At 67.7% G+C, this 57,671-nt stretch carries 49 protein-coding genes and 1 tRNA gene (2 of these 50 cut by a window edge); 27 read left to right on the forward strand and 23 right to left on the reverse strand.

Translation table 11 applies throughout. The features are described 5' to 3' along the window. The 5 genes from EAO78_RS04790 to msrA form a co-directional block, all read right to left on the reverse strand. On the reverse strand, positions 1-821 hold the 5' portion of the coding sequence (locus EAO78_RS04790) for a DUF106 domain-containing protein (RefSeq protein ID WP_122104715.1). 94 nt of this gene lie to the left of the window's left edge; 821 of the gene's 915 nt are visible here — the first part of the coding sequence; it begins with the start codon at positions 819-821; its stop codon lies off the left edge, out of view. Between the two features lie 76 nt (positions 822-897). After that, complete coding sequence (locus tag EAO78_RS04795; protein WP_122104716.1) at positions 898-1,521, reverse strand: adenylate kinase; 624 nt, start codon at positions 1,519-1,521, stop codon at positions 898-900. Positions 1,522-1,684: 163 nt separating this feature from the next. Then, positions 1,685-2,527, reverse strand: coding sequence for an endonuclease V (locus tag EAO78_RS04800; protein WP_122104717.1), 843 nt, complete (start codon positions 2,525-2,527; stop codon positions 1,685-1,687). Beyond that, a complete protein-coding gene (locus EAO78_RS04805) occupies positions 2,528-3,481 on the reverse strand; it encodes a rhomboid family intramembrane serine protease (protein ID WP_122104718.1) in 954 nt (317 codons plus the stop codon). Between the two features lie 78 nt (positions 3,482-3,559). Then, positions 3,560-4,096, reverse strand: coding sequence for a peptide-methionine (S)-S-oxide reductase MsrA (gene msrA, locus EAO78_RS04810; RefSeq protein ID WP_122104719.1), 537 nt, complete (start codon positions 4,094-4,096; stop codon positions 3,560-3,562). Positions 4,097-4,209: 113 nt separating this feature from the next. Here msrA and ribH point away from each other — a divergent pair, with 113 nt between their 5' ends. The 6 genes from ribH (at position 4,210) to EAO78_RS04840 (ending at position 8,679) form a co-directional block, all read left to right on the forward strand. Continuing rightward, on the forward strand, positions 4,210-4,614 hold the full coding sequence (ribH, locus tag EAO78_RS04815) for a 6,7-dimethyl-8-ribityllumazine synthase (protein ID WP_122104720.1): 405 nt from the start codon (positions 4,210-4,212) through the stop codon (positions 4,612-4,614). A gap of 74 nt (positions 4,615-4,688) precedes the next feature. Then, positions 4,689-5,843: a pyridoxal phosphate-dependent aminotransferase gene (locus EAO78_RS04820; protein ID WP_122104721.1), complete on the forward strand. Its 1,155-nt coding sequence runs from the start codon at positions 4,689-4,691 to the stop codon at positions 5,841-5,843. A gap of 108 nt (positions 5,844-5,951) precedes the next feature. Next, on the forward strand, positions 5,952-6,431 hold the full coding sequence (locus EAO78_RS04825; protein WP_122104722.1) for a universal stress protein: 480 nt from the start codon (positions 5,952-5,954) through the stop codon (positions 6,429-6,431). Between the two features lie 122 nt (positions 6,432-6,553). Continuing rightward, positions 6,554-6,865: an Asp-tRNA(Asn)/Glu-tRNA(Gln) amidotransferase subunit GatC gene (gene gatC, locus EAO78_RS04830; RefSeq protein WP_122104723.1), complete on the forward strand. Its 312-nt coding sequence runs from the start codon at positions 6,554-6,556 to the stop codon at positions 6,863-6,865. Next, positions 6,866-8,176, forward strand: coding sequence for an Asp-tRNA(Asn)/Glu-tRNA(Gln) amidotransferase subunit GatA (gatA, locus tag EAO78_RS04835; RefSeq protein ID WP_122104724.1), 1,311 nt, complete (start codon positions 6,866-6,868; stop codon positions 8,174-8,176). After that, positions 8,173-8,679, forward strand: coding sequence for a DUF5797 family protein (locus EAO78_RS04840; RefSeq protein ID WP_122104725.1), 507 nt, complete (start codon positions 8,173-8,175; stop codon positions 8,677-8,679). The genes gatA and EAO78_RS04840 overlap by 4 nt, the downstream gene beginning before the upstream one ends. Before the next feature lie 35 nt (positions 8,680-8,714). On the opposite strand, the gene EAO78_RS04845 is transcribed toward EAO78_RS04840, so the two are convergent. The 3 genes from EAO78_RS04845 to EAO78_RS04855 are packed head-to-tail and all read right to left on the reverse strand — an operon-like array spanning position 8,715 to position 11,669. Continuing rightward, on the reverse strand, positions 8,715-9,719 hold the full coding sequence (locus tag EAO78_RS04845; RefSeq protein WP_122104726.1) for a metal ABC transporter permease: 1,005 nt from the start codon (positions 9,717-9,719) through the stop codon (positions 8,715-8,717). Next, the gene (locus EAO78_RS04850) at positions 9,716-10,597 is read right to left on the reverse strand and encodes a metal ABC transporter ATP-binding protein (RefSeq protein WP_122104727.1); all 882 of its coding nucleotides are present in this window, start codon (positions 10,595-10,597) and stop codon (positions 9,716-9,718) included. The genes EAO78_RS04845 and EAO78_RS04850 overlap by 4 nt, the downstream gene beginning before the upstream one ends. A gap of 4 nt (positions 10,598-10,601) precedes the next feature. Then, entirely contained in the window at positions 10,602-11,669 is a 1,068-nt protein-coding gene (locus tag EAO78_RS04855; protein ID WP_122104728.1) for a metal ABC transporter substrate-binding protein, read from the reverse strand. Between the two features lie 168 nt (positions 11,670-11,837). On the opposite strand from EAO78_RS04855, the gene EAO78_RS04860 reads away from it, so the two are divergent. The 6 genes from EAO78_RS04860 to EAO78_RS04885 all read left to right on the forward strand — a co-directional run bounded on the left by EAO78_RS04860 (position 11,838) and on the right by EAO78_RS04885 (position 18,088). Beyond that, on the forward strand, positions 11,838-12,083 hold the full coding sequence (locus tag EAO78_RS04860) for a YhbY family RNA-binding protein (RefSeq protein ID WP_122104729.1): 246 nt from the start codon (positions 11,838-11,840) through the stop codon (positions 12,081-12,083). After that, complete coding sequence (locus tag EAO78_RS04865) at positions 12,083-12,991, forward strand: mechanosensitive ion channel family protein (protein WP_122104730.1); 909 nt, start codon at positions 12,083-12,085, stop codon at positions 12,989-12,991. The genes EAO78_RS04860 and EAO78_RS04865 overlap by 1 nt, the downstream gene beginning before the upstream one ends. A gap of 71 nt (positions 12,992-13,062) precedes the next feature. Continuing rightward, a complete protein-coding gene (trkA, locus tag EAO78_RS04870) occupies positions 13,063-14,400 on the forward strand; it encodes a Trk system potassium transporter TrkA (protein WP_122104831.1) in 1,338 nt (445 codons plus the stop codon). Between the two features lies 1 nt (position 14,401). Beyond that, complete coding sequence (locus EAO78_RS04875) at positions 14,402-15,910, forward strand: TrkH family potassium uptake protein (protein WP_122104731.1); 1,509 nt, start codon at positions 14,402-14,404, stop codon at positions 15,908-15,910. Between the two features lie 121 nt (positions 15,911-16,031). Then, positions 16,032-17,564, forward strand: coding sequence for a TrkH family potassium uptake protein (locus EAO78_RS04880; RefSeq protein WP_122104732.1), 1,533 nt, complete (start codon positions 16,032-16,034; stop codon positions 17,562-17,564). Positions 17,565-17,647: 83 nt separating this feature from the next. Next, positions 17,648-18,088: a universal stress protein gene (locus EAO78_RS04885; protein ID WP_122104733.1), complete on the forward strand. Its 441-nt coding sequence runs from the start codon at positions 17,648-17,650 to the stop codon at positions 18,086-18,088. A gap of 69 nt (positions 18,089-18,157) precedes the next feature. On the opposite strand, the gene EAO78_RS04890 is transcribed toward EAO78_RS04885, so the two are convergent. Continuing rightward, positions 18,158-19,792, reverse strand: coding sequence for a potassium channel family protein (locus tag EAO78_RS04890; protein WP_122104734.1), 1,635 nt, complete (start codon positions 19,790-19,792; stop codon positions 18,158-18,160). Positions 19,793-19,868: 76 nt separating this feature from the next. Further along, positions 19,869-20,102, reverse strand: coding sequence for a hypothetical protein (locus tag EAO78_RS04895; protein WP_122104735.1), 234 nt, complete (start codon positions 20,100-20,102; stop codon positions 19,869-19,871). 119 nt (positions 20,103-20,221) lie between these two features. Between EAO78_RS04895 and EAO78_RS04900 the strand changes: the two genes are divergently transcribed. After that, a complete protein-coding gene (locus EAO78_RS04900; RefSeq protein ID WP_122104736.1) occupies positions 20,222-20,983 on the forward strand; it encodes a 4-phosphopantoate--beta-alanine ligase in 762 nt (253 codons plus the stop codon). 15 nt (positions 20,984-20,998) lie between these two features. Here EAO78_RS04900 and EAO78_RS04905 read toward each other — a convergent pair whose 3' ends face one another. Continuing rightward, positions 20,999-22,015, reverse strand: a complete 1,017-nt coding sequence (locus tag EAO78_RS04905; protein ID WP_122104737.1) for a hypothetical protein — start codon at positions 22,013-22,015, stop codon at positions 20,999-21,001. 163 nt (positions 22,016-22,178) lie between these two features. Between EAO78_RS04905 and EAO78_RS04910 the strand changes: the two genes are divergently transcribed. Both EAO78_RS04910 and EAO78_RS04915 read left to right on the forward strand, forming a co-directional pair. Further along, positions 22,179-22,628, forward strand: coding sequence for an Lrp/AsnC family transcriptional regulator (locus EAO78_RS04910; protein ID WP_122104738.1), 450 nt, complete (start codon positions 22,179-22,181; stop codon positions 22,626-22,628). A 123-nt stretch (positions 22,629-22,751) separates the two neighbouring features. Continuing rightward, positions 22,752-23,909, forward strand: coding sequence for a DUF63 family protein (locus tag EAO78_RS04915; protein ID WP_122104739.1), 1,158 nt, complete (start codon positions 22,752-22,754; stop codon positions 23,907-23,909). A gap of 31 nt (positions 23,910-23,940) precedes the next feature. Here the strand turns inward: EAO78_RS04915 and EAO78_RS04920 are convergent, their stop codons facing one another. Next, positions 23,941-24,813 carry an aldo/keto reductase gene (locus EAO78_RS04920; RefSeq protein ID WP_122104740.1) on the reverse strand — a complete coding sequence of 291 codons (873 nt, stop codon included), beginning with the start codon at positions 24,811-24,813 and terminating at the stop codon, positions 23,941-23,943. 101 nt (positions 24,814-24,914) lie between these two features. Between EAO78_RS04920 and EAO78_RS04925 the strand changes: the two genes are divergently transcribed. The 3 genes from EAO78_RS04925 to EAO78_RS04935 all read left to right on the forward strand — a co-directional run bounded on the left by EAO78_RS04925 (position 24,915) and on the right by EAO78_RS04935 (position 27,814). After that, positions 24,915-26,054 (forward strand): C45 family autoproteolytic acyltransferase/hydolase, encoded by a 1,140-nt coding sequence (locus tag EAO78_RS04925; RefSeq protein WP_122104741.1) that lies wholly within the window; start codon positions 24,915-24,917, stop codon positions 26,052-26,054. Between the two features lie 75 nt (positions 26,055-26,129). Then, entirely contained in the window at positions 26,130-26,510 is a 381-nt protein-coding gene (locus tag EAO78_RS04930; RefSeq protein WP_122104742.1) for a RidA family protein, read from the forward strand. 380 nt (positions 26,511-26,890) lie between these two features. Continuing rightward, positions 26,891-27,814, forward strand: coding sequence for an aldo/keto reductase (locus EAO78_RS04935; RefSeq protein WP_122104743.1), 924 nt, complete (start codon positions 26,891-26,893; stop codon positions 27,812-27,814). A 33-nt stretch (positions 27,815-27,847) separates the two neighbouring features. Here the strand turns inward: EAO78_RS04935 and EAO78_RS04940 are convergent, their stop codons facing one another. The 4 genes from EAO78_RS04940 to EAO78_RS04955 all read right to left on the reverse strand — a co-directional run bounded on the left by EAO78_RS04940 (position 27,848) and on the right by EAO78_RS04955 (position 29,197). Further along, positions 27,848-28,234, reverse strand: coding sequence for a type II toxin-antitoxin system VapC family toxin (locus EAO78_RS04940; RefSeq protein WP_122104744.1), 387 nt, complete (start codon positions 28,232-28,234; stop codon positions 27,848-27,850). After that, positions 28,231-28,506: an AbrB/MazE/SpoVT family DNA-binding domain-containing protein gene (locus EAO78_RS04945; RefSeq protein ID WP_122104745.1), complete on the reverse strand. Its 276-nt coding sequence runs from the start codon at positions 28,504-28,506 to the stop codon at positions 28,231-28,233. The genes EAO78_RS04940 and EAO78_RS04945 overlap by 4 nt, the downstream gene beginning before the upstream one ends. Before the next feature lie 102 nt (positions 28,507-28,608). Then, positions 28,609-28,941: a hypothetical protein gene (locus tag EAO78_RS04950; RefSeq protein WP_122104746.1), complete on the reverse strand. Its 333-nt coding sequence runs from the start codon at positions 28,939-28,941 to the stop codon at positions 28,609-28,611. Positions 28,942-29,123: 182 nt separating this feature from the next. Further along, a tRNA-Lys gene (locus EAO78_RS04955) sits at positions 29,124-29,197 on the reverse strand. Between the two features lie 156 nt (positions 29,198-29,353). Between EAO78_RS04955 and EAO78_RS04960 the strand changes: the two genes are divergently transcribed. From EAO78_RS04960 to EAO78_RS04975, 4 genes are all read left to right on the forward strand, one after another. Continuing rightward, positions 29,354-29,542, forward strand: coding sequence for a hypothetical protein (locus tag EAO78_RS04960; protein WP_203227828.1), 189 nt, complete (start codon positions 29,354-29,356; stop codon positions 29,540-29,542). A 68-nt stretch (positions 29,543-29,610) separates the two neighbouring features. Continuing rightward, positions 29,611-31,074 (forward strand): DHH family phosphoesterase, encoded by a 1,464-nt coding sequence (locus EAO78_RS04965; RefSeq protein ID WP_122104747.1) that lies wholly within the window; start codon positions 29,611-29,613, stop codon positions 31,072-31,074. Positions 31,075-31,159: 85 nt separating this feature from the next. After that, positions 31,160-32,599 (forward strand): FAD-dependent oxidoreductase, encoded by a 1,440-nt coding sequence (locus EAO78_RS04970; RefSeq protein WP_122104748.1) that lies wholly within the window; start codon positions 31,160-31,162, stop codon positions 32,597-32,599. 124 nt (positions 32,600-32,723) lie between these two features. After that, on the forward strand, positions 32,724-34,010 hold the full coding sequence (locus tag EAO78_RS04975) for an amidohydrolase (protein WP_122104749.1): 1,287 nt from the start codon (positions 32,724-32,726) through the stop codon (positions 34,008-34,010). A gap of 6 nt (positions 34,011-34,016) precedes the next feature. On the opposite strand, the gene EAO78_RS04980 is transcribed toward EAO78_RS04975, so the two are convergent. After that, positions 34,017-35,378, reverse strand: coding sequence for an aminotransferase class III-fold pyridoxal phosphate-dependent enzyme (locus EAO78_RS04980; protein ID WP_122104750.1), 1,362 nt, complete (start codon positions 35,376-35,378; stop codon positions 34,017-34,019). Between the two features lie 180 nt (positions 35,379-35,558). Further along, entirely contained in the window at positions 35,559-37,256 is a 1,698-nt protein-coding gene (locus EAO78_RS04985) for a BCCT family transporter (protein ID WP_122104751.1), read from the reverse strand. Between the two features lie 387 nt (positions 37,257-37,643). On the opposite strand from EAO78_RS04985, the gene EAO78_RS04990 reads away from it, so the two are divergent. Beyond that, complete coding sequence (locus EAO78_RS04990) at positions 37,644-38,831, forward strand: arginase family protein (RefSeq protein ID WP_203227829.1); 1,188 nt, start codon at positions 37,644-37,646, stop codon at positions 38,829-38,831. Between the two features lie 79 nt (positions 38,832-38,910). On the opposite strand, the gene EAO78_RS04995 is transcribed toward EAO78_RS04990, so the two are convergent. Next, the gene (locus EAO78_RS04995) at positions 38,911-39,792 is read right to left on the reverse strand and encodes a serine hydrolase (RefSeq protein WP_122104752.1); all 882 of its coding nucleotides are present in this window, start codon (positions 39,790-39,792) and stop codon (positions 38,911-38,913) included. Between the two features lie 95 nt (positions 39,793-39,887). Then, positions 39,888-40,445 (reverse strand): metallophosphoesterase, encoded by a 558-nt coding sequence (locus tag EAO78_RS05000; protein ID WP_122104753.1) that lies wholly within the window; start codon positions 40,443-40,445, stop codon positions 39,888-39,890. A 465-nt stretch (positions 40,446-40,910) separates the two neighbouring features. Between EAO78_RS05000 and EAO78_RS05005 the strand changes: the two genes are divergently transcribed. The 3 genes from EAO78_RS05005 to EAO78_RS05015 all read left to right on the forward strand — a co-directional run bounded on the left by EAO78_RS05005 (position 40,911) and on the right by EAO78_RS05015 (position 53,460). Continuing rightward, on the forward strand, positions 40,911-48,716 hold the full coding sequence (locus EAO78_RS05005; protein ID WP_122104754.1) for a malectin domain-containing carbohydrate-binding protein: 7,806 nt from the start codon (positions 40,911-40,913) through the stop codon (positions 48,714-48,716). Positions 48,717-49,049: 333 nt separating this feature from the next. Beyond that, entirely contained in the window at positions 49,050-51,080 is a 2,031-nt protein-coding gene (locus tag EAO78_RS05010) for a PKD domain-containing protein (RefSeq protein ID WP_122104755.1), read from the forward strand. Position 51,081: 1 nt separating this feature from the next. Then, positions 51,082-53,460 carry a hypothetical protein gene (locus tag EAO78_RS05015; RefSeq protein WP_122104756.1) on the forward strand — a complete coding sequence of 793 codons (2,379 nt, stop codon included), beginning with the start codon at positions 51,082-51,084 and terminating at the stop codon, positions 53,458-53,460. A gap of 235 nt (positions 53,461-53,695) precedes the next feature. Here EAO78_RS05015 and gcvPB read toward each other — a convergent pair whose 3' ends face one another. The 3 genes from gcvPB to gcvH all read right to left on the reverse strand — a co-directional run bounded on the left by gcvPB (position 53,696) and on the right by gcvH (position 56,961). After that, on the reverse strand, positions 53,696-55,126 hold the full coding sequence (gcvPB, locus tag EAO78_RS05020; RefSeq protein WP_122104757.1) for an aminomethyl-transferring glycine dehydrogenase subunit GcvPB: 1,431 nt from the start codon (positions 55,124-55,126) through the stop codon (positions 53,696-53,698). A 1-nt stretch (position 55,127) separates the two neighbouring features. Further along, a complete protein-coding gene (gene gcvPA, locus EAO78_RS05025; protein ID WP_122104758.1) occupies positions 55,128-56,447 on the reverse strand; it encodes an aminomethyl-transferring glycine dehydrogenase subunit GcvPA in 1,320 nt (439 codons plus the stop codon). Between the two features lie 130 nt (positions 56,448-56,577). Continuing rightward, entirely contained in the window at positions 56,578-56,961 is a 384-nt protein-coding gene (gene gcvH, locus EAO78_RS05030) for a glycine cleavage system protein GcvH (RefSeq protein WP_122104759.1), read from the reverse strand. 289 nt (positions 56,962-57,250) lie between these two features. Here gcvH and tmk point away from each other — a divergent pair, with 289 nt between their 5' ends. Continuing rightward, positions 57,251-57,671: the 5' portion of a dTMP kinase gene (gene tmk, locus EAO78_RS05035; RefSeq protein WP_122104760.1), read on the forward strand. The gene runs 179 nt beyond the window's last position; only the first 421 of its 600 coding nucleotides appear in the window; its start codon is at positions 57,251-57,253; its stop codon lies beyond the right edge, outside the window.

Raw genomic sequence — 57,671 nt, forward strand, 5'->3', positions numbered from 1 at the left:
TGGATGGGGCCGACGAGTCCGGCGTCCCAGGTGACCGTGCCCGCGAGCGGGACGACGAGCTCCTGGGCGGCGATCGCCGGATACGCGGCGTTGGACCCGCGATAGCCGATGACCCAGAACATCCAGAGGAACGCCGGAATGGTCAGGAACATGATCCACACCATCGGGCGGAACTGTTCTTTGAACATCCCGAGCTGGTCGCCCATCGCGTCCATCTGCTCCTGTTGGATCGCGTCGAGCGCCTCCTGGTCGTCCCGCTCTTTGGCGTCCTTTCGGCGCTCCTGGATCTCCTTCATGCGGTCCTGGTACTGGCTCATCTTCTCCATGTCCATCAGTCCCGCGCGCAACAGCGTGGAGTAGAGGCCGGTCCCCAACGCGATCACCATGATGATGACGTAGAATGGGACGATCTCGAGGAGCGGACCCAACACCAGGTCGATCGCGCCGGCGATGACGTTTCGAACCGGCGGGACCGCGTATCCGACGAACGCGCCGACCGTCGCCAGCGCCGCAAGCTTGTCCCACTTCGTCCACGAGGTGGTCTCCGGGGTTTCGGTGTCGCCGCCGCCACCGCTCCCGTCGTCGTCGTCGGTCAATCCGGCCTCGATCGCCTCGCGGTCGGCGAGCGCGAATCCGGTCTCGCCGTCGACGAGGACCTCCTTCTCGATGAGCCGTCCCCACTGTCCGCTGGTGATCTCGTCGCGGACCTCGACCCACTGGACCTCGCCGTCGGTGGCGTGATCCAGGACGGTTTCGATCGCGTCCCGCATCTCGCCGTCCTCCGAGACGAGCGAGCGGACGCGCCGTTCGACCTTACTCATTATCGAGCGGTTAGCGGTCGACGGTTAAGAACCTTGTAGGATCGTCGCCGCGAGACGGTCGCGACGACGGGACCGATCACGCCTCGACGACGTCTCTGATCCGATCGAAGACCCGATCCGGGGTCGCCTCGCCGTCGACCTCCTCGAGGACGCCCTCCTCGCGGAAGTGCTCGATCACGGGCTCCGTGTTCTCCTCGAACACCTCGAGCCGTTCGCGCGCGGTCTCCTCCGTGTCGTCCTCGCGCTGGACCAGTTCGCCGCCGCACTCGTCACAGACGCCGGCCTCCTCGGGCGGCTGGAAGTCGACGTGGTAGTTCGCGCCGCACTCATCACAGACGCGTCGACCGGTGAGCCGGTCGACGAGCACCTCGTGGTCGACCTCGAGGAGGACCACGGCGTCGAGGTCGGTGATCTCCGAGAGGTACTCCGCCTGATCGAGGTTCCGCGGGTAGCCGTCGAGCACGAAGCCGTCGGCGTTCTCCAGGGCCGTCTTCACGATCTCGTTGACGACCGGGTCGGGGACGAGATCGCCGGCCTCCATGAACGAGCGAGGCGTCCCGTACTCCGTCTCCATGTCCTTGTTCGCGCGGAGCGCGTCGCCGGTGGTGACGTGCTCGATCCCGTACTCGTCGGCGAGTTTCGCGCTCTGTGTCCCCTTGCCGGCGCCCGGCGCGCCCAAAAGCAGGATACGGTGGCTCATACCGGAGCGGTCATTCCGCGCACGTAAAGCCTTGAAGATCCGAATCGGCGGAAGACTCGGATCGACGTTGCGGATCGCGGTGATCCGCGTCGTGGCCGCCCCACGACGCGCCACCGACGGCGACGCTACCGGGCCACGATCGGTCGTGGACGGGTCCGACCGATCAGTCGTTCTCCCCGAGTCGGCGTTTCACCCGGTCCGCGTGCGCGTCCGCGAGTCGAGTCGGCTCCGGAAGCTTGTAGCCGGCACAAAGCGCGGCGACGAGGTCGACGGTCGTCCCCGCGGACACGCGGTGGCCCGGGCTCACGTACAGCGGATTCACGCGACGGCTGTTCGGGTACTGTCGCGACTGGTAGGCGTGACCGATGACGGTCCCCGGTTCGGCGGTGGTCACCGAGTCGGCGGCGCGGATCGGGGTTCGCCATCCCTCGGGTCGCTTCTCCACCGGCTCGTCCGGCTCGCCACACAGGAGGCTCTTCGCGACGCCGACGCTCGGCAGGTCACGGATCACGCCGACGTGGGTCGCGAGCCCGGCCTGCCGGTAGTGGATCCGACCGGACCCGTCACAGACGAGCAGGTCGGGAGTCACGGAGAGGTTCGCGAGCGCGGCGAGCATCGGCTCCCCCTCACGGAAGGCCAGGAGCCCCGGAACGTACGGGATCGAGAGCGGCGTGACCGCGTGCGCGTACTCGACCACCGTCCCGTCGCGGATCGCGACCGCGGCCGACACCGCCTCGTCGCGTTCGGATCGGAACGCCTGGTCGATCCCTACGACGACCGGCGCGTCGGGGTCGGCGGACGAGGCAGCAGCAGTTTCGTCCGCCGCGGGCGGCAGTCCCTCCGAGAGGTCGGCGGCCTCGTCGATCGCGACGTCGTCGGGAGCGAACCCGAGCTCGTCCGCGAACGTCGCTTCCGCCGCCAACTCGCGCTGGAGCGACTCCATCTCCTCGCGCGAGCGGTCCGGGTCGGGGAGGAACTCCGGGTGCGCGAGCGAGTTCGGCGGCATTCAGAACCGTCCGCCCGGGCCGCCGGGTCCGCCCGGACCGCCCGGTCCACGGACGCGACCGCCGCCCATCGAGACTCCGCCCGGGCCGCCCGCACGACCCGCGAGGTCGCGGTTCCGCGTGCCGAACGCGAGGCCGATCGCGAACCCGATCAGGTGGGCCACGTGGGCGATCCCGCCGACGCCGCCCGCACCCGTCGAGACGACGAGGAGCGCGGAGATCAGCGCCACACCCCACGTGAGGTACTTGAGCTTCATCGGGATCACGAAGAACAACAGGATCTCGAGGTTCGGCCGCCAGACCGTCAACACGCCGAGGATCGCGAACGTCGCGCCGCTGGCTCCGAGCACGCCCACGAGTCCGCCGGTCGCGAGCACGAACAGCACGTGGCCGAGCCCGGCGAGGATCCCCGCGAGGAGGAAGAAGCCGAGGAACTTCCGCGACCCCACCGCCCGTTCGACGAGCGGGCCGAAGAAGAACAGCACGATGCTGTTGCCGAGGATGTGGAACAGTCCGCCCCGCGAGTGCGAGAAGACGGAGGTGACCCACGTCCAGACGTTGCCGATCGCGTCCGACCGCAACACGAACATCTGGCTGTGGGCCGCCTCGCCGAGGGTGAGCGTCACCGCCCACTGTGCCACGAAGGTGAGCCACATGGCCGCGAGCAACACGTAGGTGGCGTTTCCGCGGAAGTAGCCGAGCAGGCCGCCGGTTCCGGCCTCGCGCTCGATCCGCCGTTTCACTCGGCCCGTGACGCCGGCGTCGTCGGCGCCGTTCCCGCCCTCGACGCCGTCGTCGAAGCCGCTGTCGAAGACGCCGCCGGGGTCGTTCCACTCCGCGAGTCCCGGACAGTCGTGGTTCTCCGGCAGACGGTGGTCGGCACAGAACGTCCGCCCACACCGTCGACACTGGTACGGGAGGTTCTCGTACTCCCCGCACTCGTCGCACGTCGCCATTACCGCCCCTTACGGCGGCGGTCCTAAAGCGGTTTGGCTCTCGGATCGAGTCGGACTCCGTCGTCGCGAACGTCCCTCTTACTCCGCGACCTTCGCCTCGAACTTCTCGCGGACCTTCTCGACCTTCGGTTGCGCGTGGAACGTACAGTAGGCGTCGTCCGGGTTCTTCGCGAAGTAGTCCTGGTGTTTCTCCTCGGCGCGGTGGAACGTCTCCAGCGGCTCGATCTCGGTCACGACCTCGTCGTCGTACTCCTCGTCGAGCGCCTCGACGTACGCCGCGGCCCGCTCGCGCTGCTCCTCGTCGTGCGCCAGAACGATCGACCGGTACTGGCTCCCCACGTCGGGTCCCTGCCGGTTCAGCTGTGTCGGGTCGTGGATCGTGAAGAACGCCTCCAGCAGGTCGTCGTAGGCGATGACCTCGGAGTCGTACTCGACCTGGACGACCTCCGCGTGGCCGGTCTCGCCCGAGCAGACCTCCCGATACGTCGGGTTCTCCGTGTGGCCCCCGGCGTACCCGGAGGTCACCGACTCCACGCCCGAGAGCTCCTCGAGCGCCGCCTCGACACACCAGAAGCAGCCGCCGCCGAACGTCGCCGTTTCGAGGTGTTCCGTCATGCGCCCACCTAGGGGCGCGAGCCTCTTAAACACCGTCCGAGGGAGCCCGTCAGAGCGTGCCGGTCCTCGTCGCCGAACGGTAGACCTTTGCCGTCCCCCCTCCGAGCCGTGGTATGGTCTCGCTGGGACTGGTGGTGGCGCGGTTCAACGGCTCCGTGACGGAGCCGATGGCCGAGGCCGCCCGGGAGGCGGCGGCCGAGCGCGACGCGGTCGTCGTCGACGAAGTGAGCGTGCCGGGCGCGTACGACAGCCCGCTCGCGGCCGATCGGCTGGCGCGGCGAGAGGACGTCGACGCGGTCGCCGTCGTCGGCGCGATCGTCACCGGCGACACCGACCACGACCGCGTCATCGCGAACGCGACCGCGGAGAAGCTCACGGAGGTGAGCCTCGACCGCGACACCCCCGTCACGTTCGGCGTGAGCGGTCCGGGGATGTCCGGGGCGGAGGCTCGCGAGCGGATAGACAAGGGCGCGGAGGCCGCTCGCGCCGCCATCGACCTCACGGAGGAGCTCGACTGACGAACTCCCACGGGTGACGGATCCCCACGATCGACGAAGCTCACGACCGAACGACACACGACCAACGGAACACAATGACCGACGCATACGACTACTCCGACCGGATCGGACGCGTAGAGCCCAGCGCGACGCTGGCGATATCGAACCTGGCCGCCGAGAAGGAGGCCGAAGGGGCGGACATCGTCGACCTCTCGGTGGGCGAACCCGACTTCGACACGCCCGAGAACGTCGTCGAGGCCGGCAAGGCGGCCCTCGACGCGGGGCATACGGGCTACACCTCCTCGAACGGGATCCCGCCGCTCCGCGAGGCGATCGCGGCGAAGCTCCGCGGCGACGGGATCGACGCGACCGCCGACGAGGTGGTCGTCACTCCCGGCGGCAAACAGGCGCTCTACGAGACGTTCCAGACGCTGATCGACGACGGGGACGAGGTGGTCCTGCTGGACCCCGCGTGGGTCTCCTACGAGGCGATGGCGAAGCTCGCCGGCGGCGACCTCTCCCGCGTCGACCTGGCTCCGCACGGTTTCCAGCTGGAGCCCGCCCTCGACGACCTCGCCGAGGCGGTCTCGGACGACACCGAACTCCTCGTCGTCAATTCCCCGTCGAACCCGACCGGCGCGGTGTTCTCGGAGGCCGCGCTCGAGGGCGTCCGCGACCTCGCGGTCGAACACGACCTCGCCGTGATCTCCGACGAGATCTACGAGCGGATCGTCTACGACGCGGACCACGTCTCGCTCGCGAGCCTCGACGGGATGGCCGACCGCACGGTGACGGTCAACGGCTTCTCGAAGGCGTACTCGATGACCGGCTGGCGGCTCGGCTACCTCCACGCGACCGAGGCGTTCGTCGGCCAGGCGGGCAAGCTCCACTCGCACTCCGTCTCGTGTGCGACCAACTTCGTCCAGCGTGCGGGCGTCGAGGCGCTCGAGAACACCGACGAGTCGGTCGAGGAGATGCGCGAGGCGTTCGCCGACCGCCGAGACCTGCTCGTCGACCTGTTCGACGAGCACGGCGTCGACGTCGACGTCGGCGACGGCGCGTTCTACATGATGATCCCGGTGGACGAGGACGACGCCGACTGGTGTGAGCGGGCCATCGAGCAGGCCTCAGTCGCGTGTGTTCCGGGTGGCGCGTTCAACGCGCCCGGATTCGCGCGGATCTCCTACGCCGCGAGCGAGGAGCGTCTGCGCGAAGCGGTCGACCGGCTCGTCGAGAACGACCTGCTCTGAGCGATCGGCTCCGACGGCCGGGTGGGCTCCATTCGGTCGGTCCCCGTTCACTTCGCTCCCGCCGGTGGGATTTTATATACCCGTGCGGATGGTTCCCCTGGTGACGACATGTACAAGCACATACTGTATCCCACGGACGGGAGTGCCGGCTCCGAGGCCGCGATAGCACACGTACGGGAGATCGCCGAGGCGTTCGACGCGACGGTTCACGTGTTACACGTCGTCGACACGCGCCAGTTCTCCCTCGGGATGAGCGGTAACTACATGTCCGGCCCGAAAGGGTACGGGAGGGATCGACCGTCGGAGGACGAACGGAAACGTGAACTCGAGGAACGCGCCACGCCGTTCGTCGAGGAGCTCGCGGGCGAGTTCGAGGGGATCGAAACGATACCCGCGGTTCGTGGAGGGAATCCCCATAAGGTCATCCTCGAGTACATCGACGAGAACGACATCGACCTCGTCGTGATGGGCACGGAGGGGCGCACCGGCGTCGAGCGCTACCTCCTCGGGAGCGTCTCCGAGAAGGTCGTCCGGCTGGCCGACCCGCCGGTGGTCACGGTTCGCGCCGACGCGGCCGACGACGAGTAACGGCCGGCGGCGGGTCGCTCGGTTCCGACGGGCGGGTCGTTCGAACCGACCTGCTCGACCGTTCGATCCCGGCCGGTCGGCCGTTCCGAAACCCTTACTCCCGGTCCGTCGTACCTCCCGGTATGACAGACACGTCGGATCCGGACGGCTCGGGCGGGGACGACCCCGCCGTCGACGTCGCCGAAGTGGAGCACGTCGCGGAGCTGGCCCGCGTCCGCCTTGCGGAGGGTGAAACGGCGGCGTTCGCCGACCAGTTCGCGGAGATCCTCGAGTACTTCGAGGCGCTCGACGAGGTGCCCGACCTCGACCGTGAGGAGGACCTCGTCAACGTGATGCGCGAAGACGAGATCGAGGAGGGACTCACACAGGAGGAGGCGCTCTCGAACGCCGCGGAGACGGAGGACGGCTTCTTCAAGGGGCCGAAGGTGTCGTAGATGGCGGCCGACTACAACCTGTTCATCACCGAGGAGACGATCGAGGGCGATCCCGACACCTCGGGGCCGCTCGCGGGCGCGACCGTCGCGGTCAAGGACAACATCTCCACCGCGGGCGTCCGGACGACCTGCGGCTCGGAGATGCTCGCCGACTACGTCCCGCCGTACTCCGCGACCGTCGTCGAGCGGCTGACCGACGCGGGCGCGACGGTCGTCGGGAAGACCAACATGGACGAGTTCGGGATGGGAACCACCACGGAGACCTCCGCGTTCGGTCCGACGCGGAACCCCGTCGACCCCGAACGCGTACCGGGAGGCTCGTCGGGCGGGTCCGCGGCAGCGGTCGCCGCGGGCGAGGCCGACGTGGCGCTCGGATCGGACACGGGCGGCTCCGTGCGTTGCCCGGCCGCGTTCTGTGGCGTCGTCGGGATCAAGCCCACCTACGGGCTCGTCTCGCGGTACGGTCTCGTCGCGTACGCCAACTCGCTCGAGCAGATCGGCCCGATCGCGGGCACCGTCGAGAGGGCCGCCGAGGCGCTCGACGTCATCGCCGGCCCCGACCCGAACGACGGGACGACCCGCGATCCGCGCGAGGTCGAGGGTGTGAACCCGGGCGTTCCCGAGGGCGGATACGCCGCGGCCGCCGACGGCGACGTGGACGGACTGACCGTGGGCGTGCCGACGGAGCTGTTCGACGGGGCCGACGAGCGCGTGGTCGAGACGGTCGAGGCCGCGATCGCCGACCTCGAGGCGCAGGGCGCGGAGACGACCGAGATCTCCCTCCCCTCCGTCGAGCACGCGGTCCAGGCGTACTACGTGATCGCCACGAGCGAGGCCTCCTCGAACCTCGCGCGGTTCGACGGGGTGCGGTACGGCCACCGCGCCGACTCCGAGGGCAACTGGAACGAGTCGTTCGCCGAGACCCGCGAGGCGTTCGGCGCGGAGGTCAAACGGCGGATCCTGCTCGGGACCTACGCGCTCTCGGCGGGATACCACGACAAGTACTATCGGAAGGCCCAGGACGCCCGCGAGTGGGTTCGACGGGACTTCGACGACGCCTTCGCCGACGTGGACGTGATCGCGTCGCCGACGATGCCCGTGCTCCCCTTCGAGCTGGGCGAGAGCCTCGACGACCCGCTCCGGATGTACCTCGCGGACGCGAACACGACGCCCGTCAACCTCGCGAACCTGCCGGCGATCTCGGTGCCCGCGGGCGAGGCCGACGGGCTCCCGGTCGGCCTCCAACTCGTCGGCCCGAAGTTCGACGAGGCGACCGTGATCCGCGCGGCGAGCGCGGTCGAGGACCGATGAGCCTGACCGACGAGGAACTGGACCGCCTCGCGGACGTGGTGCGGCTCCAGCCGACGAAGAACTCCGAGCTGGAGGAGGCCTGGGGCGTCGACGGCGGCAGCGAGGTCCACCGCTACCTCGAGAACCACCTCAAGGACTACTACTACCGCGACGACGACAGCCTGATCCGGGCGACCGCGGAGGCGAACGACCTCGTCGACGTCGAGCCCGGCATCGAGGCGGACGCGGTCGCGAAGGGAGCCGCCCCCGACACGATCCGCGTCCCCGAGCTCGAAGCCCGTGTGTTCGCGGTCGTCGCCGGCCCGGACGAGCGCTCGCAGTCGGTCGTGAGCGTCCTCGAGGAACTCCGGGAGACCTACGACATCGACCCCGACGTGGGGGAGGTCCGTCGTGCGCTCCGGAGCCTGGAGCGGAAGAACGTCGTCGAGGTGGTCTACCGGACGGTGCCGACGTTCCGGCTCGCGGTCGAGCGGGACGCGGTCACGGTGGAAGTCACCGAGTAGCGCCCCCGAGCGGCGGTCACTCCGCCGGATCCGGCTCAGTCCTCCGCCGATCCGCCGGCCGTGGCGTCCATCCCTCCCGTGACCGCGCCGGACTCCTCAACTACGTCCCGCCGCGACTGGAGTTTCCCGGCCAACACCATGCCGACGTAGACCGCGACGGCGACGAGGACGATCGTGCCGCCGGCGGTCGCCTCGTACCGGTACGACAGCGTGATACCGACTATCACGGCGATCTCCGCGAGAACCACGGACGCGAGGAGCGCCTCGCGGAAGCCGCGGGCGACCTGGGCGGCCGCGGCGACGGGCACGACGAGCATCGCGGCGACCAGAATCACGCCCATGATCTGCATCGCACCGACGACGACCATCGCGGTCAGGGTCGTCATGAGGCGGTTGTACCAGGGGACGTTCAGGCCGGCGACGCGGGCCGCGGTCTCGTCGAAGGTGACGTACAACAGCTGCTTGTAGGTGACCGTCACCACGATCGAGACGACGAGAAAGAGCACGACGAGAAGCGCCGCGTTCTCCCGTGAGACCGTCGCGAGGTTGCCGAACAGGTACTGGTTGATCCCGACGGCGAGCCCGCCGGTGTTCAGACTGATGAGGACCGCCCCGAGCGCGAACCCCGTCGAGAGCACGATCGCCATCGAGACGTCGTTGTACGCGTCTGTGATCTCCGAGATCAGCTCGATGGCGAGCGCGGCGAGCATCGCGACGACGACCGCCGTGACGTACGGGGATATCCCCGTGCCGAGAAGCGAGTTGACGAACAGCCCGACCGCGACGCCCGCGAAGGCGGTGTGTGCCAGCGCGTCGCCGATGAGCGCCATCTGTCGGTGGACGAGGAACGTCCCCACGAGCGGAGCCATGACCGCGATCAGCCCCCCGACGAGGAACGCGTGGTGCATGAAGACGTAGTCGAGCATTCCGATCCCGAACGCGTCGCCGACCGCGGCCAGGGCGTCGCTCCACAGCCCGATCAGCCACGCGAGGAGGTCGTACGGAGCCCGGACCGCGTCGCCGATGAGGGGGGCGGTCATCTCCCGTCACCTCCGTTTCTCCCATCGAGATCTCCCTTCCTCCCGTCGGGGTCTCCCTTCCTCCCGTCGGGGTCTCCCTTCCTCCCGCCGAGGTTCGTCCCGTACGCCCGGTCGAGGGCGTCGCTCTCGGCGAAGGCCGTCGGCGATCCGTCGAAGTACACCTCGCGGTTGAGACAGATCACTCGCGAGGCGTGCTCGAGGACGGCACCGATGTCGTGTTCGACGAGGAGTATCGTCATCCCCTCATCGTTGAGGTCGGAGAGCAGCTCGAAGAAGGCGTCCACCGACTCGGCGTCGACGCCGACCGTCGGCTCGTCCAAGACGAGGAGTTCGGCCTCGCCGGCGAGCGCCCGCGCGATGTACGCCCGCTGGCGCTGTCCCCCGGAGAGGGCCGTTATCTTCCGATCGGCGAGTCTCTCCATCCCCACCGTCCGGAGCGCCTCGCGGACGCGTTCGCGGTCCGACTGGGTCACCCGGCCGAACCCGGCGTGGGGGAACCGTCCCATCAACACGACCTCCGCGACCGTGATGGGCATCCGCTTCGTGTTCTCGGTCACGTCCTGTGCGACGTAGCCGACGCGTTCGCGCTCCGCGAACGCGAGCGAGGGGTGACCGAGCAGCCGGCAGCTCCCGGCGTCGGGCTCGTGGAGGCCTAAGGCGAGCCGCAACAGCGTGCTCTTGCCGGAGCCGTTCGGACCGATGACCCCGACGTAGTCGCCGCGGTCGACGCCGAACGAGACGTCCTCGACCACGGGTGCCGCGGCGTATCCGAACGTGAGATCGACGACGTCGACGACGCGGTCGGCCTCCCCGTTCTCGCCCGACCGGTTCGTTTCGACCGCGTCGACGCCGATCGATGGGATCCCTTCGAACGACATGGTATCAGGGCTCGAAGTTCCGGCCGTAGTCGACGAAGCTCACGTCCTCGGGCGAGTCGACGCCGAGGAGGATCCGGAACGTCCGCGCGTTGACCTCGCGGGCGATGTCGAAGTATCCCCAGCCGCGCTCGGCCCACGACTCCGCGGTCCCGGCGTACGGGGTCACGGGGTAGTACGCCTCCACGTCGGTCTGTTCGAGCAACTGCCTCGCCGAGCGGATCGGCTCGAAGACCGCCGCCCCGATGTGTCGGATGTCGTTCTCGGCGATCGTCTCCTGGGCCCGGCGCATGTCCGCGGGGCGAACGTCGCCGTTGGCCGCGAGGTTCACCACGAGCGGCTCGATGGTGGTCGCATACCGGTCGGAGAGGTAGCCGAACGCGTTGTGCGCGGCGAGGAAGACCACGTCGCGCTCCGCCTCCGCGAACAGCGTCTCCCAGTCCGCGTCGACCCCGTCGAGTTCGGCCTCGAGGGCCGCCGCGTTCTCACGGATCACCTCCTCGGCGTCCGGAGCGACGTCCGTCAGCCCGCTCGCGAGGTTCTCGACCGAGCGTTTCGCGCGCTGTGGGTCGAGCCAGAAGTGCGGATCCTTCGCGCCCTCGACCGCCTCGTCCTCGGTGAGCCCCTCGCCGAGATCGATCAGGTCGATCCCCTCCCGGCTGTTTATCAGGACCGTCTCGGTCGACTCGGACGCGAGCGCGTCGATCGCGCGGTCGGCCCACGGCTGGAAGTCGGGGCCGACGTGGATGAAGGCGTCCGCGTCGGTGATCCGCCGCTGTATCGACGGGTCCGGCTCCCACCCGTGGCCGTGGAGGCCCGTCGGGACCAGGTTCTCGACGGTCACGCCCGTTCCCTCCGCCAGCCGCCGTCCGAAGTCGTAGAACGTGAAGAACGACGCGACGACCGTGGGTCCGTCGTCGTTCCCGTCGTCACCGTTCCCGTCGGCACCCGGTGTCGCCGATCCTCCCAGACAGCCGGCGACCCCGCCCGCGAGGCTCCCGGCACCGAGGGCGAGGACTCGACGCCGCGAGACCCCCGTGTCGTTTCGTTCCGTCCCGTCTCCATCGACGCTCATTGGCTTCCCGTCCGCCCGGGAGACGCATAGTCTTTGCGTATCTAATGAAAAGATTAGACACGTCTAATTATGGTGGGCCGGCGGGAGCACTGGAGAGAGCGCCGGCCCGTGAAGACCCCGGCGGGCGCGAACCTCAAGCTTCAATGCGGGCGAGCGAGTGAATCGGGTATGACCGACCAACAGCTCCGCAAGGAGGCACACGACCTCGACGTCACCGTCTGGGTCGGGAAGAGCGGTGTCGAGGCCGTCGTCGACGAGCTGTCCGACCAGCTCGACGACCGGAAACTGGTGAAAGCGAAGTTCCTCCGGGCCGCCCGCGGCGGGACCTCGACCGAGGAGCTCGCCGACGAACTCGCGGAGACGGTCGGGGCCGACCTGATCGAGACGCGCGGGAACACGGCGGTGTTCCACTGATGACGGCGGTCGCGACGGCGACGGGCACCGATCCTGCCCCGACGGCACCCGTCAGCGACCTTCTGGAACCGTATCTCGGCCCGTTCGCCGGCGTCGTCGTCTCCGCGGCGATATTCCTCGTCGTTCTCGCGGGCGTGTACGTGCTCAACAAGGCAGTGTTCTCCCCGCTCGTCGGACGGCTGTTCGACCGGCAGGGACTCGACGAGCACGCGCGCCGGCCGCTCCAGAAGATCGCGACCTTCCTCGTGCTCTTCGCGGGCGTCACGGTCGCGTTCGGCGCGGCCGGCTACCAGGGCTTCCTCCGGTCGCTGGCGACGATCGCCGCCGCTGCCACGCTCGCGGTCGGGTTCGCGCTCCAGGACGTGATCAAGAACTTCGTCGCGGGCGTGTTCATCTACACGGACAAGCCGTTCCGCATCGGCGACTGGATCGAGTGGAAGGACAACTCGGGGGTCGTCGAGGACATCTCGTTCCGGGTCACCCGTGTGCGAACCTTCGACAACGAGCTGCTCACGGTGCCGAACCACGCCCTGACCAGCGACGTGGTCAAGAACCCCGTCGCGAAGAAGACGCTGCGGCTGAAGTTCGTCTTCGGGATCGACTACGGCGACGACGTCGACCGCGCGACGGAGATCATCGTCGAGGAGGCCGAGCGCAGCGAGGCGATCCTCGACGACCCCGCCCCCTCGGTGCGGCTGACGGAGCTCGCCGACTCGTACGTCGGGCTCCAGGCGCGGATCTGGATCGACGACCCCTCGCGGGCGGACTTCGTGAAGGCCCGCGCCGACTACGTGAAGGCGGTCAAAGCGCGGTTCGACGAGGAGGACATCACGATCCCGTTCCCCCAGCGGACCGTCTCCGGGCGCGACGCGTGGTCGGAACCGACGGCGTTCGCCGGGGAGTCGTAGCCGGCGTCGACCGGGCACGGCCCCCACCCGCGATGGAAATCCACTTGTAACTCCGCCGAATGGGTGCGTCCATGCACGTGGTCATCGTCGGTGCCGGCGAGGTCGGCACGAGCATCGCCGCGAGCCTCGCGCCGGACCACGAGGTCGTCGTCGTCGACGTCGACCCCGACCGCGCCGAACAGCTCAAGTACGAACTCGACGTGCTCACGATCGCCGGCGACGGGACCACGTCCGGGATACAGACGGCCGCGGAGGTCGAGCGCGCGGACATGGTCATCGCCTGTACCGACGACGACCGGACCAACCTCGTGACCTGTGGGACCGCGAAGACGCTCGGCGACGGCTTCACCATCGCCCGCGTGAAGAGCACCGAGTACCTCCGGACGTGGGAGGGCAACGAGGGCGCGTTCGGCGTCGACTTCATGGTGTGTACGGACCTGTTGACCGCCGAGAACATCGTCCGAGTCATCGGACTCCCCGCGGCGATCGACGTCGACCCGTTCGCGAGCGGGCTCGTCCAGATGGCGGAGTTCGAGATCGCCGCCGAGAGCCCGGTGGCCGGACAGACGGTGTCCGAGGCCGACCGGTTCGAGTCGCTGACGTTCGTCGGGATCTTCCGTAACGGCGAGATGATCATCCCGCGCGGTGACACCGACATCGGAGCCGGCGACCGCGCCGTGGTGATCGGCAGCCCCGAGAGCGTCCAGTCGTTCGCCAACGACGTCGCGCCGGACGCCACGCCCGGCCGCGCCGACGAGATAGTGATCGTCGGGGGCAGCGAGATCGGCTACCAGACCGCCCGGCTGCTCGAGGAGCGCGACTTCAAGCCGCGACTGATAGAGCGGGACTCGGAACGCGCTCGGACGCTCGCGGAGGACCTCCCGAACACCGTCGTGATGGAACACGACGCGACCGACACCTCCTTTCTCTCGCGGGAGCACGTCGACGAGGCCGACATCGTCGTCACCGCGCTCCGGTCGGACGAGAAGAACCTCCTCGTCTCCGTGCTCGCCAAGCGGCTCGGCGTCGACCGCGTGATCGCGGTCGTCGACAGCGCCGACTACGTGACCGTCTTCGAGGAGATCGGCATCGACATCGCGATCAACCCGCGGACCGTGACCGCCGAGGAGATCACCCGGTTCACCTACGAGAGCATCGCCGAGAACATCGCCGTTCTCGAGAACGACCAGGCGGAGGTGCTCGAGCTCGAGCTCACCGAGGGCTGCCGCCTCGTCGGCCGGCCGATCGCGGAGCTCGTCGACGAGATCGACGTCCGGTTCGTCATCGGCGCGATCACCCGGAACCACGCGCTCGTCACTCCCAGAGGAAACACCGTGCTCGAACCGGGCGATCACGTCATCCTGCTCGTGGACGCGGACTCCGTGAGCGAGATCGCGTCGATGGCCTGAGATGTTCTCGGAGACACGGATACGCGTCGGCTGGCGGGCGAGCGTTGAGCTCGTCGGCGACGTCCTCACGTACCTCGCCGTCCCGCTCACGTTTCCCTTCCTGGTTTCGCTCTACTATCGCGAGTCGCCGCTTCCCTTCCTCGTCGCCATCGGCGTCACCCTCGCGCTCGGGGCCGGGTTCCGGCAGTTCGCGGACCCCGAGGAGGACCTCGGACCGCGGGAGGCGTTCCTCGCGGTGGCGCTGATCTGGTTTCTCGTCGCCGCCGTGGGCGCGATCCCGTTCGTCGTCGCCGGCGTCGGGACGATCGCCCATCCCGTCAACGCGATGTTCGAGGCGATGAGCGGGCTGACGACGACGGGCGCGACCGTCCTCCGCGACTTCTCCCTCCACTCCCGGTCGGTGCTGATGTGGCGGCAGGTGATCCAGTGGCTCGGCGGACTCGGGATCCTGATCCTCGCGACGGCGGTGCTCTCGGAGATCGGGGTCGGCGGCGCACAGCTGATGGAGTCGGAGTCACAGACGCAGGACGTCAACAAGCTCACCCCGAAGATCTCGGCGACCGCCCGGCTCATCTGGGGGCTGTACTTGGGCCTCACCGGGCTGGCAGTCGCGACCTACTTCCTCCTCGGGCTCGCGTTCGACCCGCGGATGGACCTCTACAACGCGGTCGCACACGCCTTCACCTCCGTCGCGACCGCCGGTTTCTCCCCCGAACCGCTCTCGGTCGGCGCGTTCCACCCGGTCATCCAGTGGGCGGTCGTCCCGTTCATGGTGGTCGGGTCGACGAGCTTCGTCCTGTTGTACTTCTTTATCAACGGCGAGCCGATGCGGCTCCTCCGCAACGAGGAGTTCCACTTCTATCTGGGTGCTCTCGTGACCTTCTCCTCGGTCGTCGCCCTCTCGCTCTTCTTCGACCCGGGGACGACGTTCGGGGTCGAGGAGACGATCCGGCACGCCGTCTTCAACGTCGCCTCCATCGTGACCACGACGGGGTACGCCAGCACCGACTACGTCCAGTGGGCCCCCGCGGCCAAGCACATGCTGTTCGCGTGTATGTTCGTCGGCGGGATGGTGGGGTCGACGACGTGTTCGATCAAGTCGCTGCGGTGGCTCGTCGCGCTGAAGGCGTTCCGACGGGACCTCTACACCGCGATCCACCCCGAGGCGGTCCGTCCGGTCCGGATCACGGGAAGATCCGTCGACGAGGAGGTCATCCGCGACATCTACGGCTACCTCCTCCTCAGCATCGTGATCTTCTTCCTGCTCACCGTCGTGATCGTCGTCGACGCCGAGCGCGCCGACCTGCGCGTCACCGAGTTCGAGGCGATGGGCGCGGCCGCGACGACCTTCCTCAACATCGGTCCCGCCTTCGGCGAGGCCGGCCCCTACGGGACGTTCGCCTCCTTCTCGATGACGACCCGTGCCGTGATGGTGGTCCTGATGTGGATCGGCCGGATCGAGATCATCCCCGTGCTCGTGTTGTTCACGCGGGCGTTCTGGACGTCGTAGGTCGCCGTCGTCGAGGATGCGGAACACGCTCGATCCGTGTCGGCGGCCGCCGATCCGTGACCGCATCGACGCCTACTTATTCGCCCCACGAACACAGTCTCCACGACCGGGGACGCCATCCATGACGCGAACCATCGACAAGCGGGCGACGCTCAGCTACGTCGGAAGCGTCCTCAAGTACCTCTCGGCGGCGATGCTCGTTCCCCTCCTCGTCGCCGTGATCTACGCCGAGGACGCGTGGGTGTTCGCCGCCTCGATGGCGATCGGGGTCGCCGTCGGAGGCGGACTCGAGCGCCTCGACCCGGATCCGGAGCTCGGGCCCCGCGAGGGGCTCGCCGTCGTCTCGCTCGCGTGGCTCGCGGCGGCGATCATCGGTGCGGTGCCGTACCTCCTCGCGGGATACGGCACGTCCTCCGCGCTCGCACACCCGGTGAACGCGCTCTTCGAGTCGACGAGCGGGTTCACCACGACGGGCGCGACCGCGCTCGCGGAGATCAGCTTCGATCGACACTCACACGCCGTGTTGATGTGGCGACAGCTCACGCAGTGGCTCGGCGGCATGGGGATAATCGTGTTGATGATCGCGATCCTCCCGGAACTCGCGGTCAACGGCGCTCAGCTGATGCGGTCGGAGGCCCCGGGCCCGGATCTCCAGAAGCTCACGCCCCGGATCGCCGAGACCGCCCGCGCGCTCTGGGCCATCTACGCCGCGCTCACGCTGGCGTTCGTCGTCCTCCTGTACGCGCTCCACCTCGTCGGGCTCGCGCCGGACATGGACCTGTACAACGCGATCGCCCACGGGTTCTCGACGCTCCCGACCGGCGGGTTCTCCCCCGAGGGGGACAGCATCGCCGCGTTCTCCCCCGTCGTCCAGTGGGCCTTCGTCCCGTTCATGGTCGTCGCGGGAGTGAACTTCGCGCTGTTCTGGTACGTCATCCGCGACGACCCGACGGAGATGTTCGGGAACACCGAGTTCCGGGTCTACCTCGGGTTGGTCACCGGTTTCTCCGCCGTGCTCGCCGTCGGACTGTTCTGGGGCGGTGCCCCGACGACGGCGATCGGCGGAGCGACTCGGGGCGTCGCCGGAAACGCGCTCCGGCAGGGCGTCTTCCAGGTCGCCTCGCTCATGAACTCCACCGGGTTCGCGACCGCGAACTTCGCGGAGTGGGACACGCAGACCCGCTTCTTCCTGCTCCTGGTGATGTTCGTCGGCGGCTCGGCCGGGTCGACCGGCGGCGGGATCAAGGTGATCCGGTGGCTGATCCTGTTCAAGACGCTCCGTCGCGAGCTGTACACCACCGCGAACCCGGACGTGGTCCGCCCGGTCAGGCTCGGCGGCGAGGTCGTCGACGAGGAAGTGATCCGCGGGATCCTCACGTTCACGCTGTTGTACTTTCTCATATTCGCGATCGCGGCGATGTTCATCGAACTGGATACGACTCGGATCGGGCAGCCGCTGTCCGGCACCGAGGCCCTCGCCGCCTCGCTCGCGACGATCGGGAACATCGGCCCCGGGCTCGGTCCGCTGGGTCCGTTCGGGAGCTACGAGTTCCTCCCGGACACGACGAAGCTTCTCATGATCGTTCTCATGTGGATCGGCCGACTCGAGATCGTTCCCGTGCTGGCGCTTCTCGTCGCCGGCGTCGACGAGTGACGGGGAGTCGGCGTCGCGTGTCAGCGTTCGGCGTGCGTGCCGTGTGCGTATCTTCTTAACTGAAGAGCCACGTAGTACGATACATGACGGACACCGATCCGACCGACGGACGGGACCTGCTCGGCCACGTCCTCCTCCCGGTCGCCAACGAGAAGGACGCGCTGGCGACCGCACGAGCCCTCGAACCGTATCGGCCGGACCGCGTGACCACCCTCCACGTCGTCGAGAAGGGGGGCGGCGTCCCGGACAAGACGCCGGTCGAGCAGTCCGAGGAGCTGGCGGACGAATCCTACGCCGCGGTCCGGTCCGTGTTCCCCGACGCCGACGACCACACCGCCTACGCCCGCGACGTCGTGGGCGCGATCTTCGACGCCGCCGAGGACGTCGACGCGACCGCGATCGCCTACCGCTCCCGCGGCGGGAGCCGACTCATGCAGTTCCTCTCCGGCGACCGCAGCCTGAAGCTAGTGACGAACGCGGACCGTCCCGTGATCACGCTCCCCCATCGGGACGAGAGCGAATGACTGACGGGGGGAACGGGATCGACCGACCCGCATCTACACGTAGGTGACCCGTACCTACGTGAAGGGCGACTACGCGTACGCTCGCTCGAACGCGCGGATCCCCTCGTCGGTCCCGACGACGACCAGTTCGTCCCCGCGTTCGACGGCGGTGTCGGGGCCCATCTCCGTGCGCACCGCTCCGTCACGCTCGATCGCCATCACGGTACAGCCGGTCCGATCGCGGACGTTCGCCTCGCCGAGCGTCGATCCGACCAGGCGGGGCGCTTCGAGCCTGATCACCTCGACCTGTCCCTCGACCGAAAGCACCTCGCGCCCTTCGAGCAGCCGGGCCGCCGACATCCGGCCGGTCACGGTCGCCAACGAGAGGACGTAGTCCGCACCCGCCCGGTACGTCTTCGAGACGTTCGCGTGTTCGTCGACGCGGGCGACGATCTCGGTGTCGGGTGCCGCCTCCCGGATCACGAGGGTGGCGAACTCGGTAGTCGTGTCGTCGGGGAGCGCCAGGACGACGGTGTCGGCCTCGTCGATCCCGGCGGTCGAGAGCGTTTCCGGCTCGGTGGCGTCGCCGACGACGTCGACGCCCTCGGCGTCAGTCCGGTCGACCACGGTGTACGGGATCCCGGCGTCGTCGAGCTCCGTGGTCACCGTTCGACCCACCTGTCCGTAGCCGGCGATCACGGTTCGACCGGGTGAGAAGCGCCGCACCGACGACTGCGTCATCCCGACCAGCCGCTCCAGTTGGTCCGGCCGGCCGGAGACGAGGAGCACGGTTCCGCGCTCCAGCGTCGCGTCCGGCGACGGCGAGGCGTCGAAGTCCCCCTGAAACCACGCGCCGATCACGTTGACGCCGGCCCGCTCGCGGATCCCGCTCTCCGCGAGCGTCGATCCGGCCAGGTCGCCGCCGTGGCGGACGGACACCTCCGCGAGCCGGAGGTCCTCGCCGATCGCGACCGCCTCGTCGATCTCAGTTCGCAGGGCGGTCGTCACCTTCGCGGCGAGCCCGCGACCGAGCAGCGGCCGCGGCGAGAGCACGTGGTCCGCGCCGGCGAGCCGGTGGTACCGCTCCAGCTCCGGGTCGTCGACGACGCTGACGACCGGAACGTCCTCGGCGACCTCCTTGGCGGCGAGGACGATGCTCGCGTCCACCTGGTCGGAGAGGTCGGCCACCAGCGCCCGCGCCGCGGGCAGCCTCGCCGCCTCCAGTCCCTCCGCGGACTCCGGATCCGCGCGGATCACCCGGTTGCCGTCTCCGTACAGCTCGTTCGCTCGCTCGCGGTCGGCCTCGACGATCACGTGCGGGACGTCGTGTGCGTCGAGCTCCTCGATGAGGACCTCCGCGCGCGTGGTGTACGAGCAGATGATCACGTGACCGGAGACCTCATCATCGAGCGATTCGGGGGCCGTCTCCGAGAACGCGCTCTCCAGGAGCGGCGTCGCGACGACCGGCAGCGCGCCGACGAGCAGCGCCATCCCCAGGAGGTCGGTAACCACGATGAACGCCTGCATCTGCGGGCTCGTCCAGCGGGCATCCCCGCCGAAGCCCGTGGTCGTGAACATCTCGACGGCGAACTGGAGCGAGTCGAGGAACGTCCGGGGTCGCCCCTCGAACGTCCCCATCCCCCACTGGTAGACCGCCGCGGTACCGACGAGCGCCAGGGCTAAGAGAAGCAAGTAGCCGACGACCCGCCGCTGCCATCCGTTCATACCCACGGAAGGGACGGCCCCGTGAAAAACGTGTGTCGTCGACCACACGCGCGTGTGGTCGGGTTCTCACGTGTCCTCACGTCTCGACCGGCCGGGCCGCCTCCGCGCACCAGGCGTTACCCCGACGACCGGCCCGACGGAGGTCGAGACGGACGACGGAGCCCGCCTCCAGGTCCGAGAGCTCCTCCCTGAGGTCCGGGTCGTCGTACTCGACGACGTACAGCGTCCCGTTCCGCGGGTACTCCCGGAGCGTAATGGTCCCGTGGTCGTTACACGCCTTGACGACGGTGTACTTGCCGGTCCGATCCATCACGGTCGACGATACGTCCGCCGTGAACTTAGCTATTCGGCCGTTTTTGCCGGGTCTTTCGCCGTCGACGTCGGCGCGCCAACGAGCCACTTTACTTCACCGGGGAGGTACTCGCGGCCATGACCGGGACGGAGATCCCCGAGGACCACCCGAGATACGCCTCGCTTCTCACCCGCCACCGGATCGAGGCGGGCGTCGAGAAGGGGATCACCTCGAAACAGGGGCTCATCGCACAGGGCCGCGGCGAGGCGTTCGACTACCTCCTCGGCGAGCGGACCCTCCCGAGCGCGGACGACGCCGCACGCGCGGCGGCCGCGACGCTGCTCTCCGCGGAGCGACCGGTGTTCTCCGTGAACGGGAACGTCGCCGCGCTGGTCCCCGCCGAGACGGTCGAACTCGCCGAGGTCGTCGACGCCGACCTCGAGGTGAACCTCTTCAATCGAACCGAAGAACGGATGGAGGCGATCGCCACACACCTCCGCGAACACGGCGCGTCGGAGGTCAAGGGGCTGACCGGCGACGGCGAGATACCCGGACTCGAACACGCTCGCGGGACGGTCGACGCGGACGGGATCGGCGCGGCCGACGTGGTCGTGGTGCCGCTGGAGGACGGCGACCGCGCCGAGGCGCTCGCGGCGGCGGGCAAAACCGAGATCGTGATCGACCTCAACCCGGGAAGCCGGTCGCCGCGAACCGCCGCGATCCCGATCATCGACAACGTCCTCAGGGCCGTCCCGAACGTGACCGCACACGCTCGGGAACTGGCCGACGCGTCGCCGGCGGAGCGCCGTGCGATCGTCGAGGAATTCGATCCCGACGCCGCGCTCGCGACGGCCGAACGGGCGATCCGCGAGGGCTCCTTCGCCGCCGACGAGGAGTGAGACCCCCGGCCGGAGCTACCCTTCGGACCCGGTGCCGACCGCGTCGACGCGAGCCGAGCGCAGATCGTCGTGAAGGGAGAACAGTTCCTCGCGAGTCGTCGTCGCGTCGACGACGACCGTCCGCCCGCGGACCCCGACCGTCGCGTCGTCGAGGACTCCTCCGGAGTCGACGCTTCCGGAGATCCGGCGCAGACGTCCACGCGTGAGTCGGGCCGGATCGAGCGTCGCCGCGTATCGGAGGCCGATCCCGCCGTCGACGCCGACCGCGACGCCGATGGAGCCGGCGGCCTCGACGCTCGCGCGGAGGGCCTCCGGCGCGCCGGAGAGAACGGCGCGGAGTCGGCTCCGTCCGGACTCACCCAGATCCGCGTACACCACGACGTCACCCGAGAGCAGCGACGGGATCGGGGCGTTTCCGGCGACCGTGGCGTCCGTTCGGGTGGCCGCGTCCGTTCCGGCCGTGGTCCCCGTTTCGACCCCGGCACGCACGTGGGCCGCGGCGCGATCCACGGTCGGGGCGTATCCGACGACGAGTTCGGCGTCGCTCACGGCGACCGCGTACGGCTCCTCGCGGCCCCGAAATCGGCGGACCGATCCGCCGGTTCCTCCGGCCGTTCGGGTTCGTACGGTCGACCAGCGTCCGCGGTCCTGGACGGCGGCGACGAGGCGGTCCGAGTCGAACGACCCGCGGACGACGGCGGCCCCCTCGACGGTCTCTCCCGAGAGCGCGACGCTTCCGGAGATCGAGTCGACTTCGGAGAGGGAGACGTCCGCGCGGGCCGTCGCGGCGGAGAGCCGCGTCGACCACGGTTTGGGAAGGCCGACCGTCGAGACGGCCGCGGGGTCGACCGTCGCGGTGAGGGTGGTGTCGCCGTCGGCGAGACGCGACGCGTCGTACGGGGCGTTCCTCCCGGTCGTGGCCACCGATCCGGGCGTGGAACCGGCCGCGGAACCGGCCGCGAGGCCGGCGATCGACGTTCCGAGGAGACCGACGGTACCGAGGCGTCCGAGCAGGCTGCGTCTGGAGGGCATCGTTTCCCGGTCACGTGGAGGATACTTAATCCATGGACTTCGATAGTCGTCGGAGGACTTTGAACGGATCCGTCGATCCTCTCCGCCGCTTCAGTCGCTGTCTCGGTTTCGACCCGGATCGACGGGGGGCAAGTTCAAAGTCCTCCGGCGACTATCGACCGGCATGGAACTGGACGACACGGACAGGGCGATCCTCCGGATCCTCCAGGAGGACGCCAGAACTCCGTTCTCGGAGATCGCGCGCCGGATCGACATGTCGAGCGCGACGGTCCACGACCGTGTCGGCCGGATGGAGGACGCGGGAGTCATCGAGGGGTATCACGCCTCGGTGAACGCGAAGGCGGTCGGGTACGGCGTCAGCGCGCTCGTCGGTCTCCGGGTCGAACAGGGTCGCGAGGAGGACGCGCTCGAACGCCTCCGGGAGATCGAGGGCGTCCGAGAGATCCACCTGACGACCGGCGAATGGGACGTGATCCTCCGCGTGGTCGCCGAGGACACGGACCGTCTTCGGGACCTGATGTTCGACCGGATCGCGAACATGGACGGCTTCTCGCGGTCACAGACCATGATCATCCTCGGAACCGATTACGAGGTCGAAGGGCCGCCGATCTGAGCGCGCCGACGACGATCCACGGACGTCGGAGTTTCCGATGCCATCGATTCCGTCGCTCCCGCCGGAGTGACGCCCATCGGTCTCGACCGGAACCCTCAACTCCGGAACCCTCCGAACCCTGGTATGAGCGCACGGTTCGAGGACCGGGTGGGGCTCTCCGCGGAGCGAGCGTGGGCGGCGGCGGTCGCCGCGATCACCGCGATCCTCGTCGTCGGGTCCGTCGTCTTCCCGCGGGTCGTGTACGATCGGTTCCTCTGGCGGTACTTCTGGGGGCCGGTCGCCGCCGACGGACAGGTCGCACAGTGTGCGGTCCGCCCGGCCGACGGCGGAACGGAGCTTCTGACGAGTTCCTCCGCGTGTGCGGACGCGGTCGCGGCGGGCGAGGTCGTCGCGTATCCCGGGTACACCACCGTCTCGACGTTGAGCTACGTCGTCATCCTGCTGGCGATGCTGATCGGGGTCGTCTTCCTGCTTCGTCGGCTGGAGATAGCCACCGAGTTCCGGTTCTTCTACGCGCTGTTCCCGTTCATGCTGTTCGGCGGCGCGCTCCGAACCGTCGAGGACGCCGGGATCGCCGCGATACGCGCCGGCGTCGAGCCGCTGATATCCTTCCCCGTGAGCGCGTTGATCATCAGCCCGTTCATCTACTTCACGGTCTTCGCGGTGACGCTCCTCTGCGTGATCGGCGCGTACGCGCTCGAGGATCGGGGGCTCGTCGACGACTACGCCCCGCCGCTCTTCGGAGCCGGCGCCGTCGCGCTGACGGCGTCGGTCGGCTACCTGGCGTACCTCGCCGTAGCCACCGACTACGTGACGTTCTACCCGCAGGTGATCGGGTCCATCCTCGTCATCGCGAGCGCGTCCGCCGCGGCGACGTGGAAACTGATCGAGCGGTTCGAGCCGTCGATCAACCGCGGGACGGGATTCGTCGGCTTCGTGATCATCTGGGGTCACGCCGTCGACGGGGTCGCGAACGTGATCGGCCTCGACTGGATGCCGGCGTTGACGGGGACCGCGAACCTCGTCCCGAAACACGTCGTCAACGAGCTGGTGGTGAACTGGACCGGTCGACTGCTCCCCGAGTCGGTGCTCGCGGTCACCGGCGACGCCTGGCCGTTCCTGTTCGTCAAGCTCGCCGCGGCGACCTTCGTCGTCTGGGTGTTCAACGGCGAGCTCTACGAGGAGTCGCCGCGATACACGCTACTGTTGCTCATCACCGTGCTCGCCGTCGGGCTCGGGCCCGGGACGCGGGACATGCTGCGGGCGACGTTCGGGGTCTAGGCGACGCCGACCGGGACGCCGGCGTATCGGGTCACGGCCGCGGGTCGATCCCGTTCAGTTTCCTCACGTCGTCGTCGGTCAGTTCCAGGTGCGCGGCCGCGAGGTTCGATTCGAGGTGTTCGACGCTCGAGGTGCCGGGTATCGGGAGCATCACGTCCGAGTGATCGAGCAGCCACGCGAGCGCGACCTGGTGGGCGGTCGTTCCGTCGCCGTGTTCGTCGGCGACCGCCTCCAGCACGTCACGCGCGTCCTCCTCCTCGACCGCGTACATCGGGCCCCACGGAACGAAGCCGATGTCGTACCCCTCACACGCGCGGAGGACGTCCTCCTCGTCGCGGTTGCCCACGTCGTACCGGTTCTGTACCGTCGCGATATCGACGATCTCCCGTGCGGTCTCCAACTGTTCGACGGAGACGTTCGAGAGGCCGACGCGGTCGATCTGGCCGGCGTCCTTCATCTCGGCGAAGGCGTGAACGGAGTCCGCGAAGTCGGCGTCGGGGTCGGGTCGATGTAGCTGGTACAGGTCGATCGAGTCGGTCGAGAGCCGATCGAGGCTACACAGGACTTGGTTCCGGAGGAAGTCCGGGTCGCCGTGAGGGATCCAGTCGCCGTCGCGGTTCCGGAGGAGTCCGGCCTTCGACGCGACGACGACGTCGTCGTCCGCGTCGAGTTCCTCACCTATCAGCCGCTCGCTGACGCCCGGCCCGTAGGAGTCGGCGGTGTCGACGAAGTCGACGCCGAGATCGACCGCCCGACGGAGGACCGACCTCGCCGCCCGCTCGTCTCCCGGTGCTCCGATGACGTCCTCGCCGGTCAGCCGCATCGCGCCGAACCCGAGTCTCGAGACCGCGAGTCCGTCACCGAGGTCGAACGTGTCGTTCGGATCGCCGTGTTCCGTAACCATACGGACGCGTCGGCCGCCGGCGGCAAAGCCGTGGGGGTCGGCATCCCCGGGCGACGATCCCGCACTCGAACCTTTATCATCCGCCCCGTCCCACTCCGTCCATGGCCGAATTCGAGCGCGTGGTGTTGTCAGGCACGCCCCGAGAACGCGGGATCGAACACGGCGAGCGGTTCGCCGACGAGGTCGCCGCCAACGTCGAGACGTACCGCGAGCGGTTCTCCCACGAGGGAGTCGACGTCGACGCGATGCGCGAACACGCCGCCGAATACGTCGAGTACATCGAACGCGAGAGTCCGGAGTACGCCGCCGAGATGCGCGGGATCGCCGAGGGAAGCGGCGTCCCCCTCGTCGACGTGACGATGCTCAACGTCCGGTGGGAGGTGATCTATCCGGCGTGGAAGGCGCAGACGGAGAAGGCGAACGAGACGGTCGTGACGGAACCCGAGCCGCCGATCGACGGCTGTACCAGCTTCGGAGTGCTGCCGTCGGCCACGGCCGACGGAACGACGTACATGGGACAGAACTGGGACTGGCTCGCGCCGATCGTGGACACGCTCTTCCTGATGGAGCTCCGCCGCGAGGACGCGCCGGACGTGCTGGCGATGACGGAGGCGGGTATCGTCGGGGGAAAGATCGGCGTGAACGAACACGGCATCGGGATCGCGGTCAACGGCCTCATCTCCGGCGACGACGGGAGCGAGGGTCTCCGGAAGCCCTACCACGTCCGGTTCCGCGAGGTGCTCGACGCCGAGCGGTACGACGACGCGCTCCGGCCGATACTGGAGACCGACCGCGTCTGCTCGGCGAACGTCCTCGTCGGCCACGCCGACGGCGAACTGATCGACCTCGAGGCCGCCCCCGAACTCGTCAATCCGATCCACCCGGATGGAGGCGTCCTCACACACTCGAACCACTTCGAGACCGACGCGGTCGAGAGCGTCAACGAGCGGCGCGGCCCGAGCACGCTCTACCGCGCCGAGCGCCTCCGTCGGCTGCTCGCCGCGGACGCCGCCCCGGACGACGACTCGGGCGACGGCGGGATCGACTCCGAATCGATCCGCGCGGGGCTCCGGGACCACTTCGGTCGACCGTCGAGCATCTGCAGCCACGTCGACGAGTCGCTCCCGGCGGTCGAACACGGCCAGACGAACGCGAGCCTCGTCATCGATCTCGGGGACCGACGGATACTCGGACAGCGCGGACCGCCCTGTGAGGGAGCGTACCACGAGTACGCGCTCTGACCCTCGATCGACGCCCGTTCCGAACCGGAACCCCCGGACCCGAAAGCGTATACCTCACACTCGAGTGGTGTTACCATGGTACGACACATCTCGACGGACGCGGGGTACGACAGCGACTTCCCGTTCTCACAGGGCGTGATCCACGGGGACACCGTCTACACGGCCGGTCAGATCCCGAAGGACCCCGAAACCCGGGAGGTGGTCGGCGAGACGATAGCGGAACAGACGCACCGGACGTTCGACAACCTCCGGGCCGTCCTCGAGGCGGCGGGGACCTCCTTCGAGAACGTCGTCAAGACCACGGCGTTCCTGACGGACATGGACGACATCGAGGAGTTCAACCGGGTGTACCGCGACCGGATGCCCGAGCCGTACCCGGGGCGAAGCACCGTCGAAGTCGCCGCGCTCGCCATCGACATCACGGTGGAGATCGAGATGATCGCGGCCATCGAGTGATCCCCGTCGTGCGGGGTGTCCGGATCCCCCTCGTCTCCGTCGAGGTCTCCTCTCCCTTCGAGAGTGAAGTACTCCCGATCCCCCGCCGGCGGCCGGGTCGTGGATCGACGATCCGGTGCGCCTCGGGATCCGCTCGAGGCGGTACTCGCTGAGCCGAACCCGGTCCGTGAGAGGACCGTGCCGCGCCGTTATTCTCGAAGTAACAATAATCTAATGCCACTTGCTACGGACGAAATGGTTCAAACGAGTTCGATGCTCCGAGTCGATCCAGTCGGCGAGTCGTCCGAGTGGAAACGTCCGCCGCCGCGAGCACCCACGGACGGTTTGCTTCGGTCAGGATCCGCTGTCGACCGAACGGTAGTCACGCGGTGTGAATCGTCATGGAACGGAAACAACGAGACGTGGCGGTAGTATCCGAATCCGTAGACGAATCGAACGACCTCGTGACCGCGGTACCACCCGTCGGGATCGGGACCTTCCGAACCGGAGGATACGAGTGTTTCAACGCCGTCGTGGAGTCGCTCGAGGCCGGCTACCGTCACGTCGACACCGCGATGGCGTACGAGAACGAGGCCGCCGTCGGCCGCGCGATCGAGGCCTCGACGGTCGACCGCGAGGACGTCTTCGTCACGACCAAGGTGAAGGGGTATCCCGAGTTCCTGACCTACGAGGGGATGATCGGGGCGGTCGAAGGCTCGCTTCAGCGGCTCGGAACGGATCGGATCGATCTCGTGTTGATCCACTGGTGGCACCCCGACGGAAATATGGAGGGAGCATTCGGGGCACTCTCCGATCTCGTGAAAGCCGGGAAGATAGATCACGTAGGGGTCAGCAACTTCTCCATCGAGCAGCTCGCGCGGGCGATGGACGTCTCCGAGGTCCCGATAGCGACCAACCAGGTCCAGTACAACCCGTACTTCCATCAGGACGAGATGCTCTCGTTCTGTCGGGACCACGACGTGCTGTTGACGGCGTACACCCCCCTGGTCAACGGTGCCGTCGCCGACGACGAGGAGCTCTCACGGATCGGGGCGGGATACGGGAAGTCGGCCGCACAGGTCGCCATCAGGTGGCTCGTTCAGCAGGAGGGCGTCGTCACGATCCCGAAGACGACGAATCCGGACCGCCTCCGGGAGAACCTCGACGTGTTCGACTTCGAGCTCACGAACGCCGAGATGGATCGGATCCACGACCTCGAGGGGCCGCTCTGGTTCCGGTTGACCTCGGATCGAGGGGCCATAACGCGGTTCAGGGCTGCGATCGGTCCGTACGTGCCGAAACGGATCAGAACGGCGATCCCCTGAGGTAATGGCAAGAAATTCCTCCTTATCAGGTCGCTACTCCTCGTCGATCGGCTCCAGAGGGATTCGGTCGGGATCGGTGCCCTCGTACGCTTTGTCGGACGACAGGATGGAGAGCCCGCGCGTCTCGGCAGTCGCCGCGTGGAAGGAATCGAACGGCGTCATTCCGTCCTCGAAGTAGGCGACTGCCTTCAGAACGACCTGTTTCTCGTCTTCGCTACCGACCGGAACGAGGTCGAGGAGATTCGCGAACAGCCGGACGTAGTCGAACTGGTGCCGCTCCAGAACGATGAGCATCTCCAGATACGTGAACGGCGAGGTGACGACCTCGTGTTCGTCGAGGACGTCCTCGGCGCGTTCTTGGAGCCAGTCGTCGTCCTTGACGATGGCGAGGAGGAAGTCCGTCTCGACGAAGACCGTCATTCGGCGGTGTCCCCCGCCGCCTGCCGTGATCGCTCGATGTCGGCTTCAGCTTCCCGTTTCGCCCGCTGAAGTGCCTCCTCCCGGAGTTCCTCCCTCGACTTGTCGTCGAGTGCGTCACCGATCTCGTCACGAACGGCTTGGAGCGGATCGTCATCGATGGGGATGAGTTCGATACGATCCTCGTATTCGACGACGTGGAACCTCTCGCCGTACTTCCGTCTTAGCTCCGAGGATAGATAGAGCCGACCGTGCGAGTCCGTTTCAATGGACATACACCGTGTTGTTGTGGCACAAATAAAGATTTTATCCCAAATAGCAGGAAAGGACCCAAAACGGATCCGCCGAGACCGATCCGCATCCGTCGCCAAGCAGCGCTACGCCGCGAACTCCTTGAGCCGCCCGAGCGTCTGTCGTACGAGCCACTCACCGACGAGGTCGTAGAGCACCCGGCCCGCACCGAGCACGTCGCCGACGATCTCCGAAACCGGTGGGTCCCAGTAGCCGAGCGCGACGAGCCCCAGCAACACGACCAGGACTGACACGACGACCGTCGCCGTCGACGACACCGCGCCGACCGCCGCCGCCGACACCGCGCGGTACCGCCGGAACCGCAGTAGCACCCCTCCCGCGAGGATCGCCACGGCGACCGACCCTCGGAAGTGATTCGACAGCAGACCCGTGACGAGAAGCAACTCAGTTCCCGTCATCCTTTTCCTCCGCGTCGATCTCGAGACCCGTCACGTTGTCCGGTAAGGAGCAGATGCGCGTCACACTCGAAACGAACTGACGCCAAAACGGTGGTTATTCCCAAACCTTCTAATGGCACTATCTACTATATATGGACACTTCAGCGGCTAACAGTCTGACTTAGCATCCGTCCTTCGGAAAGCGGGCCGGGCGCGATTTGAACACGCGACCGACGGATTAAGAGTCCGTCGCTCTCCCTAACTGAGCTACCGGCCCTCGAATTCTCCTATCCGAGTCACGGTAAAAGGCCTTTTCATTCGGTCGGCCGTTCCGCCGCCATCGCCGTGGCCGTCCGATCGATGAATTCACGCCCATATATTCATGTGATATGGTATGTAATATTGTTTCCCACGGGACCGAAGGTCATATGATATGAGAGACGATCTGGACGCCGAGCGGATCGACCGGCGGACGATACTCCAAGGGGCAGCCTCGGCCGGTCTGATCGGTCTTGCCGGCTGTTCGGGCGACGGCAACGGAAACGGTGGCGACGGGAACGATGATGACGGCACCGACGACGGATCCAGCGGCGACGCGACGACGACCGACTCCGCGGCCTGATCGGGGCCTTCGCCCCCGCCGCGGCGAGAGCGCACTGGTTAAGTGTCGTCCCGCGGAAACTCGGCCCAATGAGTAGTGGCGCATCCGGCTCGGCACGCACGCGATACGCGATCCTCGGCTGCGGGAGCGTCGGGCACGCGGTCGCGGAGTCGCTCTCCGATCGCGGCAAGGACGTGCTCATCCTCGACCGCGACGAGAGCCGCGTCGAGGCGCTACGGGACCAGGACCTCAACGCCCGCGTCCAGGACATCGCGGACCCCGACGTCGTCGACGCCATCGACGACCGGGACATCGTGTTGATCCTCGCGTCCGACGTCGAGGCCAACAAGGCGGCCGTCTCGGCGATCCGCGACCGCGACGGCGACCAGTACGTCGTCGTGCGCGCGTCCGACCCGGTCAGCGAGGACGAGCTGCGCGAACGCGGCGCGGACGTGGTGATCAACCCCTCGACGGTGATCGCCGACAGCGCCCTCCAATCGCTCGAGACGGGCGAACTGGAGTACATGGCCCGCCAGCTCGCCGAGATCATCGAGGGCGGGGGCGGCCGGATGGCGATCCTCACCCACGACAACCCCGAGCCGGACTCGATCGCGTCGGCGACCGCCCTCCAGGCGATCGCGGACGCGTTCGGCGTCGAGGCCGACATCCTCTACTCCGGCGACGTGGGTCACCAGGAGAACCGGGCGTTCGTGAACCTGCTCGGCATCGACCTCCGTTCCCGGGCGGACGCGCCACCCCTCTCGGAGTACGACACCGTCGCCGCCGTCGACCTCGCGAAGTCCGCCGAGGACGACGTGGACCTCGAGACGGGCATCGACGTCTACATCGACCACCTCGAGTCGGACGCGCCGCCGGACGCCCGGTTCGTCGACGTCCGAACCAACGTCTCCTCGACGTCGACGATCCTCACGAAGTACCTCCAGGAGTTCGACCAGTCGCCGACGGAGGCGGTCGCGACCGCCCTGTTGTACGGGATCCGCGCCGAGACGCTGGACTTCAAACGCGACACCACGCCCGCGGACCTCACCGCGGCGGCGTACCTCCACCCGTTCGCGAACCACGACACGCTCGAGCAGGTGGAGTCGCCGTCGATGTCGCCGGAGACGCTCGACGTCCTCGCCGAGGCGATCCAGAACCGACAGGTCCAGGGGAGCCACCTCTTCTCGACGGCCGGGTTCATCCGCGACCGCGAGGCGCTCGCGCAGGCGGCCCAACACCTCCTCAACCTCGAGGGGATCACGACGACCGCCGTGCTCGGGATCGCCGACGACCGCATCTACCTCGCGGCTCGCTCGAAGGACATCCGGCTCAACATCGGGAACGTCCTCCAGGAGGCGTTCGCCGAGATGGGTGACGCCGCGGGCCACTCGACGCAGGGCTCCGTCGAGATCCCGCTCGGCATCTTCACGGGCATCGAGGCGAGCGGCGGGAACCGCGACACGCTCCTCCACCTCACCGAGGAGGCGGTCCGCCGGAAGCTCTTCGACGCGCTCGGCGTCGAGGGTGCGACCGAGGGCGGAAACGGTTCGTAGACGACGCAACGCTTCCGGCGAGTCCGATGCGTTCGACGCGCACGCCGGGGACGGCTTTTTGTCCGCAGTCGGCGACCCTCCGTACATGACCGACCCGTTCGTCGTCGTCGGTGCCGACGCAGCCGGACTGAGCGCCGCCAGCAAGTGCCGCCGGGAGGACCCCGACCGCGACGTCGTCGTCCTCGAGAAGGGCCGCTGGATCTCGTTCGCCTACTGCGGAATGCCGTACTTCATCGAGGGACGGATAGAGCGTCTCTCGAACCTCCTCTCGCTGTCGCCGAGCGAGGTGGACGACCGCGGAATCGACCTCCGGCGCGGCCACGAGGTCGTCGGCGTCGACCCCGAGGAGCGGCGCGTCTCGGTGCGGACCGCGGACGGGGAGACGTTCGAGGAGCCGTACGGGGACCTGCTCGTCGCGACGGGCGGTCGGGCGGTCACGGGCCCGTTCGACGTACGGGGGATCGACGGCGCGTTCACCCTCCACGACATGGACGCCGCCGCGGCGATCGACGCCTACGTCGCCGATCCCGAGGAGTACGACCCCGACCGGGCCGACGCGTCGGCCGTCGATCGCGAGCGCGTCGATCACAACGCGGCCCTGCCGGCTCCGGAGACCGCCGCGATCGTCGGCGGGGGGTACGTCGGCGTCGAGATGGCCGAGGCGCTCACCGGCCGCGGGCTCGACGTTCACCTCTTCCAGCGCTCCGAGCATCTCCTCCCGCCGTTCGGGGAGGCCGTCGGCGAGCGGGTCGAGACCGAGCTCGCTGACAGGGGGGTGACCGTCCACACGGGCCGTCCCGTCGGGGAGATCGTCGGCGACGACCGGATCGAGGCGATCGAATTCGACGACGGGAACCGGTCCGAGACCCTCCCCGTCGACCTCGCGGTCGTCGGCGTCGGCATCGAGCCGAACACGGAGCTCCTCTCCGGGACGGGCGTCGAACTCGGCGAGGGCGGCGCGATCCGGACCGACGAGCACGGGCGGACAAACCTCCCGGGAGTGTACGCCGCCGGCGACTGCGCGACCGCGATCCACGCGGTCACCGGCGAGGAGGCATGGATGCCCCTCGGACTCACGGCGAACCGGTCCGGTCGCGCGATCGGCGCCACGGTCGCCGGCGATCCGACGCCCGTCGGCGAGATCGCCGGGACGGCGGTCGTCAAGGCGTTCGATCAGGAGTGTGGCCGCGTCGGATTCCTCGAGGAAGCGGCGGCGGTCGAGGCCGGCTTCGACCCCGTTCGCGAGACGATCACCGCGGGTTCACGCTCGGGCTACTACCCCGGCGCGGCCGAGACCGACGTGACCCTCGTCGCCGACCGTGACTCCGGCCGGCTGATCGGCGGGAGCATCGTCGGGCCCGACCGCGCGGCCGTGCGGGTGAACACCCTCGCGACCGCGCTGGAGGCGGACCTCACGGTCCCCGAACTCGAGCGCCTGGACCTGGCGTACGCGCCGCCGTTCAGTCCGGTCTGGGACCCGATACTGGTCGCGGCGAAGGTCTTGAACGGGACGCTGGAGAAGTGAATCGCCGTCGTGAACGAACGCCCCGCGTCCGTCTCTCAGGCCGTGAACGGGCGATCCGGGAGGTCGGTGGCCGTCTCCGTACCCATCGGAGATAGTTAAGTACGTCCGGGCGCCACGGACTCACATGGCAGGACCCGTCGCGGAGCGGCTCGTCGAGTTGCGCCGAGACTTCCACGAACACCCGGAGCCCGGCTGGCGCGAGTACTACACCACGAGCCGGCTGGTCGAGGAGATCGAGGGGATCGGCGTCGACGAGCTCGCCGTCGGGAGGGAGGCGTACGACCCCGACGACCGGATGGCCGTCCCTGAGGACGCCAACGACGAGTGGGTCGAGCGGGCTCGCGAACGCGGCGCGCGCGAGGACGTGCTCGAGCGGACCGCGGGCGGCGTCACCGGCTGCGTGGCGGTTCTCGAGCGCGGCGAGGGGCCGACCGTCGGCCTCCGGGTCGACATCGACGGCCTGTTCATCGGGGAATCGGACGACCCAGATCACGAGCCCGCCCGCGAGGGGTTCCGCTCCGACACCGACGGGACGATGCACGCGTGCGGCCACGATGCCCACATGACGTTGGGACTCGCGACGCTCGAGGCGGTGAAGGAGAGCGACTTCTCCGGACGGTTCGTCGTCTTCTTCCAGCCCGCAGAGGAACTGGGTGGCGGCGGCCATCCGATGGCCGAGAGCCGGTTCATCGAGGGGATCGACTACCTCTTCGCGGTCCACGTCGGGCTCGGCCACCCGACCGGCCGGGTCGTCGCCGGGATCGAGCGGGTCCTCGCGATCGCGCACGTCGAGGCCACGTTCCGCGGTACCTCGGCACACGCGGGGAAATCCCCGGAGGAGGGGGACAACGCGATGCAGGCGCTCGGAACCGCCATCTCGAACGCCTACGGGATCCCCAGACACAGCGAGGGAATGACCCGCGTGAACGTAGGTCGTGCCGAGGCCGGGACTGCGAGCAACGTGATCGCCGACCGCGCGCGCGTCGAGGCCGAAGCCCGCGGAGAGACGACGGCGCTCAAAGAGTACGGGAAGTCCCGACTCGAGCGGGCGTTCCGCGGGGCGGCCGAGTCGCACAGGTGCGAGGTCGACTTCGAGGTCACGACCGAGTGTCCGCGGGCGGACAGCGATCCCGAACTCGCCGAGCACGTCGCGTCGGTCGCCGAGGGTGTCGAGGGCGTGACGGAGGTGCTGCCGATCGCCGACTTCGGCGCGAGCGAGGACGCGACGTATCTGATGGACCGCGTCCAGGCTGACGGCGGGATCGCGACGTACCTGATCGTCGGCACCGACCACCCCACCGGCCACCACTCCCCGACGTTCGACGTCGACGAGGCGAGCCTCCCGATCGGCGTCGAGGTGCTAACGGAGGCCGTACTCGACGTCGCCGACAGCGACGTCCGGGCGACGTAGCTCGCTTCAAGCGGTCGTCGGCGTCGGCCCCGCGGCGGCGACCGCGTCGAGGAAGATCGAGATCCCGAGGTCGATCTCGCGTTCGCTCGAGTCGAGCGGCGGCAGCAGGCGGATCGTCTTCTTGCCGCAGCCGAGCGTGAGCAGTCCTCGCTCTAACGCCTCCGCGACGACCTCGTCACGGCGGTCGGGCGTGTCGAACTCGACGGCGAGCATCAGTCCCTTCCCGCGCACGTCGACGACGTGTCCGCCCGTGTCGTCCGCGAGCAACTCCCCGGCCTGCCGGCCGCGTTCGCGGGCGTTCGCGAGCAGGTCGTGTTCCTCGATCGCCTCGATCGTGAGCGCGCCCACCATCGAGCCGAGCATATCTCCGCCGCCGAACGTGGACCCGAGCCGGTTCTTCTCGTCGGGGAAGAGGTCGGACCGTCCGACCGTCGCGCCGACGCGCAGTGCCTTCGCGGCACCGATCACGTCGGGCTCGACGTCGTAGTGTTCCGACGCCCAGAACTCGCCCGTGCGGCCGACTCCGGACTGGATCTCGTCGACGATGAGGGGAATGTCGTACTCGTCGGTGACCGCGCCGACCTCCGCCATGAACGACTCGCTCGGGAACCGGTAGCCGCCGACGCCCTGTATCGGCTCGAGGACCACGAACGCGACCTCCGCGGGGTCGACGTGGCCGCCCTCCGGCGCGAGCGCGTTCCGGAGCTGCGAGCCGCCGCCGGCGAAGAAGCCGCAGTCGCACGTCTCCGCGGTACACTCGCGGTCCGCACAGAACGGGACCGTCTCGATCCCGGCGATCTCCGGGTAGTGGCGGGTGTAGACGTCCTTGGAGTTGGTGAGGGAAAGCGTGCCGAGGGTGCGCCCGTGGAAGCTCCCGCCGAACGCGAAGCCGTACTTCGCGGCCGGCCTGTGGTCGTGGGCGACCTTCATCGCGTTCTCGATGGCCTCCGCTCCGGAGTTCGAGAGGAAGACGGTGTCCAGCCCGAACGTCGAGGAGACCTCCGTGAGCTTCTCCATCAACTGCGTCGAACCCGGGAACGGCGCGGTGTCGGGGTCCGGTCCGGAGCCGAAATACATGTCCTGTCCCGCGATCTTCATCGGCTCGACGAGGTCGAACTCCCGAAGCGTGCCGAGCACCTTCTCGTTGTTATAGCCGAGCGGCGCGGCCCCGATGTGACACGTGAAGTCCATGAGGACGTTGCCGTCGACGTCGGTGACGAACGGGCCTTCCGCCTCGCGGGTGACGTCCCAGACGAACTCGTGGGAGTACTCGCTGGGCGCGGCGTGCTCGCCGTAGTGTTCGACCCACTTCTCGGCGTTCGGTCCCGGCAAGCTGCCGGTGTCCGGCTCCGCAGTGTCCCTGTCCATACACAGTAAGTGTATACAACGTCCATTAAATCCTTCTCCCGATACGTGTTCGGACGGGGACAAGGACGGGAGCGGACGAACGGAAGACGTACCGCGGGTGGACGGAAGACGTACACCGGAACCGGAGCCGGTCGGCCGGGTCGTCAGTCGATCCGGTCGCCGGCCGGGTCGTCGGGCGAATCAGTCGTCGTCGGATTCGACGACGGATCCGGTTCGCGACCCGGATCCGTCCTCCGAGCCGTACAGCACGGTCTCGTTCTGGAAGAGCACCTGGTCGTAGTTCTCGCCGAAGTCCTTGATCAGCGCCAGCATCGCGAGGAAGCAGACGAAGGCGAACGGCGTGCCGGTGATGATCGCCGCCTGCTGGAGCGTGTTCGCGCTGCCGGTGCCGCCGAGGATCATCAGGATCGCCGCGGTCATTCCGAGGACGACTCCCCAGAAGATCCGGTTGATGTTCGACGGCTTGGCCTTCCCGCCCGTGGTCATCATCGAGACGGCCAGCGTCGAGGAGTCGGCGGAGGTGACGAAGAACGTGGTCACCAGGATCAAGAACGCGTAGATCAGCACCGATCCGACCGGGAGCGTCAGCGACGCGCCCCCGAGGTTCAGCGTGAAGTTCAGCGCCTCGAACAGGATGAAGCCGGACACCTCCGCGCCGGCGTCGCCGGCCATCACGGCACTGAAGTCGGCGATGCCGTTGTGTTGTGCCCACACCGCGGTCCCGCCGACGAACGTGAACCACGGGATGGTGGCCGCGGAGGTCGCGACGATCCCCGTGAACGCGACCTCGCGGACGGTCCGGCCCTTGGAGATCCGAGCGATGAACAGCCCCGCGAACGGCGACCACGACAGCGCCCACGCCCAGTAGAACACCGTCCACGCGTTCACCCAACCCGTCGCGCCCGCGTCGCCTCCTCCCATCGGTCCGGCACCGGTGAAGAGGCTCATCGAGACGAAGTCGGTGATCATCCCGCCGAACGCCTGCGTGCCGAGCAACACGAGGAACAGCGACGGGCCCACGATGAACGTCACGAGCATGAGGGCGACGAACAGCACCATGTTGAAGTTCGAGATCCGACGGATCCCCTTGTCGACACCCAGCACCATCGAGGTGGTGAAAAGCAGAGTCATCATGGTGACGACGAGGAGGATCCCGACGTCGCCCATGTCGATGCCCCACTGGTAGTCGAGCCCGGTGACGAACTGGCTCCCGATGAACCCGAGCGACGTGGCGACGCCGCCGATCGTCGCGAACACCGCGAGAATGTCGACGACCTTCGCGAGCGGGCCGTCGAGGTTGTCGGCACCGAGGATCGGCGTGAGCGCCGAGGAGACGCGCAGCGGGACGTCCTCGTAGTTGTACGCGAAGTACCCGATCGCGATGCCCATGATGGTGAACACCGCGAGCTGCGGCAGCGCCCAGTGGAACAGCGTCTGCTGGACGGCGACCGTCATCGCCTCGGCCGTTCCACCTTCGACGGTACTGAAAAGCGGCGAGGGGGTGTCGTAGTAGAACAGCGCCTCGGTCGGGCCCCAGAACACGACGCCGGCCGCGAATCCCGCCGAGTACAGCATCGCGAAGAACGACAGGAAGCTGTACTCCGGGGACTCGTCGCCGAGCTTGATCCCGCCCCACGGCCCCACGATCAGGAAGAGGAGGAACAGGACGATCAGGAAGACGATCAACAGCATGGCCCAGTTGAACGCACCGAGCAGTTGGGTGTTGAGCGACGAGATCGTGTCCTCGACGGCCGACGGGCTGACGAAGAACGCGACGATCACGCCGAGGGTCAACAGCGCCCCGAACGCGAAGACGACGGGGTCGATCTCCTCCAGGAACTTCGAGACCGGGCTCTCGGTCTCCTCCGCGTCGCTCACGCGGGATCACCCCCGTTCGATCCCCACCGAACCGAGCGCACGCGGCGGTTGCCGTCCGATTCCCCCTGCCGGCCGACTGCCGTGATGCGTGGTAGCACAGTCCGTTTGTTGACTGGATCCTACATAAATATTGTTCTTTTTCGTATTCGTAATACACGGTTGTTGTGTACGATCGGAGCGACGGGCGAGGTAACCGGCACGACGTGCCGGGAACGTCGATCGTGGATCCGACGCGGGATTTTTTCACACCTCCCACGAAAGCGAGGGCGTGCGATACACGACACACGCGTCCTCCGAACGGAGGACCGCCGAAGTGAGAACGAACCGAACGGCGTCGAACCCGACCGAGGCGAACGGAATCGGCCGGAGTGTTCGAGGAGCGAACCGATGAGCGGCGAACCGGTGACCGACGGCGGGAGCGACGGGAGGGGTGACGCGGACCTCGCCGTCTACTGGCACGACCGCATGCTGGATCACGAACAACCGGCGGGAGCGTTCAAACACCCGTCGACGCCGATCGTGGCTAACGACGAGACGCACCCGGATCGCCGCGAGCGCGTCGAGAACATCGTGGCGACGGTGGAACACGGCTTCCCCGAGGAGGGTCGGTTCGTCGAGCCCGAACGGGCGAGCAGGGAAACGATCGAGCGCGTTCACGACCCCGAGTACGTCGACTGGCTCGAGGCGTTCTGTGCCGACGGCGGCGGCCGGATCGGCCGGACGACGACCGGCGCGAACGAGGCGACGTACGACGCGGCGCGGGTCGCCGCCGGGGCCGCGGTCGCCGCCGCGGACCACGCGCTGTCGGAGCGGTCGGGCGTCCCGTACGCGCTCTGTCGCCCGAGCGGCCATCACGCCCAGCCGACCCAGGCGGACGGGTTCTGCTTCCTCAACAACGCGGCCATCGCGGCCGAAACCGCGCTCGCGGTCGACGGCGTCGACCGGGTCGCGATCGTCGACTGGGACGTCCACCACGGCAACGGGACCCAGGAGACGTTCTACGACCGCGACGACGTTCTCTTCGTGAGCGCCCACCACGACCACGGCTCGTGGTCCGAGTACCACCCGCAGGAGGGGTCACTCGAGGAGGACGGCACGGGTGACGGGAGCGGATACACGGTGAACGTCCCGCTCCCGCCCGGAACCGGCGACCGCGGATACGAACGCCTGTTCGATGCGATCGTCGAGCCGGTCGTCCGAGGATACGACCCGGACCTGGTCCTCGTGAGCGCGGGACAGGACGCGGGCACGGTCGACCCCAACGGCCGAAACCTCGTCACCCGCGGCGGGTTCCGGACGCTGGGCTCCCGAGTCCGTGCGCTCGCCGCCGACGTCGCCGACGGTCGCCTGGCGCTGATCCAGGAGGGCGGCTATCAGCCGTCACACCTCTCGTTCGCCACCCTCGGCGTCTTCGAGGGCGTCCTCGACCGCCTCGTCGACCTGGAGGGATACGGCCACGACGACCCGATGGGGTGGCTCGACGAACCGACGGAACTCGTCGACGAGTGGCTCGACGAGGCGATCGACTACCACCGCACACACTGGCCGGTCCTGACGGAACCCGCCGTCGAGTAACGTCGTCAGGAGTCACCGTCCTTCCGGTGCTCCAGCCCTTTCGGTGCCTCCACCCTTTCAACGCCTCTCGCGACGACGACTACGCCCCGCCGTGTTCCGTCTGCGGTGACGTGATCCGTTCGAACGCGGCCTCACCGACCGCCGCGACCGCGTCGCTCGCGTCGCCGCCGTTCCCGGCGCGCGTCGCGAACGCCGAGAACACCAGCGGCGACGGGTCGACGTCGGCCGGACGGAGAACGCCGACGTCGATCGCCGCGGTCGGCAGGCCGCCGGTCTTGTGTGCGATCGGCGTCCGATACGGGAGGAACCGGGCGAAGAGCGATCGGTCCTTCTGTTCGTCGAGCGGCACGCGGAGTCGGGCGTACGCCGCCGGCGAGAGCGTCGCCTCGTGAACCAGGTCGGCGAAGAACCGGGCGCAGTCGGTCGGCGTGGTGACGTTCGCCGGTCCGTTATCCGGGAGCTCCCCGAGCGGCTCGAACTCGTTGTCCCCGAGCGTCGCCATCATCTTCCGGCGGAGCCGAGTGTTCGTCATTCCGAGCCGAGTCGCCGCCGATTCGATCCGCTCCGCGCCGAGGGCGTCGATCAGTTCGTTGGTCGCCGCGTTGTCGCTGATCGCGATCATCGCCCGCGCGAGGTCCTCCAGCGACGGGGTCGGGCGGTCGAGCAGGTGGAAGAGCCCGCTGCCGCCCACGCGGTTCTCCGGGGCGATCGGTCGGGTCTCCGCGAGTCGCTCGAGCCGCCCGTCGTACTCCTCGTAGAGGGCGTAGAGGATCGGGAGCTTGATCACGCTCGCACTGACGAACTCCTCGTCCGCGTTCCGTCGGTGGAGGACGCCGAACGCGTCCGCCCCTCGCGGCACGCCGAGAAACACGCCGAGACGACCGTCGAACCGGTCGGCGATCGAATCGATCGCTCCGGCGAGGTCGGCATCGGTCTCGACGGGCGGCCCTTCGTGTCCCATCCGTGTCGAACTCCCTCCCGGCCGAGCGGTATAACCCCTCGAGAAGGGGCCGCACGGTGCCGGCTCCCGGCCGCGGATCGGCTGCCCCACCCGAGTCAGCGGTCCAGCCGGTGATGCGTCACTGCCGCGGCCCCCGATCCCGTCGTGTCGAGCGTCGCCACGTGGAAGGCGTCGTCCGCGCCCTCGACCGGGATCGGGAGGCCGCCGGGATTCACCCGCACGGTACCGTTTCGCTCCTCGATCCCGCTCGCGTGGGTGTGGCCGTGAAGGACGTAGTCGTGGTCGCCACAGCCGACGAGCGCGTCGACGACGACCTCGCTCGTCCCGTGCGTGACTGCGACGTCGACGGCGTCGGCGTCGTTCCCGCCCGTGGAACCGTTCTCGACGCCGCCGTCGGCTCCGAACGAGAGGACGCCCGCCTCCCCGAGGTACGTCCCGAACGAGTTCACCGTGGACTCCACGGCCCACTCGCCGTCGTTGTTCCCGCGGACCGCGTAGAAGTCGAACCCGGCGTCGAAGGGCGTCACGGAGAAGGGGGCGACGAAGTCGCCACAGTGGACGACCGCGTCGACCTCCCGCGATTCGAACAGGTCCACCGCCGCCTCGACGGCGGCGAGATCGTCGTGGGTATCGGAGACGATGCCGACGAGCATGGGTCATCGGGAAGGACGAGACGAGCGAACATAAAACGGGAGGCGACCGAGCGTGTCCATCCCACAGATACCGACACCCTCGTTGCCTTTCTCGGTGCATTAGCGACGAGCTACGAATGGAGGTGACGATGCCAACGGGTCACCCACGACACGATTATTGATAGTTCGACACTAATTCCGGATCGTGTTAGCGGTGGTGAACGTCTCACGGGTCTCACGGCCGATAGAACCGGCTCAGTAGACTCTTCGTGACGACGATCGACGACCGTCTACTGTATGGTAGGACACAGTTACTGAAACAGGAACGGCCCATCAACGTCTAATGGCGTGTTAATTCAGATCACCACATCACATGTATTTATTATATTTTTCGAAACATGTTACGTGGGGAGAAAAACCCGGGAAAAAGACAAATAACTCAGATTACACGTATATAACTAATCGAGACACTGGACACCATCCGGCATGGTGAGTCCAAATCATCGAAGGGTCGTGATCACTCGCTCACGGACGCTGGCCGTACTGTTTTCCGTACTGATGGTGACCTCGATGGCCGCGTCCGGAGCGGGGCTCGGCGTCGGGACGGCACAGGCACAGCAGACTGGGGACGTAACGTATCGCGTGAACGCGGGCGGGGATACGATACCCGCCACGACCGGCCCGGACTGGTCCGGCGACTACGGTCAGTACGTCTCCGGATCGACTTCGACGTACTCGACGGATGATTCGGTTTCCCTCGATAGCTCGGTCCCGAGCGGAACACCGGCGGAGGTGTTCGAGTCCGAGCTATACGGCGACCAGCAGTGGACCTTCTCCGAGGACGTACAGAGCGGTCAACAGTACGAGGTCCGACTGTACTTCGCCGAGATCTACCAGACCGCGGACAACGAACGGCTCTTCGACGCCACCGTCGAGGGTGATCAGGTACTCGACGCCTACGACATCCACGCCGAAGTCGGCCACGACGTCGGCGAGACGAAGTCGTACACCGTCACGCCTGACGACGGCGATATCGAGGTCGATCTCACGACCGTGGAGGACAACGCGAAGATCTCGGCCATCGAGATCGTCGAGTCCGAGCCCGAACCGGACACGCTCGGTGGTCCGTCGTCCGTCGACTTCGGCAGCGTCGTCGTCGACGGTTCCGACTCGGAGACCGTCACGCTGACCAACCTCGGTGACGACGGAGACCCGGACATAACCGTCGACGACCTCTCGATCGCCGGCTCCGACGCGGACGAGTTCTCCGTCGGGTCGGCGTCGCAGACGACGCTCGCCCCCGGCGAGTCGGCCGACGTCCCCGTGACGTTCTCGCCGTCCGACACGGACGCGAAGAGCGCGACGCTCGAAGTGAGCCACTCCGGATCGAACAGCCCGCTGACGGTCGACCTCTCGGGGGAGGGTACGAGTTCGATCCAACCCGGCTTCTCGAAGAGCAAGCTCCAGGGCTTTAGCGCCGGCAGCCCGACGGCGATCGATTTCGGACCGGACGGGCGCGCATACGTCTCCACGCAGGGGGGCACCGTCTACGCCCTCGACGTCGAGCGAACCGACGAGGACAGCTACGAAGTCGTCAACGAGGTCCAGATCGACGCGATCAAGGACATCCCGAACCACGACGACTTCGGGAACATCGACACCGGCGAGGGTGACAGACAGATAACCGGTCTCACGGTGGGTGGCACTGCCGACCAGCCCGTGGTCTACGTCGGTTCCAGCGACCCCGAGATCGACGTCGGACAGGACGACGACGACACGGACACCAACTCGGGGGCGATCTCGCGGCTGACGGTCGACCCGGGGAGCGACGGACCGCTCGAGGCGAGCGACGTCGAACACGACGTGCTGGTACTCGGCCTCCCGCGCTCAGAGGAGAACCACGCGACGAACGGGCTCGACCTCTCGGCCGACGGCGACACGATGTACGTCGCACAGGGCGGCCACACCAACAAGGGCGCGCCGGGCGACAACTTCGGACACACGCCCGAGTACGCGCTCTCGGCCGCGGTTCTGGAGATCGATCTCGCGCAGATCGAGAACGACCATCAGCCGAAAGACCTCCAGGACTACGACGGCGACTACCCGAGCCTGGACTTCTACTACGGCATCCCGACGATCCAGAACGACGATGACACCGACGGCGACGACCTGCCGTTCGGCGGGAACGACGGGATCAACCAGGCGAAGCTGATCGAGAACGGGCCGGTACAGATCTACTCGCCCGGCTACCGGAACCCCTACGACCTGGTCCTCGCGGAGAGCGGCCAGCTCTACGTCAGCGACCACGGTCCGAACGGCGGCTGGGGCGGCCAGCCGGCGGACGCGAACGGGGATATCGTAGCCGACGCGGAGTCAGTGACGAACCATCCGAACGAGGACGGAAGCTTCTCGACGAACGACCAGCTCATCGCTGCTGACGAGGGCGAGTACGGCGGGCATGCAGCACCGATCCGTGCGAACCCCACGCAGGCGGACATCTACGATGCGGACGGGAACGTGAAATTCGACGTCAACGAATCGAACTCCCCGGTTCCGTCGAGCATGGTGAACCCTGTCGAGGCCGACTACATTCCGCCCACGAGCGGATCGCCCGACCCGGGCGCGCCAGCAGGTAGTGCGAACACGATGGAGTACGAGGACGGGGACAAGGTCCTCTTCGGCCCGACGGGCGGAACGGCCGAGTACACCGCCTCGAATTTCGGCGGCGCGATGGAAGGCGACATCCTCCAGGTGGAACTCGGCGGTGACGTCGAGCGCGTCGAACTGAGCGCTGACGGCCAGACGGCCACGAGCAGCGAGACCATCTTCAACACCGGCGGTCCGCTCGGAATCGCCACGCAGGACGACGACGAGGCGTTCGCCGGCACCGTCTGGACCGCCAACCACGGCGGCAGCGACGTCACCGTCTTCGAGCCGGACGACTACGACGGAACCGATAACGGCGACCAGTGTACCGGTGCCGACGACTCGAGCCTCGACGAGGACGGCGACGGCTACGACAACGCCGACGAGATCGACGCGGGCACGGACCCGTGTTCGTCGAGTTCGACGCCCGTCGACTTCGACGACGACGAGTCGAACCTGAACGATCCCGACGACGACAACGACGGCCTCAACGACACCGAGGACCCATTCGCGGTCGATCCCGACAACGGCGTCGACACGACCGCCCCGGTCGAGTACGACCTCTCCGAACTGAGCCTGTTCGGCGAGAACGGCCAGGGCTGGACGGGCGTGATGACGAACGGGCAAGACGACTACCAGGACCTCTACGATCCGACGAATATGACGGTCGGCGGCGCGGCCGAGGTCCTGACGGTCGAGGAGGTCCCGCCGGGTGACGCCTACTCGGACACGAACGACCAGCAGTACGGCTTCCAGTTCGGCGTCGACACGCCGGACGAGCCGTTCGTGGTCGAGACGACGGTCGCCTCCTTCCCGGAGAACCCGGAGGACTTCCAGTCCGCCGGGCTCCAGATCGGGACCGGTGACCAGTCGAACTACGTCAAGCTCGTCGCCGCGGCCAACGGCGGCGACGGCGGCGTGGAGTTCGCGAAGGAGGTCGACGACTCGTTCGACGGACAGATGACCGACGAAAGCGCGGTCGTGGGCGGAACCACGACGCTTCGGATGACGGTCGATCCGACCACCGACCCCGCACCGGACAACGGCGTCGACGAGGTCAACGTCACCGCTGAGTACGAAATCGACGGCACGACCACCGAGGTCGGAAGCGTCGCGATGCCGGCGAGCTGGCTCGACACTGCCGACGGCGTCGCGCCCGCCGTGGGCGTCATCTCGACGTCCAACGGTGCGGACAGTTCGTTCGCGGCGACGTGGACCGACGTCTCGGTCGACTACGTCACGCCGCCCGAAAACCAGCCGCCGACGGCGGACGCGGGTGACGACCGGACGGTCGACGAGGGCGACTCGGTCACGCTCGACGCGTCCGGATCCGACGACCCGGACGGCGACCAGCTCGGCTACACGTGGACCCAGACGGCGGGTCCGGACGCCGGGCTGAGTCAGAGCGACGGTGAGACGACGACGTTCACCGCGCCCGAGGTCGACGCCGACGAGACGCTCACCTTCGAGGTAAGCGTCTCCGATGGCGAAGACAGCGACACCGACACGGTGAACGTCACGGTACAGGACACTGACGTCGCGGCCGGCGAGGTCGTCCACCGCGTCAACGCCGGCGGGTCCGAACTCGGCGCGATCGACGACGGTCCCGACTGGTCGTCCGACACGGACGGCGAGCCGTCGGAGTTCACCAACGTCGACGAGAGCGGGAGCAACACGTACGACACGGTCGACACGATAACGCTCGACGACTCGGTCCCGTCGAGCACGCCCGCGTCCGCGTTCCAAACCGAGCGTTGGGACCCGAACGCCACGATCGGCACCGACGCCGACGCGCCCGAGATGGAGTGGAACCTCCCGGCGCAGTCGGGACAGACCTACGAGGTCCGGCTGTACTTCGCGGAGATCTTCTTGGAGGAGGGTAACAACCTCGAGAGCCAAGGACCGCGCGAGTTCGACGTGGTCCTCGAGGGACAGACCGTCCTCGACGACTACAACATCCACGACCAGTACGGTCACGACGTCGGCGCGATGGAGTCGTTCGAGGTGACGCCCTCGGACGACGACATCAACGTGACGTTCCTCCACGAGGCGGAGAACCCGAAGATATCGGCGATCGAGGTCGTCTCCGTCGAGGAGGACGACGAACCCGACGAGATGACCGTCGCGGAGGCGGTCGCGAGCTCCGGGGACGGCGACGACTCGACGATCAGCCTACAGGAGATCCAGACCGCCATCGATTGGTGGTCGACCGGTACGGAAGTCCCGAACACCGGCGGGGAGACGATCTCCCTACAGGAGATCCAACAACTAATCGACACGTGGTCGACAGGTGAGACCGTCGGCGACGGCAACGAAGGGCCGACGGCGTCGTTCACCTACAGCCCCGACTCACCCGGGGCGGGCCAGCAGGTGAGCTTCGACGCCTCCGGCTCCAGTGACGACGGGACGATCGGGTCCTACGAGTGGGACTTCGACGGCGACGGCGAGACCGACGCCACCGGCGAGCAGGTGACCAACACCTTCGACGCCGCGGGCGACTACGACGTTGAACTCACCGTTACCGACGACGACGGTGCGACCGATAGCGCGACCGAAACCGTCTCGGTCGACGAATCCACGGCTGACCCCGGATCCGCGTCGGTGAGCGTCACGCCCGATAGCGGCACCGAGGCGTCCACTTACGGCGGCGGCTCGTTCACGGTCGAGAACACCGGCGACCAGGAGATATCGTCGGTCACCTTCGACCTGTCATCGGGCGCGATGCCGGATATGGTGTGGGATCCGGACGGTACCGCCGGCGACCAGGCGGCGAAGGGCCTCGTCATCGATTCGGAGTCCGGTGACGGCGTCGGCGTCGTCAGCACCGCGGACGACGACGTGTTCAGCCAGCCACACAACGGCGTGAACGGATCCGACGGCTACGACGTGTTGACCGTCGAATTCACCGACTTCGGACCCGGCGAGTCGGTGTCGTTCTCGGCGGACAACGACCCGACGAGCATCAAGGACGCGAGCATCTCCTCTCAGGAGGCCGGTCCGGTCTCCGGACTGGAGCTGGCCCGCTCGACGGTGAGCGCCGAGTACGCAGACGGGAGCGTCCAGGAGACCCAGCTGTTCGGTGACGGCAGCGCCGGCGGCGCACAGGCGACGCTCGACGACTCGGTCGCGTCGGCACCGAGTATCGGTGTACAGGCCGTCGACCTCGACGACGGTGCGCTCCGCGACCATCACAGCGCGGCCACCGTGAGCGAGGCCGACCAGACCGTGATCGTCACGGGTGAGCCCGACGAGACGGTCACGCTGCTACACTTCGAAGCCGAGCTCGAACTCGACGACGTCCCCGAGTACGACGGGACGCCCGGCTACGACATCGAGGCCTACGAGGCCAACAAGATCGAGAACGTCGATTACCAGACGGTCACGCTCGACTCGAACGGCGAGGCCGAGGTGCCCGTCACGTTGCTCAACACGACCGACGTCGGCGGCTACAACCACCTCGTGGCGACCCACGGCGAGCCCGGGTCCGACACCGGCCTCGACTCGAACGTGGTCGTCCTGAAGTACGAGGAGAGCGCCGATGACGGTGGTGACGACGGCGGCGCTACCAGCTTCGCCGTGAACGCCGGGGGATCCGAGTACACCGCTGTGGACGGCACGGAGTTCCAGGCGGACACCGACTTCGACGGCGGCACTTCGTTCACCACCGGAGGGGCCGGAACCCCCTCGGCTCCCGAGATCTCGAACACGGACGACGACGAGCTGTACTACACCGAGCGGTACGGCAACTTCAGCTACGACACCCCTCTCGAAGACGGTGACTACGAGGTCACCCTACACTTCGCCGAACTCTACCAAGGCGTGGCGAACGACGGTGGCGAAGGCGACCGTCTGTTCGACGTCTCGATCGAGGGTCAACAGGTCCTGGACAGCTACGATATCTACGCCGAGGCCGGTGGCCCGCACGCGGCGACCCAGGAGACGTTCACCGCCGAAGTCACCGACGGTGAGTTGAACGCCGAGTTCACTACCGTCGAGAACAACGCGAAGGTGTCGGCCATCGAGGTCGAGCCGATCGACGACGGCGGCGACGACAACGCCGCGCCGACGCTCGATACCATCGACGACCAGACTGTCACCGAGGGCGACTCGACGACGGTCCAAGTCAATGCCACAGATGCCGACGACGACCCGTTGGCGCTGTCGGCCGACGGCCCGGACTTCGTCGGGCTAACCGACAACGGCGACGGCACGGGAACGCTCGATGCCGCCCCGCAAGACGGCGACGCGGGCACGTACACGGTGAACGTGACGGCCGACGACAGTACCGACCAGACCACCGAGAGCTTCCAGCTCATGGTCGAGTCGTCGTCGACCGGCGACGAGCCCGTCTACGCGGTGAACGCCGGCGGCACTGAGTACACCGCTGCGGACGGCACGACTTACGTCGCCGACACGGAATTCGGCGGCGCATTCAGCGGATCCGAGGGAACAACCGACATCAGCCAGGACATCGGGAACACGCAGGACGACTCGCTGTACCAGTCCGAGCGGTACGGTGACCCGCTCTCGTACAGTATGCCGGTCGAAGACGGCACATACGAGGTAACGCTGCAGTTCGCGGAGATCTACCACGGCGTCGATGGCGGAAACGCCGGTGGTGGAGAAGGCGACCGCGTGTTCAACGTCTCCGTCGAGGGCGAGCAGGTCCTCTCCAACTACGACATCTACGCGGACGTCGGTGCGTTGAACGCGACCGAGAAGACGTTCACCGTCGAGGTCACAGACGGCGAACTGGACATCGACCTGGACGCGTCAGAGGACTTCGGCAAGATCAGCGCGTTCACCGTCTCGGAAGCTGACAGCTCCGACGACGGCGGTGACGACAACGCCGCGCCGACGGTCGATACCATCGACGGCCAGACGGTCACCGAGGGCGACTCGACGACGGTTCAGGTCACTGCCTCGGATGCCGACGGTGACTCGTTGACGCTGTCGGCCGACGGCCCGGACTTCGTCGGTCTGACCGACAACGGCGACGGCACGGGAACGCTCGATGTCGCCCCACAGGACGGCGGCGCGGGCACGTACACGGTGAACGTGACGGCCGACGACGGCACCGACCAGACCACCGAGAGCTTCGAGGTGACCGTTGAGGAGGCCGAACCCCAGACGCTCCACCGAGTGAACGCGGGCGAGGGAACGACGGTCAACGCGACGGACGACGGTCCCGACTGGACCGGCGTCGAGGACACGAGTTCGCCGTACCTCGCGTCGGTCGCTGCCGCTGACAACAACTACTGCGCCGGCGATGAGATCTCGCCCGACGGCACGGTTCCCTCGTCGACGCCCGACGGCGTATGGGACTGCGAGCGCTACGGGAACATGACCTGGGAGTTCTCGGTGAACTCCGGCGAGGAAGTCGACGTCCGACTCCATCTCGGAAACTCGTACCCCGGTGCGGACGGGCAAGGTGATCGACAATTCAACGCCTCCGTCGAGGGCCAGCAGGTCCTGACGCAGTACGACCCCGTGGCCGACGTCGGTCACGCGACAGGAACGATGAAGAACTTCACCGTTACCGACGACGGCGACGGCGCGATCACGGTCGAGTTCGAGCAGGGCGCCGCCGAGAACCCGGAAGTCCGGGCCATCGAGATCGTCGAGACGGAGGAAAACACGGAGTAGCGACGCTCCACCACCCAGACCGATGACTGGAATATCCGCACGCGCCGTCGCTGTCCGCCCGTGGTCGACCAGCGAGGTCGACCCCGAGAGCGACGGTCGCGTGCGGACGCGGACCGATGACGGCAGGCGAACGCTCCGGCGTGTCGCCACACGGCACGGACCGGCGCCATTCGGAGGTAACGACCACAAGAGCCGAACCGCGCCGGACGAGCCGTCTCGAGGCCCGAGGCATCCCCTTTCATCGGTCGAGATCAGGCGTGACGCCTTCGACCAGCGAACAGAGCGGTGAACGACCCCACGACGAAACCGAATTCAACGACACCCAAATACCCAATGAACGACACAGTACACGGATACCTCGGACGGACGATCGCGGCGCTCGTCGCGCTCGCGCTGTTCCTCTCGATCTTCGGATCGGTAGGGATGGTGGCGGCGGTAGACGGCATAACCGTCGATCAGCAGGCGGACAGCACGGTCGTCGAGCCGGGTGACACGATCGCGTTCACCACGAACGTCACGGTCGATGGCGAGCAAATAGACGCGAGCAGTATCGGCCTCCAAACGAACGTCGAACAGGGAGAGCTTCCCGGATGGGAGGTAACGGACCGGCAGAACGGCGAGTTCTTCGGGGCCGGTCCCGACGGATGGCTGTGGTTTAACGTCAACGGACCGTCCGGATCCGACACCGTCCAGTACACGGTCGCGGTTCCGGACGATGCCGAACCCGACGACTACGACGTCTCCCTGACGGCGTCCGGCGAGGGCGACGCTGGAAGCACGACCGACACGACCACCATCACGGTCGAGGCTCCGAACCAGAACGAGGACCCCACGGCGTCCTTCACTGCGAACCCGTCCTCACCCGAAGCGGGTGAGGAAGTGTCGTTCGACGCCTCGGCGTCCAGCGATTCTAACGGGTCCATCGAGAGCTACGAGTGGGACTTCGACGACGGCGCGACCGCCACCGGCGAGCAGGTGACCAACACCTTCGATTCGGCCGGTGAGTACGACGTGGAACTAACGGTCACCGACGACGACGGCGCCACGGACAACACGACCCAGACCGTTTCCGTGGTCGAAGCGCCGCCGACGAATCAGGACCCGACCGCCGATGCCGGTGCTGACCAGACGGTCGACGAAGGCGACTCGGTGACGCTGGACGCCTCTGATTCCAGCGATCCGGACGGCGATAGCCTCTCGTACGCCTGGACCCAGACCGGTGGTACTTCGGTATCACTGAGCGACGCCGACACGGCAACGTCGACGTTCACCGCCCCGGACGTCGACGCCGACGAGACGCTTTCCTTCGAGGTAGAAGTCGACGACGGTAACGGCGGCATCGGCACCGACACGGTGAGCGTCACCGTTCAAGACGTCCCGGATCCGGACCCTGACCCTGCGAACTTCCAGGTGTCGAACCTGAACGCACCCGACAACGCGACCAAGGGTGACGCACTCGACGTCTCGGCGGACGTCACCAACGACGGTGACGTGGAAGCGACCCAGACGGTCGAATTCAGACTGGACACCGACGGCGACGGCACGCTCGACGCCGACGAGGAACTCACCGCACAGGAGGTGACGCTCGACGCCGACGAGACGCAGACGGTCACGTTCGAGGACATCGACACGAGCACCCTCCTCGCTGGCGAGTACGCCCACGGCGTCTTCACCGAGAACGACTCCGCGACGGCGACCATCACCATCGAGGAATCGGATACCGCGGGTCCGGGAACGTCGGTGAGCCTCTCGCCCGACAGCTCGGAGCTCGTGATCGGCGAGAACGAGTCGTACGACGTGGTCGTCGACAGCGCCGACGGCGGCGTCGGTGCCTACGAGGTGACGGTCGCTCTCGACGATCCCAACATGGCGTCGATCACCGACGCCACCCTCGAGGCGGACTCCGATTTCACAGACGTGAGCTACGCGGATGACGACTCCTCGGTAACGCTCACCGCGGCGCTGATGGATACGACCGACACGGGTAGCGTCTCGATCGCCTCGGTCACCGTCGAAGGTGTGGCCGAGGGATCGAGCAACGTGACGGTCGACGTACAGGCGCTCGGCACCGAAGCCGGCGAGAGCTACACCGTCACCGACGAGAACGGTGCCTCCGTCTCCGTCATCGAACTCCCACCCGTCGGATCGTACGACGAGCCGCCGCAGGACCCCGACGACGACGGTCTCTACGAGGACATCAACGGCGACGGCACGTTCGACATCAACGACGTACAGGCGCTGTTCGTCAACCGGAACGACGCGACGATCCAGGACAACCCAATGAAATTCGACTTCAACGGCGACGACACGTTCGACATCATCGACGTACAGGCGCTGTTCAACCAACTGTTGACGGAGAGCTAATATGAGTGTTCGTCAACTCCCAACGACTCTGAACGCGGAAAACGCGATCGTGCTCGCGGTGGCAGTCCTCGTCACGACCGTCGGCCTCGGCGGGGCTGCGATGGGTATCGGACCGGCTGTAGGACAAACACAGGACGGACTCTCGGAAGACGGACTCGAAACCGCGGTGAGCCTCGAACCGGGGAGCGCCGCGGTCGATGAGGGCGGGACGACGACCTACGAGGTCGTCGTCGCGGACGCCGACGGCGGCGTCGGCGCGTACGACTTCACCGTTGACGTCGAGGACTCCAGCGTCGCCTCGATAACGGACGTGACTGCGGAGGGGGACCCGAGCGATCAGACTACGGACGTCTCCATCGCCGCCGACGGCTCCTCGGCCAGTGTCCTCGCCGCGTTGGCGGACACGAACGACACTGGCAGCGTGACCATCGCGACGGTGACCGTCAGCGGTGACGCCGAGGGGACAAGCGACATCGGACTGAGCGTCGAGGCGCTCGGCACCGAAGGCGGTGAGAGCTACACCGTCACGGAGACCACCGGGGCGTCAATCACCGTCGAAGCGGCGGACGACGATGACGACGACGACGACAGTCCTACACCGGAGCCCGCTCCGGCGGATTTCCAGGTATCGAACCTGAACGCGCCCGACAACGCGACGCAAGGCGACGCGATCGACGTGTCGGCGGACGTCACCAACGACGGCGACGAGGAGGCGACCCAGTCGGTCGGATTCAGGCTGGACGCCGACGGCGACGGTACCCTCGGCGACGACGAGGAACTCACCGCACAGGAGGTGACGCTCGACGGCGACGAGATGCAGACCGTCACGTTCGAGGACATCAACACGAGCGGCCTCGAACCCGGCGAGTACGCCCACGGCGTCTTCACCGAGAACGACTCCGCGACGGCGACCATCACCATCGAAGCGGCGGATGATGACGAGCCGGAACCGGCTCCAGCACCCGAAACCGCGGTGGGAATCGAGCCCGGAAGCGCCACCGTCGATGAAGGTGAGACGACGACCTACGAGGTAGTCGTCGCGAACGCCGACGGCGGCGTCGGTGCCTACAACCTCACCGTTGACGTCGAGGATTCGAGTATCGCCTCCATAACGGAGGCAACTCCGCAGGGAGAGCCCTCGAACCAGACCACCGAGGTCTTCGTCGCCGACGACGGCTCCTCGGCGGAAGTCGTCGCCGCGCTGGCGAACACGAACGACACCGGGAACGTTACGGTCGCGACGATGACCGTCGAAGGTGACGACGACGGGACCAGCGACATCGGGCTGAGCGTCGACGCGCTCGGAACCGAAGCGGGCAATTCCTACAACGTCACGGAGACGACCGGAGCGTCCATCACCGTCGAGGAAGACGACGACGATGACGACGACAGTCCCGATCCGGCGGACTTCCAGGTATCGAACCTGAACGCGCCCGACAACGCGACGCAGGGCGACGCGATCGACGTGTCGGCGGACGTCACCAACGACGGCGACGAGGAGGCGACCCAGTCGGTCGAGTTCAGACTTGACGCCGACGGCGACGGCACGCTCGACGCCGACGAGGAACTCACCGCACAGGAGGTGACGCTCGACGGCGACGAGATGCAGACCGTCACGTTCGAGGACATCAACACGAGCGGCCTCGACGCCGGAGAGTACGCTCACGGCGTCTTCACCGACGACGACTCGGCGACGGCGACCATCACCATCGAGGCGGAGGACGAAGCCGACGACGGTGAGGACGATGGCGATGACGCCGACGACGGTGAGGACGATGGCGATGACGCCGACGACTCCGACGACGGCGACGACGGCGACGATGGCGATGGCGACGACGCCGACGACGGTGATGACAGCGCGGACGAGGAGTTCAGTCGCGACGAGATCGCCCAGGCGAAGTACGACACCGCCTTCGCGGACCTCAGCTCCGAGACGGCGGCGGCGGTCCAGGCGATCTACAACCGGCAGCCGTTCCCCGGCGGGACGGATCCGGCCGACATCAGAACCCGTGACGAGATCACCGACGATCGGTACGGATACGACTTCGACGAGGTGAGTCGTGAAACGAGGATCGAGATCCAGAACGACTACGACGCACAGTTCGGTGAGCTCCCGTCCGATCCGACTCACACGCTCGACGAGATCGCCCAGGCGAAGTACGACACCGCCTTCGCGAACCTCAGCGTCGAGACGGCGGCGGAGGTCCAAGCGATCTACAACCGGCAGCCGTTCCTCGATGGGACGGAGCCGGTCGACATCAGGACCCGCGACGAGATCACTGACGACCGGTACGGATACGACTTCGAGGAGATCAGTCGCGAAACGAGGATCGAGATCCAGAACGACTACGACGCACAGTTCGGTGATACCGAAGGCTGACGGAACGGGACCACGCTCGAAGGTTCCGATCGACACACAATTAGCGTCGATCGGTTCCCCACCGCCCGTTCGTTATCTGAACACTACCGGTCGGTACAGCCCGGAGTCCATCTTCATGACTCCTCCAGCGGATTCCGACCGCCGGATCGAGTGGTAGACGACAAAGCCTAATATCCCAACCGCGGTCGGGATCTCTCCACCTTCAGGCGGAGAGGCCGTCAATGTTGTCTCGTTTTCAGTCCTCCTCGAGCGCCTGCCAGGAGAGCCGCGGGTTTCGGGCGGCCCCGACCTGGTCGATCCGCGCCGCGGCGGTCCGGTTCGGGGCGGTCTCGAGCGCCTCGTCGACGTCGGCGTACGCGAGGTCGAACGCCTCCGCGAGGTCGTCGAGCGAGGACTGCCCCTCGATCTCCGTCGGCTCGGTCAGCATCGCCTCCGGCACCATCTCGGGCCACTTCGTCGTCGGCGGGTGGACGCCGAAGTCCAGCATGCGTTTCGCGACGTCGGCGGCGTCGCGCTCGCCCGCGGTCGCCGCGAACTCGTGGTGGAACGGGCCGTAGGGAACCTCCAGGTCGATCCGTTCCGCGAGGTAGTTCGCGTTGAGCACGGCCTTGGCCGCCGCGTCCGCGAGCCCCTCGTCGCCCAGCCGGGCGATGTAGGCGTACGTCTTGATCAACACGAGCCAGTTGCCCTCGAAGCCGTGGACCTTCCCGATCGACTCGGCGGGCTCGAACCGCTCGTATCCCTTCTCGCCGTTCGTCCCGCGGACGCGCGGGCTCGGGAGGAACTCCGCGAGTTCCTCGGTGACCCCGACCGGTCCCGCGCCGGGACCGCCGCCGCCGTGAGGCGTCGCGAACGTCTTGTGGACGTTGTAGTGCATCACGTCGAACCCCATGTCGCCCGGACGACCGCGGCCGAGCAGGGCGTTCAGGTTCGCCCCGTCGTAGTAGAGCAGCCCGCCCGCGTCGTGAACGACCTCCGCGATCTCCGTGATGTCGCGCTCGAAGAGCCCGACCGTGTTCGGGTTCGTGAGCATGAGCGCGGCGGTGTCGTCGCCGACAGCCGCCTCGAGCGCCTCCAGATCGACGCGGCCGTCCTCCCCCGAGGGGAGTTCGACCACGTCGTAGCCGGCGGTCGCGGCCGTCGCGAAGTTGGTGCCGTGTGCGGACGCCGGGATCACCACCTCCGAGCGGTCGTTGCCGTGGTGTTCGTGGTACGCCTTCGCGATCAGGATCCCCGTGAGCTCGCCGGCCGCGCCCGCGGGCGGCTGGAGCGTGACGGCGTCCATGCCGCCGACGTCCGCGAGGAACTCCTGGAGCCGGTACTGGAGCTCGAGGTTCCCCTGGACCGCCCGGTCCGGGCGGTCCGGGTGGACGGCCGCGTTCGGGTCCGCGGCGACGTCCTCGGTGAACTTGGGGTTGTACTTCATCGTACAGCTCCCGAGCGGGTACGGCCCCGAGTCGATCGCCCAGTTCATCTGTGAGAGCCGGGTGTAGTGGCGGGCGATCTCGGGCTCGGAGGGGGCGGGCAACGTGAGCTCCTCCCGCGTCAGATCGTCCGGCAGCGGCGACTCCTCCCGCACGTCGACCGTCTCCTCTCCCTTCTCGGAGAGCAGCGGCTCGTGGACCGACTCATCCTCGCGCGTGTAGTCGGCCTGGTCGTGGATCACGTCAGATCACCTCCCCGAACGCCGCGACGAGGTCGTCCGCCCGTCCGGCGTTGTGGTCGGTCACGCACACCTGAAGCAGGTGCTCGCCGACGACGTGGACGAGGAATCCCGTCTCCTCGAGGTCGTCGGCGACGGCGGCCGCCGGCTGGTCGGTCCGCACCGTGAACTCACGGAAGTGGTGGCGGTCGTGGACCGGCGCGGCCGCGCCCGAGAGGTCGTCGATCCGGTCGGCGAGCGCCGCGGCGTCCCGCACGCAGTCGTTCGCGAGATCGACGAGCCCGTCAGGACCGAGCCACGCGGCGTGGATCGCCGCGCGCAGCGCGACCCACGCCTGGTTCGTACAGATGTTCGAGGTCGCCCGCTCCTTCCGGATGTGCTGTTCGCGGGTCTGGAGCGTGAGCGTGAACGCCCGGTCGCCCTCGGCGTCCTCGCTCGCGCCGACGAGCCGCCCGGGGACCTGCCGGAGGTGCTCCTCGCGACAGGCGAAGACCCCCAGTCCCATCCCGTAGGACGTCGGGAGCCCGAGCGCGCCGGCCTCGCCGACGACCACGTCGACCCCGGCGCTCGCGGGCTCCTCGAGCACCGACAGCGCGACCACGTCCGATCCGAGCGTGAACAGCGCGTCGTTGTCGTCGGCGACCTCGCCGATCGCGTCGAGGTTCTCCTCGATACACCCGCGGAGGGTGGGGTTTTCCGCGTACACCATGACGACGTCGTCGCCGACGCGGTCGGCGAGCGCGTCGACGTCGGCTATTCCGTCGTCCATCGAATACGCCTCGACCGTCAGGTCCGCGCCGGCACAGTAGTTCTCGAGGACCGCCCGCTTTCCTTCACGGAGGTGCCCGGGGACGAGGACGACGTCGCCGGTCGTCGAACGGACGCGGTCGGCGAGCGTCGCGGCCTCCGAGAGCGCCGTCGCGGCGTCGTACATCGAGCAGTTCGCGATCGGGAGCCCGGTCAGCTCCACGAGCATCGACTGGTACTCGAAGAGCGCCTGGAGGAAGCCCTGTGAGATCTCCGGCTGGTACTGCGTGTAGCTCGTGAGGAACTCGGCGCGGTCCGAGAGGTGGTCGACGACGCTCGGCACGTAGTGGCTGTAGTGGCCGCGCCCGAGGAACTCCGTCGCGTCGTCGTTGCGCGCGAACATCCGCGCACACTCGTCGCGGATCCCGCGTTCGGTCCGGGCGTCGATCCCGAACTCGCCGTCGAAGGCGACCGCCTCCGGGATGTCGAAGAGGCTCTCCTCGCTCTCGACGCCGATCGTCTCCAGCATCGCCGCCGTCTCGGCGTCGGTGTGGGGCGCGTACGGGCTCCCGCTCATCTGCTCCCCGCGTCCGCGTCGACCGCGGCGTGCGGTCCGGTTCGTCGGTTCGATTCGGGTGGGGTCTGGTGGCTCGTCATGTGGTGTCGGCTCGGTGTGTCGGGACCGCGCGTGTCGGAACGGTCCACGTTCAGGCGATCTGCGCGTCGTACTCGTCGGCGTCGAGCAGCTCGTCGTATCCGACGCCGTCGATCGGGGCGACCTCGATCATCCAGCCGTCGCCGTAGGGGTCCTCGTTGACGAGCTCCGGTCGGTCGAACAGGTCCTCGTTGACCGCGAGGACCTCCCCGGATACCGGGGCGTACACGTCCGAGACCGCCTTGATCGACTCGACCACGCCGAACGTCTCGCCGGCTTCGACCTCGTCCCCGGCGTCGGGCAGTTCGACGAAGACCACGTCGCCGAGTTCGTCCTGTGCGAAGTCGGAGATGCCGACCCGGACGGAGTCCTCGTCGACGGTGGTCCACTCGTGCGATTCCAGGTATCGTAACTCGTCGGGAACTTCGAAGCTCATTGTGGTGATCGATCGCGGCACGTGCCGACTTCGCCGCCTCGGGCCGCGCGTTAGGGCGCTCGGATCGAACGGCGGACCGGTCGGACGTGCTCCGCGATACGCGTGCGTGTCCCTACCGAGGACGGGGAAATAAAAGGTGTGTTCCCGGCGGTCGATCGGCCACGGCAACGAGCCGCTCCGAGCGGTCCCGGCGGGTCGGTTCCGAGCGGTCCCGGCCGGAGTTCTCTCGGCCGGGACCTCCCGCGAGCGATCCCGACGGTTTATTCTCCCGGCGGGCCGGAGCGCGACCATGCTGATCACGCTGGAGGGGCTGGACGGGAGCGGGAAGACGACCGTGTGGGAGGCGTTACAGGACGTCCACCCGGACGCCGTCTTCACCCGCGAGCCGACCGACAGCTGGTACGGCGACGCGGTGTACCGCTCGATGGGCGACGCGGACGCAGACCCGCTCGCCGAACTCTTCTTATACACCGCCGACCACGCCGACCACCTCTCGCGGACGGTCCGGCCCGCGCTCGCCGAGGGGAACCTCGTCGTCTCGGACCGGTACTCCGACTCCCGGTTCGCCTACCAGGGCGCGACGCTCGCCGAGAGCGATCTCGATATCGCCCGACCGATGGAGTACGTCCGGGGGATCCACGCCGCCTTCTCACGATCGCCGGACGCGACTATCTACCTCGATCTGGACGCGTCGACCGCCGCCGAGCGGT

Origin of the sequence: Halobellus captivus, assembly GCF_003697845.1 — an archaeon.
Classification (GTDB): domain Archaea; phylum Halobacteriota; class Halobacteria; order Halobacteriales; family Haloferacaceae; genus Halorubrum; species Halorubrum glutamatedens.

What these genes read in the sequence shown, in the direction of transcription:
- EAO78_RS04820 (WP_122104721.1), top strand. Translation starts at nt 4,689, where the DNA reads ATGACCGACGCATACGACTACTCCGACCGGATCGGACGCGTAGAGCCC.
- EAO78_RS04850 (WP_122104727.1), bottom strand. Translation starts at nt 10,597, where the DNA reads ATGTCGTTCGAAGGGATCCCATCGATCGGCGTCGACGCGGTCGAAACG.
- EAO78_RS05015 (WP_122104756.1), top strand. Translation starts at nt 51,082, where the DNA reads ATGAGTGTTCGTCAACTCCCAACGACTCTGAACGCGGAAAACGCGATC.
- EAO78_RS04800 (WP_122104717.1), bottom strand. Translation starts at nt 2,527, where the DNA reads ATGCCGCCGAACTCGCTCGCGCACCCGGAGTTCCTCCCCGACCCGGAC.
- EAO78_RS04795 (WP_122104716.1), bottom strand. Translation starts at nt 1,521, where the DNA reads ATGAGCCACCGTATCCTGCTTTTGGGCGCGCCGGGCGCCGGCAAGGGG.
- EAO78_RS04865 (WP_122104730.1), top strand. Translation starts at nt 12,083, where the DNA reads ATGACGGCGGTCGCGACGGCGACGGGCACCGATCCTGCCCCGACGGCA.
- EAO78_RS04970 (WP_122104748.1), top strand. Translation starts at nt 31,160, where the DNA reads ATGACCGACCCGTTCGTCGTCGTCGGTGCCGACGCAGCCGGACTGAGC.
- EAO78_RS04960 (WP_203227828.1), top strand. Translation starts at nt 29,354, where the DNA reads ATGAGAGACGATCTGGACGCCGAGCGGATCGACCGGCGGACGATACTC.
- EAO78_RS04840 (WP_122104725.1), top strand. Translation starts at nt 8,173, where the DNA reads ATGAGCCTGACCGACGAGGAACTGGACCGCCTCGCGGACGTGGTGCGG.
- EAO78_RS04895 (WP_122104735.1), bottom strand. Translation starts at nt 20,102, where the DNA reads ATGGATCGGACCGGCAAGTACACCGTCGTCAAGGCGTGTAACGACCAC.
- EAO78_RS04805 (WP_122104718.1), bottom strand. Translation starts at nt 3,481, where the DNA reads ATGGCGACGTGCGACGAGTGCGGGGAGTACGAGAACCTCCCGTACCAG.
- EAO78_RS04910 (WP_122104738.1), top strand. Translation starts at nt 22,179, where the DNA reads ATGGAACTGGACGACACGGACAGGGCGATCCTCCGGATCCTCCAGGAG.
- EAO78_RS04920 (WP_122104740.1), bottom strand. Translation starts at nt 24,813, where the DNA reads ATGGTTACGGAACACGGCGATCCGAACGACACGTTCGACCTCGGTGAC.
- EAO78_RS04935 (WP_122104743.1), top strand. Translation starts at nt 26,891, where the DNA reads ATGGAACGGAAACAACGAGACGTGGCGGTAGTATCCGAATCCGTAGAC.
- EAO78_RS04905 (WP_122104737.1), bottom strand. Translation starts at nt 22,015, where the DNA reads ATGCCCTCCAGACGCAGCCTGCTCGGACGCCTCGGTACCGTCGGTCTC.
- gcvPA (WP_122104758.1), bottom strand. Translation starts at nt 56,447, where the DNA reads ATGAGCGGGAGCCCGTACGCGCCCCACACCGACGCCGAGACGGCGGCG.
- gcvH (WP_122104759.1), bottom strand. Translation starts at nt 56,961, where the DNA reads ATGAGCTTCGAAGTTCCCGACGAGTTACGATACCTGGAATCGCACGAG.
- EAO78_RS04885 (WP_122104733.1), top strand. Translation starts at nt 17,648, where the DNA reads ATGACGGACACCGATCCGACCGACGGACGGGACCTGCTCGGCCACGTC.
- msrA (WP_122104719.1), bottom strand. Translation starts at nt 4,096, where the DNA reads ATGACGGAACACCTCGAAACGGCGACGTTCGGCGGCGGCTGCTTCTGG.
- EAO78_RS04940 (WP_122104744.1), bottom strand. Translation starts at nt 28,234, where the DNA reads ATGACGGTCTTCGTCGAGACGGACTTCCTCCTCGCCATCGTCAAGGAC.
- EAO78_RS04990 (WP_203227829.1), top strand. Translation starts at nt 37,644, where the DNA reads ATGAGCGGCGAACCGGTGACCGACGGCGGGAGCGACGGGAGGGGTGAC.
- EAO78_RS04915 (WP_122104739.1), top strand. Translation starts at nt 22,752, where the DNA reads ATGAGCGCACGGTTCGAGGACCGGGTGGGGCTCTCCGCGGAGCGAGCG.
- EAO78_RS04880 (WP_122104732.1), top strand. Translation starts at nt 16,032, where the DNA reads ATGACGCGAACCATCGACAAGCGGGCGACGCTCAGCTACGTCGGAAGC.
- gatA (WP_122104724.1), top strand. Translation starts at nt 6,866, where the DNA reads ATGGCGGCCGACTACAACCTGTTCATCACCGAGGAGACGATCGAGGGC.
- EAO78_RS04900 (WP_122104736.1), top strand. Translation starts at nt 20,222, where the DNA reads ATGACCGGGACGGAGATCCCCGAGGACCACCCGAGATACGCCTCGCTT.
- EAO78_RS04860 (WP_122104729.1), top strand. Translation starts at nt 11,838, where the DNA reads ATGACCGACCAACAGCTCCGCAAGGAGGCACACGACCTCGACGTCACC.
- trkA (WP_122104831.1), top strand. Translation starts at nt 13,063, where the DNA reads ATGCACGTGGTCATCGTCGGTGCCGGCGAGGTCGGCACGAGCATCGCC.
- EAO78_RS04930 (WP_122104742.1), top strand. Translation starts at nt 26,130, where the DNA reads ATGGTACGACACATCTCGACGGACGCGGGGTACGACAGCGACTTCCCG.
- ribH (WP_122104720.1), top strand. Translation starts at nt 4,210, where the DNA reads ATGGTCTCGCTGGGACTGGTGGTGGCGCGGTTCAACGGCTCCGTGACG.
- EAO78_RS04950 (WP_122104746.1), bottom strand. Translation starts at nt 28,941, where the DNA reads ATGACGGGAACTGAGTTGCTTCTCGTCACGGGTCTGCTGTCGAATCAC.
- EAO78_RS04965 (WP_122104747.1), top strand. Translation starts at nt 29,611, where the DNA reads ATGAGTAGTGGCGCATCCGGCTCGGCACGCACGCGATACGCGATCCTC.
- EAO78_RS04980 (WP_122104750.1), bottom strand. Translation starts at nt 35,378, where the DNA reads ATGGACAGGGACACTGCGGAGCCGGACACCGGCAGCTTGCCGGGACCG.
- EAO78_RS04890 (WP_122104734.1), bottom strand. Translation starts at nt 19,792, where the DNA reads ATGAACGGATGGCAGCGGCGGGTCGTCGGCTACTTGCTTCTCTTAGCC.
- EAO78_RS04845 (WP_122104726.1), bottom strand. Translation starts at nt 9,719, where the DNA reads ATGACCGCCCCCCTCATCGGCGACGCGGTCCGGGCTCCGTACGACCTC.
- EAO78_RS04825 (WP_122104722.1), top strand. Translation starts at nt 5,952, where the DNA reads ATGTACAAGCACATACTGTATCCCACGGACGGGAGTGCCGGCTCCGAG.
- EAO78_RS04855 (WP_122104728.1), bottom strand. Translation starts at nt 11,669, where the DNA reads ATGAGCGTCGATGGAGACGGGACGGAACGAAACGACACGGGGGTCTCG.
- EAO78_RS04995 (WP_122104752.1), bottom strand. Translation starts at nt 39,792, where the DNA reads ATGGGACACGAAGGGCCGCCCGTCGAGACCGATGCCGACCTCGCCGGA.
- EAO78_RS05005 (WP_122104754.1), top strand. Translation starts at nt 40,911, where the DNA reads ATGGTGAGTCCAAATCATCGAAGGGTCGTGATCACTCGCTCACGGACG.
- EAO78_RS04875 (WP_122104731.1), top strand. Translation starts at nt 14,402, where the DNA reads ATGTTCTCGGAGACACGGATACGCGTCGGCTGGCGGGCGAGCGTTGAG.
- gatC (WP_122104723.1), top strand. Translation starts at nt 6,554, where the DNA reads ATGACAGACACGTCGGATCCGGACGGCTCGGGCGGGGACGACCCCGCC.
- EAO78_RS05000 (WP_122104753.1), bottom strand. Translation starts at nt 40,445, where the DNA reads ATGCTCGTCGGCATCGTCTCCGATACCCACGACGATCTCGCCGCCGTC.
- EAO78_RS04975 (WP_122104749.1), top strand. Translation starts at nt 32,724, where the DNA reads ATGGCAGGACCCGTCGCGGAGCGGCTCGTCGAGTTGCGCCGAGACTTC.
- EAO78_RS04945 (WP_122104745.1), bottom strand. Translation starts at nt 28,506, where the DNA reads ATGTCCATTGAAACGGACTCGCACGGTCGGCTCTATCTATCCTCGGAG.
- EAO78_RS05010 (WP_122104755.1), top strand. Translation starts at nt 49,050, where the DNA reads ATGAACGACACAGTACACGGATACCTCGGACGGACGATCGCGGCGCTC.
- EAO78_RS04925 (WP_122104741.1), top strand. Translation starts at nt 24,915, where the DNA reads ATGGCCGAATTCGAGCGCGTGGTGTTGTCAGGCACGCCCCGAGAACGC.